Origin of the sequence: Acinetobacter sp. 3657 (assembly GCF_031456775.1) — a bacterium.
GTDB lineage: Bacteria > Pseudomonadota > Gammaproteobacteria > Pseudomonadales > Moraxellaceae > Acinetobacter.
This window is the reverse complement of record NZ_JAVDVH010000002.1, coordinates 115,344-173,014: the sequence shown is the minus strand read 5'-3', so window position 1 is coordinate 173,014 and position 57,671 is coordinate 115,344. Positions and strand designations below refer to the sequence as shown.

51 protein-coding genes and 6 tRNA genes (2 of these 57 cut by a window edge) are annotated in these 57,671 nt (G+C 40.2%); 22 read left to right on the top strand and 35 right to left on the bottom strand.

The window, feature by feature from the left end:
* The 5 genes from J2Y37_RS04030 to J2Y37_RS04010 all read right to left on the bottom strand — a co-directional run.
* Positions 1 to 986 carry the 5' portion of an ATP-binding protein gene (locus J2Y37_RS04030; RefSeq protein ID WP_349031950.1) on the bottom strand. It extends 49 nt beyond the left edge of the window, so the window shows 986 of its 1,035 coding nt (coding positions 1-986); the start codon lies at positions 984 to 986; its stop codon lies beyond the left edge, outside the window.
* The gene (locus J2Y37_RS04025) at positions 983 to 1,594 is read right to left on the bottom strand and encodes a hypothetical protein (protein WP_004669372.1); all 612 of its coding nucleotides are present in this window, start codon (positions 1,592 to 1,594) and stop codon (positions 983 to 985) included. Before J2Y37_RS04025 ends, J2Y37_RS04030 begins: the two co-directional genes overlap by 4 nt.
* A gap of 239 nt (positions 1,595 to 1,833) precedes the next feature.
* Entirely contained in the window at positions 1,834 to 2,355 is a 522-nt protein-coding gene (locus J2Y37_RS04020; RefSeq protein WP_349031949.1) for a hypothetical protein, read from the bottom strand.
* Between the two features lie 81 nt (positions 2,356 to 2,436).
* Positions 2,437 to 3,507, bottom strand: coding sequence for a DUF1176 domain-containing protein (locus J2Y37_RS04015; protein WP_349031948.1), 1,071 nt, complete (start codon positions 3,505 to 3,507; stop codon positions 2,437 to 2,439).
* A gap of 80 nt (positions 3,508 to 3,587) precedes the next feature.
* The gene (locus J2Y37_RS04010; protein ID WP_349031947.1) at positions 3,588 to 4,490 is read right to left on the bottom strand and encodes a LysR family transcriptional regulator; all 903 of its coding nucleotides are present in this window, start codon (positions 4,488 to 4,490) and stop codon (positions 3,588 to 3,590) included.
* 100 nt (positions 4,491 to 4,590) lie between these two features.
* On the opposite strand from J2Y37_RS04010, the gene J2Y37_RS04005 reads away from it, so the two are divergent.
* Both J2Y37_RS04005 and J2Y37_RS04000 read left to right on the top strand, forming a co-directional pair.
* Entirely contained in the window at positions 4,591 to 5,163 is a 573-nt protein-coding gene (locus J2Y37_RS04005) for a chromate transporter (protein WP_349031946.1), read from the top strand.
* Positions 5,160 to 5,675, top strand: coding sequence for a chromate transporter (locus J2Y37_RS04000; protein WP_349031945.1), 516 nt, complete (start codon positions 5,160 to 5,162; stop codon positions 5,673 to 5,675). The genes J2Y37_RS04005 and J2Y37_RS04000 overlap by 4 nt, the downstream gene beginning before the upstream one ends.
* Positions 5,676 to 5,768: 93 nt before the next feature.
* Here the strand turns inward: J2Y37_RS04000 and sbmA are convergent, their stop codons facing one another.
* The 5 genes from sbmA to J2Y37_RS03975 all read right to left on the bottom strand — a co-directional run bounded on the left by sbmA (position 5,769) and on the right by J2Y37_RS03975 (position 12,592).
* A complete protein-coding gene (gene sbmA, locus J2Y37_RS03995; protein ID WP_349031944.1) occupies positions 5,769 to 6,962 on the bottom strand; it encodes a peptide antibiotic transporter SbmA in 1,194 nt (397 codons plus the stop codon).
* 185 nt (positions 6,963 to 7,147) lie between these two features.
* Entirely contained in the window at positions 7,148 to 8,131 is a 984-nt protein-coding gene (locus tag J2Y37_RS03990) for a patatin-like phospholipase family protein (protein WP_349031943.1), read from the bottom strand.
* 131 nt (positions 8,132 to 8,262) lie between these two features.
* Positions 8,263 to 9,738, bottom strand: coding sequence for an alanine/glycine:cation symporter family protein (locus tag J2Y37_RS03985; protein WP_005195436.1), 1,476 nt, complete (start codon positions 9,736 to 9,738; stop codon positions 8,263 to 8,265).
* A 96-nt stretch (positions 9,739 to 9,834) separates the two neighbouring features.
* A complete protein-coding gene (gltS, locus tag J2Y37_RS03980; RefSeq protein ID WP_349031942.1) occupies positions 9,835 to 11,070 on the bottom strand; it encodes a sodium/glutamate symporter in 1,236 nt (411 codons plus the stop codon).
* Between the two features lie 181 nt (positions 11,071 to 11,251).
* Positions 11,252 to 12,592 carry a DcaP family trimeric outer membrane transporter gene (locus J2Y37_RS03975; protein ID WP_349031941.1) on the bottom strand — a complete coding sequence of 447 codons (1,341 nt, stop codon included), beginning with the start codon at positions 12,590 to 12,592 and terminating at the stop codon, positions 11,252 to 11,254.
* 424 nt (positions 12,593 to 13,016) lie between these two features.
* Between J2Y37_RS03975 and J2Y37_RS03970 the strand changes: the two genes are divergently transcribed.
* Positions 13,017 to 13,724: a nitroreductase gene (locus J2Y37_RS03970; protein WP_349031940.1), complete on the top strand. Its 708-nt coding sequence runs from the start codon at positions 13,017 to 13,019 to the stop codon at positions 13,722 to 13,724.
* Positions 13,725 to 13,745: 21 nt separating this feature from the next.
* Here the strand turns inward: J2Y37_RS03970 and J2Y37_RS03965 are convergent, their stop codons facing one another.
* Positions 13,746 to 14,960 (bottom strand): multidrug effflux MFS transporter, encoded by a 1,215-nt coding sequence (locus tag J2Y37_RS03965; protein ID WP_349031939.1) that lies wholly within the window; start codon positions 14,958 to 14,960, stop codon positions 13,746 to 13,748.
* 66 nt (positions 14,961 to 15,026) lie between these two features.
* Here J2Y37_RS03965 and yccS point away from each other — a divergent pair, with 66 nt between their 5' ends.
* The 4 genes from yccS to J2Y37_RS03945 all read left to right on the top strand — a co-directional run bounded on the left by yccS (position 15,027) and on the right by J2Y37_RS03945 (position 21,564).
* The gene (yccS, locus tag J2Y37_RS03960) at positions 15,027 to 17,243 is read left to right on the top strand and encodes a YccS family putative transporter (protein ID WP_349031938.1); all 2,217 of its coding nucleotides are present in this window, start codon (positions 15,027 to 15,029) and stop codon (positions 17,241 to 17,243) included.
* A 125-nt stretch (positions 17,244 to 17,368) separates the two neighbouring features.
* Positions 17,369 to 17,953 (top strand): YcxB family protein, encoded by a 585-nt coding sequence (locus tag J2Y37_RS03955; protein ID WP_004669402.1) that lies wholly within the window; start codon positions 17,369 to 17,371, stop codon positions 17,951 to 17,953.
* Between the two features lie 155 nt (positions 17,954 to 18,108).
* The gene (locus J2Y37_RS03950; RefSeq protein WP_349031937.1) at positions 18,109 to 20,646 is read left to right on the top strand and encodes a sulfite reductase flavoprotein subunit alpha; all 2,538 of its coding nucleotides are present in this window, start codon (positions 18,109 to 18,111) and stop codon (positions 20,644 to 20,646) included.
* 132 nt (positions 20,647 to 20,778) lie between these two features.
* Entirely contained in the window at positions 20,779 to 21,564 is a 786-nt protein-coding gene (locus tag J2Y37_RS03945) for a YdcF family protein (RefSeq protein WP_349031936.1), read from the top strand.
* Between the two features lie 63 nt (positions 21,565 to 21,627).
* Here the strand turns inward: J2Y37_RS03945 and J2Y37_RS03940 are convergent, their stop codons facing one another.
* From J2Y37_RS03940 to J2Y37_RS03900, 9 genes are all read right to left on the bottom strand, one after another.
* Positions 21,628 to 22,098, bottom strand: a complete 471-nt coding sequence (locus J2Y37_RS03940) for a DUF2750 domain-containing protein (protein ID WP_241322147.1) — start codon at positions 22,096 to 22,098, stop codon at positions 21,628 to 21,630.
* A 90-nt stretch (positions 22,099 to 22,188) separates the two neighbouring features.
* Positions 22,189 to 22,264 (bottom strand) — tRNA-Val (locus tag J2Y37_RS03935).
* Positions 22,265 to 22,403: 139 nt separating this feature from the next.
* Positions 22,404 to 22,480, bottom strand: a tRNA-Asp gene (locus J2Y37_RS03930).
* A gap of 38 nt (positions 22,481 to 22,518) precedes the next feature.
* Positions 22,519 to 22,594: transfer RNA gene (locus tag J2Y37_RS03925), tRNA-Val, on the bottom strand.
* A 130-nt stretch (positions 22,595 to 22,724) separates the two neighbouring features.
* Positions 22,725 to 22,801 (bottom strand) — tRNA-Asp (locus J2Y37_RS03920).
* 44 nt (positions 22,802 to 22,845) lie between these two features.
* Positions 22,846 to 22,922 (bottom strand) — tRNA-Asp (locus J2Y37_RS03915).
* A gap of 24 nt (positions 22,923 to 22,946) precedes the next feature.
* Positions 22,947 to 23,022, bottom strand: a tRNA-Val gene (locus J2Y37_RS03910).
* A 151-nt stretch (positions 23,023 to 23,173) separates the two neighbouring features.
* Positions 23,174 to 23,695 carry a cell wall-recycling L,D-carboxypeptidase ElsL gene (gene elsL / locus J2Y37_RS03905; protein WP_349031935.1) on the bottom strand — a complete coding sequence of 174 codons (522 nt, stop codon included), beginning with the start codon at positions 23,693 to 23,695 and terminating at the stop codon, positions 23,174 to 23,176.
* Between the two features lie 404 nt (positions 23,696 to 24,099).
* Positions 24,100 to 24,465, bottom strand: a complete 366-nt coding sequence (locus tag J2Y37_RS03900) for a YbaN family protein (RefSeq protein ID WP_121928670.1) — start codon at positions 24,463 to 24,465, stop codon at positions 24,100 to 24,102.
* Positions 24,466 to 24,566: 101 nt separating this feature from the next.
* On the opposite strand from J2Y37_RS03900, the gene J2Y37_RS03895 reads away from it, so the two are divergent.
* The 3 genes from J2Y37_RS03895 (at position 24,567) to dapE (ending at position 26,950) form a co-directional block, all read left to right on the top strand.
* A complete protein-coding gene (locus J2Y37_RS03895; RefSeq protein WP_349031934.1) occupies positions 24,567 to 25,427 on the top strand; it encodes a DUF1853 family protein in 861 nt (286 codons plus the stop codon).
* 122 nt (positions 25,428 to 25,549) lie between these two features.
* On the top strand, positions 25,550 to 25,690 hold the full coding sequence (locus J2Y37_RS03890; protein ID WP_004669417.1) for an entericidin A/B family lipoprotein: 141 nt from the start codon (positions 25,550 to 25,552) through the stop codon (positions 25,688 to 25,690).
* 123 nt (positions 25,691 to 25,813) lie between these two features.
* Entirely contained in the window at positions 25,814 to 26,950 is a 1,137-nt protein-coding gene (gene dapE / locus J2Y37_RS03885) for a succinyl-diaminopimelate desuccinylase (RefSeq protein WP_349031933.1), read from the top strand.
* 62 nt (positions 26,951 to 27,012) lie between these two features.
* Here the strand turns inward: dapE and J2Y37_RS03880 are convergent, their stop codons facing one another.
* The 6 genes from J2Y37_RS03880 to pilG form a co-directional block, all read right to left on the bottom strand.
* On the bottom strand, positions 27,013 to 27,468 hold the full coding sequence (locus tag J2Y37_RS03880) for a hypothetical protein (RefSeq protein ID WP_005195417.1): 456 nt from the start codon (positions 27,466 to 27,468) through the stop codon (positions 27,013 to 27,015).
* 13 nt (positions 27,469 to 27,481) lie between these two features.
* Positions 27,482 to 32,563: an Hpt domain-containing protein gene (locus J2Y37_RS03875; protein WP_349031932.1), complete on the bottom strand. Its 5,082-nt coding sequence runs from the start codon at positions 32,561 to 32,563 to the stop codon at positions 27,482 to 27,484.
* A gap of 156 nt (positions 32,564 to 32,719) precedes the next feature.
* Positions 32,720 to 34,801, bottom strand: a complete 2,082-nt coding sequence (locus tag J2Y37_RS03870) for a methyl-accepting chemotaxis protein (RefSeq protein ID WP_005195414.1) — start codon at positions 34,799 to 34,801, stop codon at positions 32,720 to 32,722.
* A 47-nt stretch (positions 34,802 to 34,848) separates the two neighbouring features.
* Positions 34,849 to 35,385 carry a chemotaxis protein CheW gene (locus J2Y37_RS03865; protein WP_004669427.1) on the bottom strand — a complete coding sequence of 179 codons (537 nt, stop codon included), beginning with the start codon at positions 35,383 to 35,385 and terminating at the stop codon, positions 34,849 to 34,851.
* A 64-nt stretch (positions 35,386 to 35,449) separates the two neighbouring features.
* Positions 35,450 to 35,812: a response regulator gene (locus J2Y37_RS03860; protein WP_004669429.1), complete on the bottom strand. Its 363-nt coding sequence runs from the start codon at positions 35,810 to 35,812 to the stop codon at positions 35,450 to 35,452.
* A 21-nt stretch (positions 35,813 to 35,833) separates the two neighbouring features.
* The gene (gene pilG, locus J2Y37_RS03855; protein WP_004640629.1) at positions 35,834 to 36,217 is read right to left on the bottom strand and encodes a twitching motility response regulator PilG; all 384 of its coding nucleotides are present in this window, start codon (positions 36,215 to 36,217) and stop codon (positions 35,834 to 35,836) included.
* A 278-nt stretch (positions 36,218 to 36,495) separates the two neighbouring features.
* Here pilG and J2Y37_RS03850 point away from each other — a divergent pair, with 278 nt between their 5' ends.
* Complete coding sequence (locus J2Y37_RS03850) at positions 36,496 to 37,143, top strand: hypothetical protein (RefSeq protein ID WP_004669432.1); 648 nt, start codon at positions 36,496 to 36,498, stop codon at positions 37,141 to 37,143.
* Positions 37,144 to 37,356: 213 nt separating this feature from the next.
* Positions 37,357 to 39,072, top strand: a complete 1,716-nt coding sequence (locus J2Y37_RS03845; protein ID WP_349031931.1) for a proline--tRNA ligase — start codon at positions 37,357 to 37,359, stop codon at positions 39,070 to 39,072.
* Between the two features lie 58 nt (positions 39,073 to 39,130).
* Here the strand turns inward: J2Y37_RS03845 and J2Y37_RS03840 are convergent, their stop codons facing one another.
* The 3 genes from J2Y37_RS03840 to J2Y37_RS03830 all read right to left on the bottom strand — a co-directional run bounded on the left by J2Y37_RS03840 (position 39,131) and on the right by J2Y37_RS03830 (position 40,479).
* The gene (locus J2Y37_RS03840) at positions 39,131 to 39,466 is read right to left on the bottom strand and encodes a YegP family protein (RefSeq protein WP_004669436.1); all 336 of its coding nucleotides are present in this window, start codon (positions 39,464 to 39,466) and stop codon (positions 39,131 to 39,133) included.
* A gap of 163 nt (positions 39,467 to 39,629) precedes the next feature.
* Positions 39,630 to 39,974 (bottom strand): zinc ribbon domain-containing protein YjdM, encoded by a 345-nt coding sequence (locus J2Y37_RS03835; RefSeq protein WP_004669437.1) that lies wholly within the window; start codon positions 39,972 to 39,974, stop codon positions 39,630 to 39,632.
* A 58-nt stretch (positions 39,975 to 40,032) separates the two neighbouring features.
* On the bottom strand, positions 40,033 to 40,479 hold the full coding sequence (locus J2Y37_RS03830; RefSeq protein ID WP_004669439.1) for an SRPBCC family protein: 447 nt from the start codon (positions 40,477 to 40,479) through the stop codon (positions 40,033 to 40,035).
* A gap of 187 nt (positions 40,480 to 40,666) precedes the next feature.
* Between J2Y37_RS03830 and J2Y37_RS03825 the strand changes: the two genes are divergently transcribed.
* The 3 genes from J2Y37_RS03825 (at position 40,667) to J2Y37_RS03815 (ending at position 43,089) form a co-directional block, all read left to right on the top strand.
* Positions 40,667 to 41,389, top strand: coding sequence for a folate-binding Fe/S cluster repair protein (locus J2Y37_RS03825; protein WP_349031930.1), 723 nt, complete (start codon positions 40,667 to 40,669; stop codon positions 41,387 to 41,389).
* A gap of 312 nt (positions 41,390 to 41,701) precedes the next feature.
* Entirely contained in the window at positions 41,702 to 42,037 is a 336-nt protein-coding gene (locus tag J2Y37_RS03820) for a hypothetical protein (protein ID WP_004669445.1), read from the top strand.
* 248 nt (positions 42,038 to 42,285) lie between these two features.
* On the top strand, positions 42,286 to 43,089 hold the full coding sequence (locus J2Y37_RS03815) for a tetratricopeptide repeat protein (RefSeq protein WP_349031929.1): 804 nt from the start codon (positions 42,286 to 42,288) through the stop codon (positions 43,087 to 43,089).
* A 62-nt stretch (positions 43,090 to 43,151) separates the two neighbouring features.
* Here the strand turns inward: J2Y37_RS03815 and J2Y37_RS03810 are convergent, their stop codons facing one another.
* On the bottom strand, positions 43,152 to 45,329 hold the full coding sequence (locus J2Y37_RS03810; RefSeq protein WP_349031928.1) for a TonB-dependent receptor: 2,178 nt from the start codon (positions 45,327 to 45,329) through the stop codon (positions 43,152 to 43,154).
* A gap of 207 nt (positions 45,330 to 45,536) precedes the next feature.
* On the opposite strand from J2Y37_RS03810, the gene mutM reads away from it, so the two are divergent.
* Complete coding sequence (gene mutM, locus J2Y37_RS03805; protein ID WP_349031927.1) at positions 45,537 to 46,358, top strand: bifunctional DNA-formamidopyrimidine glycosylase/DNA-(apurinic or apyrimidinic site) lyase; 822 nt, start codon at positions 45,537 to 45,539, stop codon at positions 46,356 to 46,358.
* A gap of 23 nt (positions 46,359 to 46,381) precedes the next feature.
* A complete protein-coding gene (locus J2Y37_RS03800) occupies positions 46,382 to 46,660 on the top strand; it encodes a peptidylprolyl isomerase (protein ID WP_004669452.1) in 279 nt (92 codons plus the stop codon).
* Positions 46,661 to 46,870: 210 nt separating this feature from the next.
* On the opposite strand, the gene J2Y37_RS03795 is transcribed toward J2Y37_RS03800, so the two are convergent.
* Together J2Y37_RS03795 and J2Y37_RS03790 are read right to left on the bottom strand one after the other, a co-directional pair.
* On the bottom strand, positions 46,871 to 48,286 hold the full coding sequence (locus J2Y37_RS03795; RefSeq protein WP_349031926.1) for a S8 family serine peptidase: 1,416 nt from the start codon (positions 48,284 to 48,286) through the stop codon (positions 46,871 to 46,873).
* A gap of 44 nt (positions 48,287 to 48,330) precedes the next feature.
* Positions 48,331 to 48,633, bottom strand: coding sequence for a hypothetical protein (locus J2Y37_RS03790; protein WP_228127766.1), 303 nt, complete (start codon positions 48,631 to 48,633; stop codon positions 48,331 to 48,333).
* 320 nt (positions 48,634 to 48,953) lie between these two features.
* On the opposite strand from J2Y37_RS03790, the gene J2Y37_RS03785 reads away from it, so the two are divergent.
* On the top strand, positions 48,954 to 49,244 hold the full coding sequence (locus J2Y37_RS03785; RefSeq protein WP_349032015.1) for a peptidylprolyl isomerase: 291 nt from the start codon (positions 48,954 to 48,956) through the stop codon (positions 49,242 to 49,244).
* Between the two features lie 72 nt (positions 49,245 to 49,316).
* On the opposite strand, the gene J2Y37_RS03780 is transcribed toward J2Y37_RS03785, so the two are convergent.
* The 3 genes from J2Y37_RS03780 to typA all read right to left on the bottom strand — a co-directional run bounded on the left by J2Y37_RS03780 (position 49,317) and on the right by typA (position 52,316).
* Positions 49,317 to 49,649, bottom strand: coding sequence for a gamma-glutamylcyclotransferase family protein (locus J2Y37_RS03780; RefSeq protein WP_349031925.1), 333 nt, complete (start codon positions 49,647 to 49,649; stop codon positions 49,317 to 49,319).
* Between the two features lie 160 nt (positions 49,650 to 49,809).
* Entirely contained in the window at positions 49,810 to 50,244 is a 435-nt protein-coding gene (mscL, locus tag J2Y37_RS03775) for a large conductance mechanosensitive channel protein MscL (protein WP_349031924.1), read from the bottom strand.
* Positions 50,245 to 50,489: 245 nt separating this feature from the next.
* Positions 50,490 to 52,316, bottom strand: coding sequence for a translational GTPase TypA (gene typA / locus J2Y37_RS03770; RefSeq protein WP_349032014.1), 1,827 nt, complete (start codon positions 52,314 to 52,316; stop codon positions 50,490 to 50,492).
* A gap of 186 nt (positions 52,317 to 52,502) precedes the next feature.
* Between typA and J2Y37_RS03765 the strand changes: the two genes are divergently transcribed.
* The 4 genes from J2Y37_RS03765 to J2Y37_RS03750 all read left to right on the top strand — a co-directional run.
* Positions 52,503 to 53,861 (top strand): uracil-xanthine permease family protein, encoded by a 1,359-nt coding sequence (locus J2Y37_RS03765; RefSeq protein WP_349031923.1) that lies wholly within the window; start codon positions 52,503 to 52,505, stop codon positions 53,859 to 53,861.
* 61 nt (positions 53,862 to 53,922) lie between these two features.
* Entirely contained in the window at positions 53,923 to 54,948 is a 1,026-nt protein-coding gene (locus J2Y37_RS03760) for a methyltransferase (protein WP_349031922.1), read from the top strand.
* A gap of 9 nt (positions 54,949 to 54,957) precedes the next feature.
* On the top strand, positions 54,958 to 56,415 hold the full coding sequence (locus J2Y37_RS03755) for an amino acid permease (RefSeq protein ID WP_004669468.1): 1,458 nt from the start codon (positions 54,958 to 54,960) through the stop codon (positions 56,413 to 56,415).
* Between the two features lie 252 nt (positions 56,416 to 56,667).
* Positions 56,668 to 57,671, top strand: the 5' portion of a protein-coding gene (locus tag J2Y37_RS03750; protein WP_349031921.1) for an RtcB family protein. It continues 202 nt past the right edge of the window; 1,004 of the gene's 1,206 nt are visible here — the first part of the coding sequence; the start codon lies at positions 56,668 to 56,670; its stop codon lies off the right edge, out of view.

Below are 57,671 nucleotides of genomic sequence, written 5' to 3'. Positions count from 1 at the left end.
TTATTAAAAAAATATTCTTCTTTACGTTCAAGAGTTATGTTGCCATTAATTTTTTTAAGCATCAAGCTTGACATATATAACCCTACGCCATCTCCATTAGATCCATTTATCTTTGAATAATCACCACAATATCCATCATAAAATATTCTATCCACTTCATTATCTTTTATTTTAAGACTAATCATATTAAATTCAATACATATTGAATCTAGTTCCTTATAAATATCAACAGCAATACTACTATCTTTTTTTGAATACTTTAAAGAATTATGAAATATATTATAAATAGCATAACGAAGACAATCAAAATTCAATTCACACTCAATTTTCTCATCATTTTCCGTATTAAGTTCAACAACAACCCCTTTATCCAAAAAATCCAAGAAAAAAGTATCCAATATTCTTTTCGTAACACGATGAATATTTTGATTACTTTTTCTTAAGACATAATTTGGGTTTAAAATATATTTAAAAATATCTAGCTCATAATTTATTTCACTACTATTTTTATTAATCTTAAGAATAGATTTTGCCACACTTTTTGGCTTTTTCTTAACTTCATCTTCCATGAAAGTTATCGTTTTCTTATGAGATAACCCAACCATTTCCTCTGGAGAAAAAATACTATCAAACTCTTGATTATTAAAACTATTTAATGAAACAACATTATGTAAAATACGTCTTGTATCATTTTTAATTTTATCCACAGCCTCATCAATATTAGACAAAACTTCAATCAATAATTCTAAATATAAATCCAAAGAGTTTCTAGAAACTGGAAATCTTCCTTTATTTTTTGCAACTACATAAATAAAATAGCCTTCTATATCAATAATTTTATATTTTGAATTAATACATTTTAAATCATTATCATTTCCAGTGACCAAATATTTATTAAGCCTATCCATTTCACTGCAAGGTAATGTATTAATTAAAACATTATCATGACTATTTTTACAATACGTATAAAAAACTATATCTTTCACTTAATAATCTCTTGCGAATATTTCTCAACTATCCCCGAAAATTCAAAATAGTCAGATTGCTTGGGCAAAAAATCATCACACAATCTAAAAGCCTCATTAAATCTATCTCCATCAGATTCAGCAGAGTAAATAATAACTTTTTTTTCACTTGCATATTTTTTCTTTAAAGCTTTAACCAATCCAATTCCATCTTCATCTGATAAATCTTTAGCTACACCATTAATATCCACAAAAAGAATATGACTTGCTATAATATAAGGGTGATCAATATCATCAACCTTATAAAGATGATCAACACTCCAACCTGATCTTTTTAAATTCTTAATAACTGGAAAGTCCTGATCATCAATAAACAATATTCTAACTTTGGACTTCAATGTACTAATATCCATTTTCTGAACTTGTTTTTCTTCCTCTACATCTTTCACTTGAACCGCCCCTATATTAACAACTTGAGTAGTATTGTTACTCCCATTGTTATTAGTTTGAGTACCATTCTTATTGGTATTTTGTTGAGTTACTGCATCTTTTGGACTTCTAAAAAAAGTAAAATATAAGGTTAATACCACACCACCAATGCCTGAAAACGCCCAGTAATACCACTCCATAACACCCTCTTAATGTTAGTTTTTTTAGAATTCTAACAAAAAAGAATTTTATTACAATAAATTAATTTCTTATTATCACTTGCATTTATAAAATCTCCCCGATAGCTTCCACCTCACAAGCTGCCACAGTCTATTAAAATAATGAAATTCTTATTTAGCTCTAGACTAAATGATTACCCCCATTTTTAAGAGAATTTTAAAGTAAAGGCTCAAATACAAATTAAACAAGGTTATAAAAATCACTGCCCTCTTAACACACCCAACTTATTCCAAATATCAGGTGTTAAAAAAGTCGTGACTAACTTATTTAAATCAATATAACGAAGCGTGCCTTGCAACTGCTGTCTCACCGCTGGGTCTTTGACAATATCCTCACCCGCACTCTGACCTAACTGCTGAAAAGCCTCTCCAACTGCTTGAATACCCTCAGCCTGAATCACCGCTTTGGTCTGAGTTGAACACTGCTCCACGATCACACGCTGTAAAACTTGTGCCAACTTTTGATCAAGCTGAGTTTTCTGCTCAGGCGTGACATTACTAAACGTTTTCAAATCAGGATGTGCCGCTAAAGCACTATACGTCCATTGCAATACCGTGGTTTTATCAGCTGCCGTGGTCGCCTTAACCAGACAATCACTGAGTTGATCAACTGTAGGTCCTGCCATAGTCACTTGCGTTGTACCCAAAACAGCCGCAGCCATCAATACAGAACGACCTAAATGAGAAAATTTACGACGGGGAGAAATATAAACACGAGACATAAGCACAGTTCCAAATTGTAATCTGTCTCTTTGTACCATAGCCATAGTATGCTCATCAGTGTGACTGTGTAACGGTAGGTATCATTTCACAACCGCTTCGATCAAATCCAACTCCCACACACCACCAGCAGCTAAACCTTTACACATTCCCGTCCACATATCTCTACTTTGAACAAACTTTTGACCATCCCAAACCCACTCCGAACTTGACCAACAATCCCCAACACCTCGACCTTTTTGCGCACTACCAATCACACCAGCACCAAAATCAGAAGCATGTTCAGTCACAAAAGTAGCTTTACCCTTTAATGACTCATCCAACACCCACGCACCATAACCTTCGTTATAAGCGGCGCGCCAGCATAAGCTCATTGCCAATACTTTATGATTACTTAACTTATAAAGTTGGATCGGCTGAGATTGTGCACCATCACGAGCATAATCATAAGTCCCTTCACAGAAACCCTCCTCTTTTGGAGTCGGTTGAGCTGCCATTAAACGCTGATAAATAGATGGGTATTGCTTGTTACTCGGTTGCAAGGTCAAATAAGGCTCAGTTGCGGTATTGACCCGCTTGATCACTCGTTTAGGCTGAGCCTTTAAGACTTTGGATTCATCACCCTTACCTTTTTTCACCAATGCACCTACTGTTCCGACACGCTTCTGAAAATCATCCATTTTCAATAATGTCGCCGTCATACCAGCGTCCGAGATTTGCCATTGGAAAGACGCATTTTTAAATACAATTTCTGATTTTTGTTGCGCCTGTTGCAATAAAGCCGTGACTTGCGATGCAGAGAGTTTTCCCATTAAGGGCGATTCATTGCCATCCACCGTCACCTGTCCCAAGTCTTTTCCATTGAGATAGAATCGAATATTTTTCAATTTATGAGCAGGAATGCTTTGTTCATCATATAGCGCTAAAGCAAACTTGGCTGTCACCGCTTGCTTCGCACCTGCTTGGCGTGTCAAAAGTAATGAAGCTGGATTATCCCCTCCAGCATCCGCTTGATAGCCAGCCGCACGACAAGTACCTGTATTGCTGCAATACATTTCCCAATTTTGATGAAAAAAAGCAATTCCTTTTATCTCTTGGGCAACAGCAACGGAGCTCATCGCAACTAAACAACAACCTGACAGCAAATTTTTCATGGCTTTTCTCTATTTGGTTTATTTATTATTCATCTCAATAGCAGTTTAACGCTTTTTCTAATCACAATCTAAGCAGATGCCTAAGCACTTAACCTACTCGTATTTAATAACCTCAGAAAGTGATTAACTCGCACGCTTTTTTCTTTCGTTCGGTAAATTGCATAAATGGGCGCAATGCATGGTTGATCCGCTTCTAAAGGACGATAGACAATCTGCTTGTTCCAAAACTCTTGAATAGAAGCTGGTACGATCGAAAGCCCAATCCCTGCCGCAATCAAATTAAGACTTGAGGTTAAACGTGGCGCCTCTTGGACAATATTTGGACTAAATCCTGCCTGATAGCAATTTGCCAAAATATTATCAAATAAGTCTTGCCCGCCTAGACGGCGATATAACACGAACTCATAAGCTTCTAAGTCAGGTAAATGAATTGCTCCTTGCTGCTCGACCAAAGGATGGTTGCTCGGCAAAGCCACAACTAAAGGTTCATCTAAGACATATAAACTGTGCAAATCGGCGTGTATCGGTGCTGGTTTCCGCAGGAAGGCAATATCTAATTTTTCATTGATCACCGCATCCACCAAAGCACTACTACTGTCCTCTTCTAAGTGAATGGCAACAGCAGAAAATTGCTCTCGATATTGGCGCAACAAAGCAGGTAAAAAAGGGTGCAAACCAATAGAGTGAGTAAATCCAATATTAATCTGACCTTCCTTTCCTTGCGCAATATTACGCACTCTTCGGGGAATTGACTCCGCATGATCCAAAATCGTCAGCGCCTCTTGATATAAGGCCTTGCCTGCTTCTGTCACTTCAACACCACGCGGCAATCGTTTTAACAACACGGTATCTAAATCTTTCTCTAGACTTTTGATCAGACGCGTCAGTGGCGGTTGTTGTATATGCAAGCGAACAGCTGCTTTGGAAATATTGCTTTCCTCAACAACTGCAATAAAAGCTTTGAGTTTATGAATATCAATCATACATACCTTAAAAGTATAGATAAGGAAAAATAAAGCATTTGTAAATATATCACTATTCCACCATCCTATCATCAGTAAGGTCAATGAGGAAAAACTCCTAATGAAAGCTCAAGCCATTTCAATAGCACATGAATCATCATCTACAACACCTGATAATAAGGCGCTGTTTATGGGATTTATGAAATTGGGATTGATCGGCTTTGGTGGGGTTCTGCCACTGGCATATCGCGTCATCGTAGAAGAACAAAAATGGTTAGATGAGGCTAAATTCACAGATCTGCTGGGGATTTGTCAGGTACTACCCGGTGGCAATATTATCAATATGGCAGTGGCGATCGGCATGGAGTTCCAAGGTGCGAAAGGTGCAGTCAGTTCTGTACTTGGCTTGATATCTGCTCCAACCATCATTGTGTTACTGATCTATCAGACCTACGTGCATTTTCAACATTTATCGAGCGTTAAGCATCTGATTCAAGGTTTAGCCGCTGCCGCAGCAGGCTTACTTTTTGCAACGGGCATAAAAATGTTGAAACCTATTTTTAAAAAACGTTTAACCATTGTCACGATTTTTCTGACCTTTATCTTTATGTTGTGGGTCAAGCTACCGTTGCTGCTGATCTTGGTTATTTTACTGGCGATAAATATGTTGGTGTTGGGAGTGAAAAAATCATGATATTGCTCACGCTTGCAATGGTATTCACACAACTATCGCTGGTTGCTTTTGGTGGAGGGAATGCGATCTTGCCAGAAATGCAGCATCAAGTTGTCACGGTACATCAATGGATGACAGCCGAACAGTTTAGTTCATTATTTGCGATGGCACAGGCGGCCCCCGGACCTAATATGATGGTCGTTCCATTAGTCGGGTGGCATGTTGCAGGTCCAGCGGGACTCATTGTGACATCCATCGCTAAGTTTGGGCCATCATCTATTATTACCATTTATGCGCTCAAGTTTTGGCAACGATTCAAACATCACCCTTTACGTGCACGTTTTGAAAAAGCACTTAAACCCATCACAGTCGGCTTGGTTTTGGTCAGTGCATGGCTAATCGCCGATGCTTCTGCTCAAAACCTACTGCTGGTTTTAATTGTAATTTTGACCGCAATACTGGGCTTATTTAAGAAAATACATCCATTATGGGTCATGACTTTTGGGGCTGGATTAGGGATCTGTTTTTTATAATAAGATCTTATCCACTACCGCGATTTGAACTGTATCCCAAAAGTTAGATTCTCTAGCTTTCAAGATACAGCTCTATTTTGTGTAAGGTCTGATTTAGCCCAGCGTTTTTTCAAATGCTCTTAAACGTTTATGAATCGACATTAACTCAATAATCGTTGGCCATGAACTAATCAGATATTGGAATGAACTACGTACCTGATTAAAGACATTTAAGATTTGCATCATCAATCCTAAGGTAATAGCACCCGCAGCAATCGATGGGAATAAAATAAAAAGCCCATAAATATTATCTAACTGCAAATACCAAATACGAACTAAATTAAAGTAGGCATAATGAAAATATAAACGAAAATAATTTTGGCGTACTTGGGAAAAAAGCTGCTTAAGTGTTTGTGGTTGTGCCCTATCATGCTGATCTTCACCATAAACTAATTCTTTACGGAAGGCCGCTTCTACTTTTTGATTATTAAACTCCAATCCCGGCAACTTATAACCAACAACCATCAATACAACTGTACCCAACACTGCCCAACCAATTGCAGCAATCATAAGGGCGTGTGGAATTTCACCTACTATAGGTAATTCTTTTACATGTACCGATAATTGTACCAAGATGGGCAAAAAAGCAATCAAGGTTAAAAGTGCTTCGACGAGGTTAACCCCAAGTGTTTCCGTCGTCTTCGCAAAACGCATCGTATCCTCTTGAATACGCTGTGAAGCTCCCTCAATATGTCTTAATCGCTCCCAATGTGATGTATAAAAATCATTCATGGCTGTACGCCAACGAAAAACATAATGGCTCACAAAGAACAAGTTAAACACAGCAAAAGTCACGTAGACCATCGCTATGTATAGGAAGGTCATGACACCTGAATAGAGATCTTGTACATCGCCACCGCCACTAGATAGCATGGTTTGGATGAGATTATAAAATGGGTTATACCACGCATTAATCACGACACTGACTTGTACCCCAAACCAGATATTAAACAGAATAAATGCTGAACCCCAAACTGACCAACGCTGCCATTTATTGTCGGAGAAAAATCGCCAAAAAATCGCAAATAATGCTGTTGCCGCAAAAAACCAAAGGTAGAACCATAGAAATGTTGGAGACCAAAAACGGCTCACATCAATGGGTAAAGCTGTCTCATGGTATCCCTCTGAAAAGCCAAGATATATCCCCCATTCTTTTCCACCTGAATACCATAACAACATGTTAATGATGACCCACAATAACAATGAAGCAAAAAAATAACGTGGATTTGGGAAAAAAGATTTAAACATCTTACTGAACGATCCTTGTGGTACTGCAATAGACGGATGGTTGTATGCTATAACCTCAAACTTAAATTAGTCTGATGGATTGCTAATGTAGTTATTTACCTGTTTTTTCAAACTTTTCATAGCATTTTGTAAGACATTTTTTATTTGTTTAGATAAAAGCAATCCTTTGCTAAAAACAATCAAAGTTATGGCGCTAAGTCATTCAACTTTAAAGTGAGGTTTTGCTGAGTTTTAGAACTAGGACGCATCTTGGTTTGAATCGCTAACTGAATATCTGAGAGCTTTTCTTTGGCAGCGTCCGCGCCTGCCTGCATGGTCATTTCACGTCCTTTGACATCAAAGATATGCACCTTTTCACGGAGATCAGGCTGAATCACGATATCCGCATATTTAAGTTCTTCTTCCGCCAAACGTCCTTGCATAATATTAATGTTTTGGTTGAATAGCCCCCAAACATTGGTGGTTTCGGTATGAACAGGTTGTGCCAAAATATCGACTGCAATCACCACATCAGCACCCAAATCGCGTGCAACCTGTACAGGCACTGGACTGACCAGCCCTCCATCGACATATTCACTATGACCAATTTTGATTGGAACAAACATACTTGGAATAGAAGCCGATGCTCGTACCGCCTGCCCCGTATTGCCATAATTAAAGACTGTCTTACTACCTTCTTTTAATTCTGTTGCTACCACATACATTGGAATCTTAAGTTTTTGTAGCGGAGTATTATGCACTTGCTCATTGACATAATCTTCGACCTTTTTCCCATCAAAGAAACCCTTGAGGCTGACACTGACATCGCGTACATCATTGGCTTTTAACTTTAAAGCAATATCACGCAATTCAGCTGCACTTTTTCCACTGGCATAGATTGAACCAACAATACTCCCAGCACTTGTGCCCACAATAAAATCGGGACGAATCCCCTGCTGCTCTAAAACTTCAATCACACCAATATGCGCATAGCCACGCGCACCGCCACTCCCCAGCACCAATGCAATCACAGGGCGTTTTTGCTTTTTGATCTGAGCGAAAGGTTGACTGACCACATGCGCCTGAGCATCTTCAACAATTGGCGATAGATGTTTGGTGGTTTGACAGCCCGTTAACATCATGACTGAAAGTCCAAGTGTCCATAACCCAAGTTGTTTCATACGCGACATTTGCCATCTTTATTTAATTTCTGGTCGGATTCTAACGACTGCATTGAAAAAAAGATGTAGCATTTTTTTGTATTTTTTCAGCAAAACCTCATAAAAAAGCCCCTCGAAAGGAGCTATTTGAGCTTAAAACATTACCAAATATCTGAATCGACTTTCTTCTTCAACTCAGGATAATTATCAATCTTAAACTCAGGCTCTTTAACGCCTTTTTTAAGTTGAGCGGTATAATCTTTCAATAGGATCAAGAAGATTGGCGTCAATAATACAATCGCAATCAAGTTAATGGTTGCCATCAAGCCCATCGACAAATCAGCCATCGACCACACCAATGGTACACTGGTGATCGCGCCGAAGTAGACCATCATTAAGACCATGACACGGAAAATAAACATCAGTTTTGCATTGTTATTGATAAATCTGACGTTACTTTCTGCATAAGCATAGTTACCAATGATTGATGAGAAGGCAAACAAGAAAAGTAAAACTGCAAGGAAACCACCACCCCAAGCACCGATCTGACTTTCTAATGCTTTTTGAGTTAAGGTCACACCTTCAAAACCAGCTTCATGGTACAAACCTGAAACCATAATAATAATAGCTGTACACGAGCAGACCACAAAGGTATCAACAAATACACCGAGCATTTGCACCAAACCTTGGTTTACAGGATGCTTCACATCAGATGCAGCTGCTGCATTTGGTGCAGACCCCATACCTGCTTCGTTTGAGAACAAACCACGTTTAATTCCCAACATCATCGCCATAGAGATCATGGCGCCAAAGAAACCACCTGCCGCTGCTTCAAACTCGAATGCTTTGGTGAAAATCAATTTAAAAATTTCAGGTAGCATTGGGAAATTAATCATCGCGATGTACAAAGCAACCCCGATGTATAAAAGTGCCATGAAAGGCACAATCTTCTCTGCAACCTTCGCAATACGCTTAATACCACCAAAAATCACCAGCGCAGTCATGATCACCAGCACGATCCCGAGCCAAGAAACCTCTAAATCAAGACCGCCTAAACCCAAGATAACATTGGCTTTATCCCATCCCCAAGCATGTGAGGTTGCACCAATAATTGCATTTGCTTGAACAGCATTAAAAACAAAGCCATAAGCGAGAATAAGTGAAAGTGCAAACACCACCCCGAGCCATTTTTGCTTTAAACCCTGAGTAATATAGTATGCGGGTCCACCACGGAATTGCTTATTTTGATGATCTCTGACTTTGAATAACTGAGCCAATGACGACTCAACAAATGCTGAACTCATCCCCAAAAAGGCAGTCAACCACATCCAAAAAACAGCACCCGGCCCACCAATCGCAATCGCAATCGCAACACCTGCAATATTACCCACGCCAACACGACTGGCGAGTCCAGTTACAAAAGCCTGAAAAGGGGTAATTCCATGATCATCTTTGCACTCTTTACGGCTACCTTTCATCACGCGGATACTTTGCAAGAATAACCGTAACTGAACTGCACCTGTAATTAAGGTATAAAACAGTCCAACAGCAACCAGTAAAATAACCAAGAAATTCCAAAGTGGATCATTCAAGAATTGTACCCACGACATCAGCGTGGCATTTAATTTTTCATTCATCACTTATTCGCTTTTGCAGATGCTATGTATCAATGGACATAGCCGATTAACAATGGATAAATCAAAAAAGCCCCCAAAGGGGCTTTTTAATTCGACTTAGGCAAAGAATTTCAAGATCACTTGAATCACTGTTGCGTTAATTAAATCAACAAAGAACGCACCACACAAAGGAACAATTAAGAATGCCTTATGTGACGGTCCATACATATTGGTAATCGCCTGCATGTTTGCAACGGCGGTTGGTGTTGCCCCCATACCGAAGCCACAATGACCTGCTGCCAATACCGCAGCATCATAGTTTTTGCCCATGACACGGAAGGTGATAAATGCAGCATACAATGCCATAACCAATGTTTGCGCGGTTAAAATGATAACCAATGGACCAGCCAAATCTGCCAATTGCCACAGTTTCAGTGATAACAGTGCCATTGCTAAATATAACGAAAGCGATGCATTACCAAATACATCGATTGCACGATCAAAGATATCGACCTTCAACACACTTTCTAAGATATTACGTAAGATCACACCGCCGCCAAGCGCCCATACGAACGTTGGCAACTCAAACCATGTGCCTTTGCTATACCCTGTCATAAATTCTGCAAATGCAAGACAAGCCGCAAACATACCTAAGGTCGTAATCGCGTTGTCTGCAGTAATCAAACGAACTTGATGTGGGTTTTCAAATGGCGCCAAATCATCAGGGTGCGGATCTGGATGAGTATCACGATCTTGGATTTGAGCAGGTGTCTTGGCACGTGCCAAACTATGACGGTTGATCAATAACTTGGCTAACGGACCACCGATGATCCCACCGATAATCAAACCGAAAGTCGCACTTGCCATACCTAAGGTCAATGCACCTTGGATACCATATTGAGTTTCTAGGATTTCACCCCAAGCACCCGCAGTACCATGACCACCGGTCAAGGTCACAGAACCTGCAATCAAACCAATCAAAGGATCAACACCAAGCAGTGAAGCCAAGCTCATACCCACGGCATTTTGAACGACGATATAGGCAGCGATACAGCCTAAGAACAATACCAGTCCAATACCGCCTTCTTTTAGCTTCATAAAGTTGGCACTTAAACCAATCGAAGCAAAGAAGATCAACATAAAGCTGGTCTGTAATTGGCTACTAAAAATAATACTGTATCCAAAGAATGAATGAACCAGTAATGACAATACTGCTGCAACTAAACCACCAGCGACTGGCTCAGGAATATTATAACGCTTTAAAAAATCAATTTTGTTGACGAGCAGACGCCCTAATAACAAAACGATAACCGCCGAAATTAAGGTATAAAAACCATTAAAAGTAAATTCCATATCTTCTTCCGTTTATTTCATTCGTTTTTTCGACGTTTTTCCATCTAATAAAACAATGAAATAGTAACTCTCAAAATGAGTGAAAACTCAATCAACTTAATAAAAAGCATACAGTTCTTTGTAAGAACCCTGCGTTTATCAAATCAACTCATTTTCACGGATGATTACACCGCAGGATAGGTTAGAAGTTATAGCGCGCCATCGCTCCTACACGGCTATCCTTACCTTTTTGTCCATCAAAGGTCTTACGTTCACCATAGATATACTCTAAACCAAACGTAATTGGTGTTACTGGTGAATACATGACGTTCCACCAACCTTGTTGCAAAGTTTTGTTTTGTGTTGCATCGGTCACAGCCTGTTTAGCAAAGTCATTGCTATCATCTGCAAACATTGCGCCATAAGCTAAAGTACTACGCAGTTTCGGCGTAATTTGATAGCTTGCACCCGCTGTAAATGCATCAAATTCATTGAGATGTATATCCAAATTATTTGGATTTACATTAAAGGCATTATTGCTATACAGCAAAAACTTGCTGTCACCTTTGACATGTGAATAGTCAATCATTGCCTGTAATGCATCAGTGAACTTATATTTTGCACCAACAGCAACACCCCAACCCAAGTCTGAATCATTGGCACTGATTTGTTTATGATCTTTGTCAAAAGCGGCCTTGCTGCGTGCTTCAGTCAATAAAACACGTGCTGAGCTGGTACCTTTACCTTCTGCAAAGTCATATTTCAGTTTAGAAGTGAATGCGGGTACTCGATTATCATCATTGCTCTTTTCCAAAGCAATGGCATAACTTATATCTGAATCCAATTTACCGCTGTAGCGTACCATCGGGGTGCGGAAGGTTCCAATACCTAATGGTGAGTTAAAATCCAGCATTTCTGGCTGTACATCAGTTGCCAAGAACGTTGAAGTGGTTTGACCAAATAACCAGTCGTTATAAGTCAAATAAGCATGCCGAATCCGTATCGTATCATTACTACTACCACCACGAAAATCGACTTCTAACTTAGCACTAACCTTGGCGCCTTCGACAGGTGCTTTAAAATCAAGACCAAATCGGGTCACGGTAGCTGTGCTATAAAAACGATCGCTATTTTTTTCTTGGCCTTCCAGATCAACTTTGTTAATACGGTTGAATATGCCATCACCACCTTTTACTTGGTAGGAAGCATCACCACGTAGGAAACCATAAAGTTGCACTTGAGCACCTGAAGCCGTGCTAAAGCCTAGAGGGGATTTTTGCGTCGCCTCTGTTGTAACTTTCTGGGCATTGTCATTATTTGCGATAACTGTAGTTGGTGTTTCTACAACTTTTGGGGCATCACTTTGTTGTTTTATTGGAGGTAGATATTGTTCTAATAAAGCCCTTAACTCATTTACTTCAGCGCGAAGCTGTTGAATCTGCTCTTGCTCACTGCTTGCGTGTGCATTGTTCATCATCAAGGCTGCAACGATCATTGCCAAACCTTGCACTGCGAACGGCTTGCGGATGAGAGTTGAACTCATAAGAAGCTCCTTTGTCTGGTGTATATTTCAACATTTTCCATAAGCATAAAATTGGGTAAATTTAATACACTTAACATGGAAAATCCCCCTCACCTTTATCAGCAAGGAAAGCCTAATCAATTTTTAAAAAGGGCGTATTATGCATAAATTTAGAATATTGTGTGTATTTTTTTATGGGAAGAACAAGAATACTTGGAACATATCTATCTAAATATTATTTCTATTTCATTGTGTTATAAATAAATTTCTTTTTCACAAAAAGAAATCGAATAGAAAAAAACTGATTCTATTTTCACCAACCCCAACGCGGTCGATTATTTTTCAAACAAATCTTAATTCATGGTTTAAAAATCATCCTCAAAAAGTCATGATTGCTTTATAGTCTCATCAGATGAGAAAGATCAAAGAAATATCAGGAGTTTTTATGAACATGGAACAGGTCCGCTACGTTGATAATGCCATTACATCACGCCATTCAGTACGTGCATTTTTGGACACCCCTGTTGATACCCAAACCATTAAAGACATTCTCGCTGTTGCCAGTCGTGCTCCTTCAGGCACAAACACACAGCCATGGAAAGTCTATGTGGTCACAGGGAGAAAACGAGCGGAAATGATTGACCGTGTTTGTACGGCACAAGTTGAACTTTTTCAAAAACCAGAACTGGCACAACATTATCAAGAGACTTTTGCTTACTATCCTGAAACGTGGATTTCGCCATTTATTGACCGTCGCCGTGAAAATGGCTGGGGACTGTACGGTTTACTCGGCATTCAAAAAGGTGAAAAAGACCGAATGGCTGCACAACAATTGCGTAACTTTCAATTGTTTGATGCGCCTGTCGCCTTATACTTTACCGTAAATAAAATCATGGGGATTGGTGCAAAAATGGATATTTCCATGATGATCCAAAACGTCATGATTGCAGCAAAAGCACGTGGTTTAGATACGTGTCCACAAGCGGCTTGGAACCATTTTCACCCCATCGTTTTAGAAGTGCTTGGCGCGCCTGAAGATGAAGATCTGGTCTGTGCCGTCGCATTGGGCTATGCCGATCCAGACCATATCGTGAATACTTTTATTACGCCGCGTGAACCCGTAGAAAACTTCACTGTATTTGTAGATGAATAATTCAAACTTTCAGCAGTATCTCTAAACGGAGATACTGTTTTGCTGTTTACCAACCTTAAAAATCATCAACAATCCAACACTGGTAAACATCAACATCATCAAGCCCATATTAAGCGATGCTTTCCAAATCAAGAAATTGAGAATCACGCCACCGAGTAAACCAAAGGCAAACTGGGTACTGCCCATGATTGCGCTCGCAGTTCCCGCTCGTGCACCTTGCTGAGACATTGCCAGTGCCATCGCATTTGGACCTGTTAAACCAATACCTGATACCACTAAGAACAAGCCAATCATTAAAAACCACAAAGGTGCATTTGCCATCAAGCCTGCACTCACCACAATCAAAGCACCAAAGCATTGAATAGAACCACCTAAACGCAAGCGCGAAAAAATACCCATTCGCGTATTCAAATGCTTATTCAATGACGACATCAACATAATGCCCGCTGCATTCAGTGCAAATGCGTAAGAGAATTGCTGCTGAGACAGTCCATATTGGCCCATAAAAACAGCAGAAGCTGAGCTGATATAACAAAATAATGCAGCGCCTGTTAGACAACCTGCCAACATCGGCACTCTAAAGCTTTCATCTTTTAAAATTGCAGCATAGAGCGTAGTGACTTGATAAACCGATAGTTTTAAACGACGCTCCACAGGCAACGATTCTGTAAAGAAAAAGTGTACGCACAACCAACAGATCACACCAATGATCGCTAAGCAGAAAAAAATAACCTGCCAAGGAAAGAAAATTAAAATCCAAGCGCCAAAGATCGGTGACAAAATCGGCGCCAGTCCCATCACGATCATCATGCTAGAAAAAGCCTGTGCTGAACCTGCGACATCCAAACGATCTCGAATCGCTGCTCTAGCAATCACCACCCCCACGCAACCACCTAAAGCTTGAAAAATACGTGCGGCTATTAAGGTCCATTCATTGGTGACAAAAACGCAAGCTAAACTGGCAATCGCATATAAAGCCAGCCCAAAATATAACGGTGTCTTACGCCCAATACGATCACTGATCGGTCCATAAAAAAGTTGACCGATGGCAAGCCCCAAGAAATATGCAGGCAAACTGTTGGCCACCATTTGCGTGCTGACCCCGAACTCGTCTGCCATTTGCGGCAATGCAGGTAAATACATGTCGATCGAAAGCGGCCCCAATGCCGTTAATAGGGCAAGTAACATAATCCATGCTGTGGAATACTGACGCTTTTGAGATTGCTCCGCCTGCATAATGCTGTACTTTTCAAGTTTATTGAGATTGTAAGCTTAGCATCCTCGCTTTAATTTGTGCATAATATGAAGAATAAAATCGACGGCACAATACAAAAAGGACAGCTCTTGAATCCTTGGTTCAAACGTTTAAAACAAGCAACCTATAACACCACGTTTATGTACAACGTGCGTATGTTAATCGCTTTTACGGGAACAGCATTTGTTCCTTATTTGATGGGTTACCAACTTGCTACGATTCCATTGACTTTAGGTGTGGTTGCGGCGGGAATTAGTGACATTGATGATCGCTTTTCCGTTCGCATCATGAACCTGATATATACCTATATCGGTTTCTTTATCACCGCTGCCTCGGTTCAATTGTTATTCCCCTATCCAATGGTTTTTGCGATTGGACTGATTGCCTCATGCATTGGCTGGATTCTGTTGGGTTCGCTCGGTCGTCGTTATGCCACGATTGCTTACGGATGTTTGGTTATTTCCGTATACACCATGCTCGGTGTGCATCTATTTGAGCAATGGTATTTACAACCTGCACTATTAGTGGCGGGCGCGGCGTGGTATGGCCTCATTTCAACAATTAGTTTTCTACTATTTCCTGTTCGACAGTTACAAGATCAACTCGCAGCCTCATATAGCGCATTAGGAAGTTTCTTATATGCGAAATCAAATTTGTTTGATGTCGACATGACGCCTTCGAGTTATCAGCAAAGCATGATTGATTTGTCGATGGAAAATAGCAAACTGATTGCGATTTTTAACAATCTACGCGTGGCATTACTGACTCGGCTCAAAGGAGACCGAGGGCAAAAAGATACGCGGCGCAGTCTGCAGTATTATTTTGTGGTTCAAGATATCCATGAACGTGCGGACTCCGCCCACATTGACTATCAAAAACTGGCCAAAGTTTTCCAACACAGTGATATCTTGTTTCGCTTCCAACGGATTTTGTCGATCCAAGGTAAGGCCTGTCAGGACTTGGCACAATCTATTTTAAGCCGCACACGTTATGTACATAACAAACGCTTTAAACATAGCTTTGAAAACTTAAGACTATCCCTAGAAAAAATGCGTGAAGATGGCATCTATGATCAGGTGCGGATTAATGCCTTATTTGCGCTTTATCAAAATCTAAAATCAATTGATGCACAATTACAAAACCTAGAGACAGAACGAAACTTGCAATTAGACACAGCCCAACAAGTCGAAAACCAACTCAAAGATGATGATCTTAAAGGGGTAAATGACATTATTGTGCGTGTAAAACAGCACCTAAGTCCTGAATCTGTTTTATTCCGTCATGCTGTCCGCTTATCTATCGTTCTCTTTATCGGTTATCTATTTATTCAACTCACCAACATTGAATATGGTTATTGGATTTTGATGACCGCATTGTTTGTCTGCCAGCCTAACTTCAATGCCACTAAACGACGCTTATACTTACGGATTGTCGGTACTTTGGTGGGGATCATTGTTGGTCTAGCAATTATCTATTTTATTCCTTCAATCGAAGGACAACTGGTCATGTTGATACTCAGTGGAATTTTATTTTTCGAACTTCGGAGTAAACAATATGCACAAGCTACCGCGTTCATTACGATTTTGGCGTTAATTAACTTTAACCTAGATGGTTCTGCATTTGCCGCGGGTCTGCCTCGCTTGATTGATACCGTTATTGGCTGTGCCTTGGCGTGGTTTGGGGTCAGCTTCATTTGGCCAGATTGGAAGTTTCGTAGACTGCCTCGCTCGATTCAACGTTCTTTACAGGCACAATGTAAATACTTAGCAGAAGTGGTTGAACAATATCACCAAGGTCGCAATAACGCATTGAACTATCGTGTGGTTCGACGTACCGCACACAATACCGATGCAGAAGTCGCTTCATTGATTTCCACACTCGCCACAGAACCGAATATTGATAGCACACACAAAAATCAAGCATTTGAGTTTTTATGCCTGAGCCATACCTTTTTGAGCTATATCGCCGCGTTGGGCGCACACCGTGAACAAATTCAAGATCAAGAGATCTTAACGCTGCTAGATCAAGCTCTCGATGATATTCAAGGTGCACTACTCAGAGATGAAGTGCCTGATTTATCAGCACAAAATATGCTGCAAAACATCCGACAACGCTTAAGTCGTGATGAAGAGAATGATCCAAAATCATTAATTATTTTGCAACAACTCTCGCTCATGTTCAGTATTTTGACGCGTTTAAGCATGCTTAAACAAAGTCTACGGCACGAGCCTAATGAAGACGGCACTGAGTTTGCTTCACTGTAACAAAGTGTGGGGCAATACTAATCGCCTATTACGTCTATATATCTTTGATTGAGAGCGTTTATGTCGTGCCAACACGCTCTAATTAATGCTAAACTTAATCCAGTTCTAGACTCAATTTTTAAACTATGACCGCCAAAAATTTATACGCTTATACGCTACAACCTGTTCCTTACGAAGTTTCTGAAGTTGAACAACGTCAAGCTCAACTTATGATTTGGCGCAGTACCAACAAGTTCAGCCGCAAAGCATGGATCATCATGATCGCACTTGTGGTACTTTCTTTAGTTTCTGCAGGACTCATCAAGTATTATTCTACTTACTCAACAGTGATTTGTTGGGTTGTGATTATCGGGGTTGCGCTTTTCTACATCATTAAAAGATTCGGTCTTGAATGGTACGTAAAACGTAAAATGAAAGAGTTCCCTGTCCAAGATATTAAAGGGATCCGTTTAGGTGTACAGCCTCATGGTATCGTGATGCGTCAAAAAGTAGGCTTGCAAGAAGGTACTGCTACGATTGGTTGGAAAGATATTTACGAGTGGTATAACTCACCTGACTTTATCCTTGTAAATTTCAAAGTGAAAACACCAAAAGGTGAACAACAACAAGGTGCTTATATCCTGCCAAAACGTATGGACTCTAAGAACTTTGCATTCAAAACAATCCGTAAACACTTGAATGAAACTGTTGGTGCGGCAAAACCTATTTAATATGAATATTGATGTAACCAACCTCTCTTTATGAGAGGTTTTTTACGCCTGCAAGAATCAAATGAGAATAAAAATCAATATTATTCTTATCAAAACGAATGCCTTCCGCTATAATTTGCCCATATTTATTCTCCCACCTGCATACCGTCAAAACCATGTTTAAAAAAGCTTTCTTTCAGATCCATTGGTTTTTAGGGATCACCGCTGGTCTCATCCTGTCTTTAATGGGTGTTACAGGCGCAATTTACTCATACGATCAACAAATTCTAAAATGGATCAACCATGATAGCTATGTGGTCGAAGCTGCGGTTGTACCTAAATTAACCCCTGCTCAGCTCTACTTACATTTCAATCAACAACAACCCGAGATTGAAATCAATAGCATTACCATTGCGACTGACCCGACAGCATCCTCCACCGTCAATATTAAAAAAGAAGGCGCACGTCGTGGCTATAACATGATGGTAAATCCCTATACGGCTGAGGTGCTACCCGAAGTAAAAGGACGTGAATTTTTCCAGTTTATCCAGCGATTACATCGCAACTTAACGGCTGGAGAATATGGTGCACAAATCACAGGTGCATCAACACTGATCCTTATTTTCTTTGTATTAAGTGGTATTTATCTACGCTTTCCAAAGAAACATACCTTCAAGCAATGGTTCTTGATCAAACCTAAATTGAAAGGCCGTAATTTTATTTGGGACTTACATGCGGTCGTGGGCACATGGGTGATTGTGTTTTACCTCTTGTTTGCATGTACGGGCTTGTACTGGTCTTATGATTGGTGGCGTTCAGGTATGTTCAAAGTCATGGGGGTAGAACAACCACAACGTAATCAACACAACCCTGAACAACATAAAAATGAACAACCAGATTTATCCAATCAACAGATCGGCATGGTTCTGACCCAAACTTGGACGGGTGTGAACGCCAACATCGGACGCGAATACTCGAGTTTGACGCTAAATATACCGAAACAGGACGATCAAAAAGTTGAGTTAACATTTGTTGATGCAATTGCACAACATGAACGAGCACGCAACCAAGCGGTATACAACTATCAAGAGCACAAATTTGAAAAGTTTGAATTATACGAAGATAAAAAGCTCAATGAAAAAATCATGAGCAGCATGCTGCCTGTTCATCGAGGTAGCTTTTTTGGATCAACTTATCAATTCATTGCTATGCTTGCATCATTGGCCATGCCATTATTTTTTGTGACAGGCTGGATGCTTTACCTTAAACGACGTAAGCAAAAAAAATTAACACTCGCAGCTCGCCAATCTCTGATCGGCCAACAGATTGATCCAAATGCAACGCCTTGGCTCATTACTTATGCATCGCAAACGGGCGTGGCTGAACAACTGGCTTGGCGTACTGCAACAAGCTTACAAGAGGCACAACAACCAACAATCGTCAAACCTATTCAACAACTGACAGAACAAGATCTGCAACACGCTCAACAGGTTTTATTTGTTGTGAGTACCTACGGTACAGGTGAAGCACCAGACTTAGCGACAGGCTTTAACAAAAAGCTGATGCAACAACGCCTTGACCTTAGTCAAATGCAATATGCAGTTCTCGCACTTGGCTCTAAAGAATATGTAGACAGTTATTGCAGCTTTGGTCATGCAGTGAATACATGGTTACAGCAATGCCACGCACAGCCATTGTTTGATTTAATTGAAGTTGACAATGCAAATACCCATGATATTCAACGCTGGAATCAAGCTTTATCGGTTGTGACTCAGCATGAATTGCATGCAATGAATATCGAAAAAACCTTTGATCAATGGACATTAAGCCAACGTAATGTGCTGAACCCAAATAGTCTGGGACAAGCGGCTTATAATATCGAACTCACTGCAACACATGATATGACTTGGCATGCAGGTGATATCGCAGAGATTCAACCTGCCAATAGTTTGGTTGAGATTCAAGCCTTCTTAGACAAACTGCAAATTCCAACACAAACAATCATAAAATCACGTAATCAAAATATCGAGCAAGCACTTTGGGATAAAAACTTGCGGGTTGAAATTCAGCCTTTTAGTGATCTCGAACAATTGCTAGAACAATTACCCACTCTACCTACTCGTGAATACTCAATTGCCAGTATTCCATCGCAACAAGTATTAAGACTTGTGGTGCGTCAGCATTACGATGAACAGGGTCAACACGGCTTAGGATCAGGCTGGTTAACGACGTTTGCACAGCTTAAACAAGATATTGCTTTGCGCATACGTACCAACGAATCGTTCCATCTCATTGATGACAACCGCCCTATTATTTGTATCGGCAATGGTACTGGTATCGCAGGTTTAATGAGTTTATTACAGCAGCGTAATCGTCAAAATTATTCAGCGAATTGGCTTATTTTTGGTGAACGTCAGCGCGACCATGATTTCTTTTACCAAGAAACCATCCAAGCATGGAAAAATATGGGCACACTACAACGTCTTGACCTCGCCTTTTCTAGAGATCAAGAACAAAGGATCTATGTACAAGATATCTTGCGCGACAATGCTGATGAGTTAATCAACTGGATCAAGCAAGGGACTGTGATTTACGTCTGCGGTAGCATTGATGGTATGGCAGCAGGTGTGGATCAAGCTCTCATCGAGATATTGGGTGAAGATCAGGTTGATGAATTACGTCAAACTGGGCGTTACCGTCGAGATGTGTACTAAATCCAAAGCAATAAAACGGGTGTTGAATCACTCGTTTTATTGTTTGAAGATTAAATTTGATGATTAAAAAAGTTTGCCTTTCAATTCATTTTACATACACTGAGCTGATTCAAATCGACTTCGATTAAGATTATGCAACTGAGTTTATGGCTTCGTATTTTTTTTGCCGTTATTGGTATTCTGTTATTTCTAGATGGTGCAATATTGATCGCACTTAAAAAGATTCATATTGGGACGGTACTCCCTCTTCTACTTGGTCTTTTTTTCTGTTTATATTCGCTCTTTTATTACCATATTGAACGCTTCTTTTTTTACCATTTTCGCCTATATTCAATCTGGCGATTCGGCTGGTTATGCTTTTGGGTCTGGTTGGTCAGCTTAGGCTATTTCTTCCATTATCTTGCAAACAATACAACGAACATATCAGACACATCACCTGTGGCTGCAATCATTGTATTAGGCAGTGGTGTTGAAAATGGACAACCATCTGCCACACTTGCCAAACGTTTAGATCGTGCAGCGCCAATCGCTTTAGCTCAACCCAATGCGAAATTAATCCTTTCAGGTGGATTGGATTTTGGTGAAACTGAGAGTGAAGCTTTGGTCATGTCACGTTATTTGCAACAGACCTATCACATTCCCACAGCACAAATTATCTTAGAAGATCGAAGCACCAGCACCGAACTAAATCTAAAGAATAGCCAACCGCTGTTAAAGGCACAGGATATTACGATTCAACAGCCAATTATTATTGTCACAAGTGATTTCCATACGCTACGTGCCGCAGCAATTGCGAAAAAACAAGGCTACACAAATTTCACGATGGTCGGCTCAACAACACCACTAGCCACGCAATATAACGCATGGTTAAGAGAATATTTTGCTTATGTCAGTGGTTGGCTACTCAATGAATACTGATTAAGGTTTACCACATCCATCAAGTATAAAATTATGGGTTTGTAAAATCTCAACAGACCCTACTTATTGATGGATTCGGATGTCACGCGGTAATGGCAAATTTAGCTCTTCAAAAATATCAGGACGTTGCAAATAGATTTGGTATAAAAAGTTCTTGATATCCAATAACAATGTATCTGGCGTCACCAACAGATTATTCCCCTCTGGGGTTAAATCTAAAGATAAAATCGTATTATTTTCTTTTAGAAATGGAATCATCTTTTCAATGAAATCCTTTAACGAGACTTCTTGAATACTATATTGCGCCCAATTGTCTTTAATTAATAATTTTGCTAGACCTTTATTCTGCCAAACTGACAGGGCATGCTGACCTGAAGGTGTAGAACACAAAGCCCAACCATCGTGATATAACGCAATCACTTGACGTTGCAAAATAATATTTTGAATAAATTGGCGATAAGCGTCTTTCGATGAAGAGTTAGATGTTGTTGTTTGAGATTTCGACGCGGCCTTACGTTGATAAGGATTTCTCATAAATTGCTTCAATATTAGAATCATTATTGAGGCCAATCATAAAATAATTCGATATTGATTACAATGATTTGAGTATCTAGAAAGGAGATATGGTGGGCGCTGACGGGATCGAACCGCCGACATTCTGCTTGTAAGGCAGACGCTCTACCAACTGAGCTAAGCGCCCTGAACGAGGATAAACAAAGCGAAGCTTTGTCCGAGTGAAAGAGAAAAATCTTTGATTTTTCTAGTTAACTCTCGTTTCAGAGATCAAGTATAAAGATACTTGTCAAAACTATCATTCTCTTAAAACGATATCAAGAGAATGGCGCAGCGGACGGGGCTCGAACCCGCGACCCTCGGCGTGACAGGCCGATATTCTAACCAACTGAACTACCGCTGCATCGGTATACTTCTTTACGAAGTAAGTATTACAAACTATGGTGGGCGCTGACGGGATCGAACCGCCGACATTCTGCTTGTAAGGCAGACGCTCTACCAACTGAGCTAAGCGCCCTGAGCAAGTAAAAAGTATCACTTTTTACGAAGCGCAAGGTAAAATTGATTGAAAATCAATTTTATGACGCAAGACAAAAAAAGTGCGTAGTCTTGTATCCAAAGGTGTTCCCAACCTCACAAATTTAAAGTGGCGCAGCGGACGGGACTCGAACCCGCGACCCTCGGCGTGACAGGCCGATATTCTAACCAACTGAACTACCGCTGCACTATAATTTTGCAATTATGGGTAAAACGATGTTAAAACTTAAGTGGCGCAGCGGACGGGGCTCGAACCCGCGACCCTCGGCGTGACAGGCCGATATTCTAACCAACTGAACTACCGCTGCACTTGAAGTTTTAACGTAAAGGCTTGGTGGGCGCTGACGGGATCGAACCGCCGACATTCTGCTTGTAAGGCAGACGCTCTACCAACTGAGCTAAGCGCCCTTAACGTCTTTATCGTTTGTGAGGTGCATTATAGAGAATCTTTACAGCGTGTCAAACGCTTTTGACACACTTTCCCGAAAAAACCGTGTGAGTGATTAAAAAATAAGTAATTCTTTGATAAATGCGGTATTTTCGTATTTTATTTAAACACTTATTCACATTTTAAATCTTGGTTTTCTAAAGTCTGCTCTGAAATATAAACCAAAGCCTGTTCTGAGATCAGCTCAAACAGCTCGATAATTTCATCATTCTTCATTCGGATACAACCATGCGACATTGGGATGCCCATTGGTTCTGTCTCTGGTGTGCCATGAATATAAATATAACGCTTAAAAGTATCACAGCCCTCCCCCTGATTAAATCCAGCTTCTAAACCATCTAGCCATAAGATTCGCGATAAAATCCAATCTCGTTGTGGGAATTGTTGTGCAAGTTGTTGATCATAGACTTCACCTGTCGGCTGTCTACCAATAAATACCGTATTTCTTTCTGCATTAGCACCAATCTTTTGTGCGACTTGATGCCACCCTCTTGGCGTTTTTCCACTATTTTCATGTTCGCCGATACCATTCTTGCCTGAAGAAATAACATAAAACTTGTTATGTTTTGGCAGTCGTAAAGTTTGTTGTGCCAAATCAATTAAAATATCAGCCTGTTCAAGTGTATAGGGCATTTTCAATCTCTATCTTTCATTCTATTGCTTTATTTCAACATAAAAATGCTGCGATTTCTGTAGTTTTGATTTGTAGTGAAAGATGATTTTCAATTTTTCGAGTGTTCACCACGACCTATGCATCGAGTGACTTTATTACTTTAATTGCTCTCGTCTTCCTGTGAAGCTTAAACGCTTATCAGGGCAAAGCGTTGCTTTTATTAACTCGCCACTCGAGCGTATGAGGAACAACGTTCCGCAAGGTCTTCACTTTTATTAACCCGTCACTCGAGCGTAGCTGCTCTTCTTCTTGCGAAGCTTTAAACGCTTCTCAGGGCAAAGCGTTGCTTTTATTAACTCGCCACTCGAGCGTATGAGGAACAACGTTCCGCAAGGTCTTGCGCTCGGGCAAAGCGTTGCTTTGCTTATCCTCGCTCAGGTTCAGGGCGGAGCCATAGCCAAACAGCGACCGTAAACATGGTGACATTGGTAAAAACTTTGACTAAAAACGGCGCATTGGTAAAGAGCATGATGATACCGCTAATCAACATCATGATACTGGCAAGCCATTTTGCTTTACGCGGCACCGTGCCATTTTCACGCCAGTTACGCAATGTTGGGCCATATTTAGGATGATTGAGTAACCATGCATCCATTTGCGGCCATCCTTTCGATGCTGCCCACGCCGCGATAATCAAAAATACCGTCGTTGGCATACCCGGTAGAATCGCACCAATTATCCCTAAGGTAATAAAAATGATGACTAAACTACGCCAAAACAATATTTTCATTTCGTATTTAACCAACGCGTCAAAACAACCGTGCTAGTATAAAGTGTTTTCATTGTCGTTTCTTAAACTTAGCGTATTATTTCCATGATCGAGTTTGCTTCATGCTTAAAATAATGACCCGCCCCGCTTTATTTGAACCGTGGTTACAGTTTAAGCATCCTATTGTACGACAGTTGGCTTTTTCCATTGCCAGTCCCAATATTTTGGCTCAAATCCCAAATGAACTAAATCTGAAAAATAAATTCAGCATTCACAACGACCAGACTTGGCAAACGTTGTACCAGCAATATGAACCACGCTTACAACAACTTGATCAGCAACCACAACCTCTACTTGATTTTCTCGCACGCCTTAAAAGCACTCGTTTAGGCTTACGTTTTGAAAATTTATTGTGGTTTTGGCTGTTGGATGATGCTTACCATCCCTATCAATTGCTTGGACATAGTATCCAAAAAATTTCAGGGGCAATCACTTTAGGCGAAATCGATTTTCTTGTGCTCAATCAACAAACGCAGGAAGTTGAACATTGGGAAGTTGCTCTCAAATATTATCTTGGTGAGAGCGAATTAAGTTTGTCACAATGGTTCGGACTGAATAGAGAAGATACCTTACATCGAAAATTAAAGCATTTTACCGAACGCCAATTTCAGTTTTCAGAAGCGAATAATATTCAAATCCAGCGTAAATTTGCAGTGATGAAAGGGCAGCTTTTTTTGCCTCGCTCTCAAGATAAATTAACACTCCCAACATGGGTGAATGCCTCTAGACGTTTAGGGCAATGGGGAACTCATATTCCCGAATTGGCTTATTATCGTTTACAGCGCCAAGAATGGCTTTGCCCAAACCAACTTGCATCTTCATCAACAGCAGATTGGTGGACCGATGGCCTGTACCACAATACAACAGCCGAACCCTTCTACTATATGTTTCGTCAGCCTTCTCTGCTATTTAAGCGATGCTGATTTCATTAAATTTCAGTAAGTAACACTTTATAACACTTCTACCGTCAAACAATTATGTTCATTTTCATCTTATTTCTTTAGCCTCTTACATACACCATAATTAAATTGAGTCGGAGACAAGCATGAAAAAAATCTTAGTTGCGTCTATCATGGCCACTTTTGTTTTAACTGGCTGTAATACCTTCAAAGGTTTCGGTAAAGATGTATCTAAAGCTGGAGAAAAAGTAACGCAGTCTGCTGAAAAAACCCAAGATAAAATGTAATTTGTAAAAAATAGACCATAAAACCTTATCTTTGAAAAGATAAGGTTTTTTTTAACATACCTTTCTTGGCAATATTCCCCTATTATATCGGTTCAAATTTCACCAGATTTATCTACATCTCGCATGAACCATTCCGATACGCTTGAACTTAGTTTACAACTCCTCCGCCAACCGTCTGTTACCCCTGTTGACCATGATTGCCAGAATATCATGGCTGAGCGATTGGCAAAGATTGGTTTTAATATCGAAAACTTACGTTTTGAAGATGTTGATAACTTGTGGGCTCGTCGTGGCACGGAAAGTCCAGTTTTTTGTTTTGCAGGACATACAGATGTTGTTCCTACTGGACAACTAGATGCATGGAACTCAGATCCATTTTTACCATCCATCCGCGACGGTAAGTTATATGGGCGTGGTACTGCGGATATGAAAACAGCTTTAGCCGCGATGGTGGTTGCTTCTGAACGTTTCGTTGCAAAGCATCCTAATCATAAAGGTTCTATAGCCTTTTTAATTACCTCTGATGAAGAAGGTCCATCGATTAACGGTACAGTTAAAGTTGTGGAAACCTTAGAAGCACGCCAAGAAAAAATGACATGGTGTTTGGTTGGCGAACCTTCGAGTACTCATCAATTGGGTGATATTGTAAAAAATGGGCGTCGTGGTTCGTTAAATGCTGTTTTAACCGTTCATGGTAAGCAGGGGCATGTTGCCTACCCTCATCTTGCAGAAAACCCGATTCACTCCTCATCTAAAGCGCTCAATGAGTTATGTGAAACCGTTTGGGACAATGGCAACGAATACTTCCCTGCGACCTCTTTCCAAATTTCAAATATCCAAGCAGGTACAGGCGCGACCAATGTCATTCCTGGTTCATTGAAAGTGACATTTAACTTCCGTTATTCAACAGAAGTTACTGCCGAAATCCTTCAACAACGTGTTCTCGACATCTTAGATAAGCATCAACTAAATTACAGCATTCAGTGGACCTTTTCAGGCTTACCATTTCTAACCCCAGTCGGGGAATTGGTCAATGCCGCAAAAGTCGCGATTAAAAATGTAACAGGTGTAGAAACCAAACTTTCAACCAGTGGCGGAACATCTGACGGACGCTTTATTGCCCCGACAGGCGCTCAAGTATTAGAGCTTGGTGTGTTAAATGCAACGATTCATCAAATTAATGAGCATGTAAACGTTGCTGACCTTGAACCTTTGGCAGAGATCTACGAGCAGATTCTAGAACAACTACTAGCAAAGTGATAACGACATAGATAAAAAAGGAGGAACTCAATCATCGGCTGAGTTCCTCCTTTTTATATTCTTTATAAACCCAATTGGGTTTGTATATTCTGCAAATTGGGAACATAAAATGTATTGCCGCCAATTTTCACATACTTAAAAACATTGGCATCATCAATTTCACCTTCATCATCAACGATCTCTGAGATACGTAAACGAATCGATGAAGGCATTTCATTACAGATCAAAGCAAAGCGTTCTGAAACATCATCACCTTCAACCACCAAGGCAACACCCTGTTTCTGGGTTGGATCATTTACCGCATAAATCGGCAGTTTTAAATCATGCCACTCAATATGATCAACCTGTGTCTGTGTATCCATCGCAGATAACACGATATTTTGCGGTAGCAGCATTGGAACTTTTTGATGACATTCAATAATGTATGCGTCAATAAATCCAGTTGAAACAGTAATTAAATGCTGCAACTCTTGCTGGTCAATTTGACCCAATATCGCATTTGCGCCTTTTTTCACCATAATTATTCACTCCTCAGCGCACAACAAGTAAGCTATCTATATTTTCCAAAAGTGTTTCCTCTTGGAATGGTTTACCCATGTATTGGTTTACACCTAATGATAGGGCACGTTCACGGTGCTTCTCACCTGTCCGTGAGGTAATCATTATGATCGGTAGATTTCGATGGATTTCATGATGTCGAACCAGATTCGTGACCTCAAAGCCATCCATTCGCGGCATTTCGATATCGAGTAACATTAAATCAGGTTTAATGGTTTCCAGTTGCTCTATCGCATCTACACCATCTTTCGCTGTCACAACATCATAGCCCTGACGTTCCAACAAGCGTGACGTAACCTTACGTACGGTGACTGAGTCATCCACAATCATAATCAAACGACGTTCGTCATAACGCTGTTTGGTGTATGTCTCATCTGCTTGTTTCGCACGTGGCGTTGACTGAGCTTGGCGAGCAATATTTTGACCATCTAAAATCAAGCAGACCTGACCATCACCGAGAATGGTTGCCCCAGCAATCACGCCAATACTGGAGAATTGTTGCCCAACTGGTTTTACAACAATTTGACCACGTGAACCAATGAGCTGGTCGATCAATAATGCGGTTGTTTGACCTTGCGCCCCCTTAATCAACAATACAGGTATAGAATGCACAATACCGCTTAAGCGTGGGATCGGCTGCCCTGCTACAAACTCAGATAAATAACGCAAACGATAGCGCTCTTGATCAATATCGAAGTAGTCTTCTTGGCTATCAAAGTATTGCTCTAACGCCATCGGTGAAATACGCACAATACGATCAATTTGTGCCAGTGGGAAAGCAAATTGTTGGTCGCCCGCTTTCACCATAAGTGCATCGCTGACGGCCACTGTCGTCGGTACTCGAATGGTAAAGGTCGTGCCTTTACCAAAAACAGAACTCACACTGACATGACCACCCAAAGCTTTAATATCACTTTGAACAACGTCTAAACCAACACCACGCCCAGAAATCTGAGTCACTTGCGCCGCGGTACTAAAACCAGGATGGAAGATAAACTGTAAAATCTCATCTTGATCAAGTTTTTGTTCTTTGGTCATTAACCCCGTTTGAATCGCCTTATCTTTAATACGATTTACATCAATCCCTTTACCATCATCACTAAAGCTAACGACAACATCTGTACCTTGACGACCGATATTTAAAACAATATGTCCTGTTTCAGGCTTTTTCGCTTGTAAGCGTTGCTCACGGTCTTCGATACCATGATCAATCGCATTTCGCAACATATGCTCAAATGGTGAAACTAGACGCTCTAAAATACTACGGTCTAATTCACCTTCGGTATTGTTCACAACCAGTTCCGTCGGTCGGTTCAAGGTTGATGCCGTTTGACGGACAATACGTTGTAAACGTGGCAACAGACGAGAAAATGGCACCAAACGGGTACGCATCAAACTTTCTTGAATTTCCGCTTGGATACGTGACTGTTGTAACAATAAACCTTCAGTATCACGGATCTTCTCCGAAAGTGTCGTTTTGAAGTCAACTAAGTCAGATGCTGACTCTGCAAGAGATTTTGACAACTGATTTAAAGATGAATATTGATCCATCTCTAAAGGGTCAAAATCAGCATAACGCGCATCTTCGCCACCATGTCGTGCAATAATTTGACTTTCTAACTCACCTTCCATTCGACGTAATTGGTCTGCCAAACGCTTGATTGCAAGTTCCATTTCCGTCAACGTACCGCCCAACTGACCTAAGTCCATCTCGATACGTGAACGGTTAATCGCATTTTCTCCTGATAAATCAATCATCTTCTCGATGACCTCAGCAGAAACACGAATCATTTCATTGTTCTGTTCTACCCGCTCAGTTGACTCCCACTCACCTTGCATTGATGGTGGCTCAGTGCCATCTCCCTGAACAAACTCCATGGTGTATTCAGGTGTAAAAATATCCCGTGCAGACAGTTTTTGTGGCAGTTGTGCTGAAACGTCAACAAAGTCCATTTTTTCTAAATTATGTTTTAAACCATCAAAATTCGCATATTGACGTTTAAAGACAGCATCATTGAGCCATGCAAGAGCGGTATTGAGTAAGTTGTCGTATACATTGGAATTAAAATGATGCACACCAAATTGTTCAAACGCATTTTCTAAATGATAGGCAATGACGGCAACTGCATCCAACTCGGCCATCCGCGCGCCGCCCTTTAAACTATGGGCATTACGTTGTAGCTGTAATAACACACTACGATTACTACGTTGCTCGAACCATTGTTTTAATAACTGTTGAGCCTGTTCTAACAATTCTTCTGCTTCTTCAAGGAAGGTCTGTTCCACCAGTGAACGAACATCATCCTCGGCAGTTTCTTCATCAACCAACGCTACAGTCTGATCAGGCAACTCCGCTTCAACAGCAACTTCTGTCTCAACTGAACTCAGTTCTTCAGTTGTTAGCTCACCGTGATCTATTACAGACTGCTGTTCAATCGTCTCATGTGTATCAGACAGCATTTCGACTTCACTGTCTTCAACTTGAACTACAGATTCAACCGTGTCAACGCTTGGCGCATGACTTACGCCACCAGCAGATTGCTCTGCTTGCTGGAGTAATTGCACAACATGAGTTGATGGGTAATCGACGTGTTGATCACGAATCGTCTGAATACGATCAGAAATATCATCTTGTACCAAACGAATCAATGCTATGAGCTGAGGTGTTGCTTGTAGTTGTTGATTGATGAGTTTTTCATAAATCGTTTCTAATTCATGCGCAATCAAACCAATATAAGGGGCTTGAATCATATTTGAACCCCCTTTTAAGGTGTGCAAATAGCGCATCAAATTTTTCAGTGCATTTAGATTCTGCTGATCAACCGTCCATGTATTTAGATCAGCATCGATCCCCACCAATAACTCATCGGCTTCTTCTAAGAAGATATCCAGCAAATCTGGATCAAAGTTTCGATTGGATGCTGCGGATTGTAATTGTTGTTTATCCAGTACCAGTTGAGCAGCGAGATCGGTTACGTCTACGGCAGCATGAGTAGCTACTGTCTGAACAGCAACATCTGTAGCAGGCACTGTTGTTTCTTCATCGGCGCTTTGTTCGCTAACAATTTGCGTAGCTACCTTGCTTTCAGCATCAGTCTTCGCTGTCGATGCTGTTAACTGTACGAGAGCGTCTACGACATGGGTCGAAGGATAATCTATTTGCTGATCTCGAATCGTTTGAATACGATCTGAAATATCGTCTTGGACTGAGCGAATCATCGCAACTAAGGTCGGTGTTACTTGGAGCTGCTGATTAATAAGCTTTTCATAAATGGTTTCTAGCTCATGCGCAATCAGACCAATATGAGGGGCTTGTATCATATTTGCGCCACCTTTCAAGGTGTGCAAATAACGCATCAGATTTTTTAATGCATTGAGATTTTGACCGTCTACTGTCCAAGTATTGAGATCTGTATCGATTCCAGCCAATAACTCATCCGCTTCTTCTAGGAAAATATCCAAGAGATCAGGATCAAAATCGCGATTTGCTTCAGCAGATTGTAGTTGCTGTTTATCTAAAGCAAATTGAGCCGTTAAATCAGTTGCAGCCATCGGTGTAGGTGCATTGTTATTTTCAGTTGCATCTAGTTGTGTTGATTCTGCGGTTATGTCAATCGCAAGTTGATCTAACGACTCTACATTTTGTTGTGTAAATGAACTGAGCTCATTTAAAACACGCTCATGCACTTTGGTTAAAGTGACACGCTGTCCCGCTGCCAAGGTATCAAACAATTGAGTAAACTGTTGATGGACTTGGTGATATAACTCAAATGCAGCATCTAGATGAAGTAGATTTGGTTTAAAAATTAAATCTTGATAGCTTGAACGCAACAAACTTGTATATTGATACATCCCAATCGTTGCGTGATGATGGGTATGTTGCAACAATATTTCAGCTTGTTGACTAAGCAACTGTAGATATTGAGGAAATTCTGCACGTGCTCGTTTCTCAAAATCAGATTCCACATCAAGCAAATCATGGATATTGAGTTCCAACAACTGAGAAACCAGACCTTGTGGTCGCACCGAACCATTGTGTTGTTCTTCTAATTGGAAGTCATAGCTATCCCATGCCGCATTGAATGTGGCATAGATTTCATCAGATTTCTGCGGTGTATCTTGTTGTCTTAAACTATGCAAATAATCACGAACGAATTGAGCATAATGCGTTAGTAAAGCAGTTTCATTTGAACTTGAATCTAGCTCATCTTGTAATAATGTTTTAAATAGGTTTTCAACTTTAGAGCTTGCTTCAAAAATGTGATCCACATGCGCCATCGCAGAGCTACCACGAAGCGTATGCAAAGCTCGAATCAAAGTGTTGTATTGTTCATTTGTTTGGCGATCATCCTGTAAAAAATGATCAATGGTTGCAAGATGCTCTTCTGCTTCTTCCAAGAAAATTGCTAATGTCTCTTTAGCAAGCATCTCATCTTCGGCTGATTCCGTTTCAGCTTTGGTGAATACCAGCTCAGCATCTGATTCTCGCTGTTCTAATGCCAGTAGGTTATCACTCACTGTATCATCAAGCAATTCTAGGCCTGTAAGATCATCATCATGCTTTAATTGATTGGCAAGATTCAATAACTCAGTCAATGCAGGGTCAGGTTTTTTCTGTTGTTGCAATTGTTGACCGAGTAAAACCAGTGGTCTTAAATCGATAATATGCGCTTTCACCGCTTTAAAGTCATGAATAAGCTTAAAGCGATAAACATTAAAAATGGCCTGTACATAACGTTGGATTTCCGTATCAAACGGAATCGTTCCAGCTAAGACACGATTGAGCAGGTCTTCAACTGTCCAACCTAACTCCCCAGAAGATTTTGCCCCGACCATTCTTCCAGAACCTTTAAGGGTATGGAAATGTCGACGAATATCCGTGAGCACATTCTGTTGACTCGGCTGTTCAATCCATTGAACTAATAATGGCTCTAACTCAACAAAGATTTCATCTAATTCTTCAATAAAAATCTCAAGAATTTCTGCATCTTGTTCAAGATAACTGTCTTCAGGAAGCGTCATCGTTTCAACTAACGTTTTTAATATTTGTTTCATAGCGGCTTCTTTCGTTTTTATCCACCAGTTGTGGCTAAAAAATACGTGTATCTATCACACAAGATGTCGTTCCATTTTGCCATCACCTTGTTGAGATATCCTACATCTCTAAAAAAATGGAAAGACAGACACCCCCATCTGTCTTTCCAATCCGGCTTAATCCGGCAACTTAAAGTCAGTTACCGATTCACGTAAAGATTCAGCCATGTTTGCCAATTCAGAAACTGAACGCGCTGTATCAAACGTTGCTGTTGTTGTTTGTGACGTAATTTCCTGTACAACATTCATCGTCGTCGCGATATGGCTTGCTGAAGCAGACTGAAGCTTCGCAGCATCAGAAATGCTCGCAATCAGTTTCGCCAAATCACCAGATACGGTCTGAATCTCATCCAGTGCAATCCCTGCATCTTTGGCCAAGTTCGCACCACGCACAACCTCAGAAGTCGTTTGTTCCATTGAAATCACGGCTTCGTTGGTATCTGTTTGAATGGTTTTTACTAAGCTTTCAATCTGCTTGGTTGCTGATGCAGAACGTTCTGCAAGACGTTGTACCTCATCTGCTACAACGGCGAAACCACGACCTGCCTCTCCTGCCATCGATGCTTGAATCGCAGCATTCAATGCCAAAATGTTGGTTTGATCGGCAATATCATTAATCAACGAGACGATGTTACCGATCTCCTGAGATGATTCACCCAAACGTTTAATACGTTTTGAGGTTTCCTGAATCTGCTCACGGATATGATCCATACCTTGAATCGAACGGTTTACAACATGTGCCCCATTGGTCGCAATTTTTACAGAACGGTGTGCAACCTCAGCTGATTCAGATGCATTGGCCGATACTTGGTCGATCGACAATGCCATTTCGTTCATCGCAGCTGATGCACCCGCGATCTCTTGTGCTTGATGCTCAGATGCCTCAGCCAATTGGTTGGTAATATTTTGCGTATTCTGTGTATATCGCGCAACTTCTTGCGAGGTGTCGGTAATTCGAGAAACGAGGTCACGTAACTGATCGATTGCAAAGTTAATCGAGTCCGCAATTGCCCCTGTAAAGTCTTCAGATACCGTCGCATAAGAGCGTAAGTCACCGTCCGCCAAATCAGCAATTTCATCGAGTAAACGCAAAATCGCATTTTGGTTACGGTCATACTCATCTTGTAAGCGTGTCACACGTTCTTTATCGGTATTACTACGCAAAGCAAGTAGCTGTAATGCAGAGAAAACCAAGACAGCTAAAGCCAAAATCAAGGCAATACCTGCAAGCACGTTGCCCCAACCACCTTCAGCTTTATCTGACAAAGTCGTTAAAGATGAAAGGAGTGCATCAGATTGAGTGAAAATTTCAGAAGATGCTTGACGTACATGCACGATCTGATTGGCATTTTTCAAGACTGTATCTGCAGCTAATCTTAAAACTGAATCATAGTCTGATTTGATGCTATCGACTGACTCACGCAAGTCAGATGAACCAATACGATCTACACCAAGCTCAGAGCTACCATTTAATTGTGCATTTAAGTAAATACCAAAGGTATCAATATCTGCACCAAAGTCATTGGCAGAAGCATTTGAGTTGTCTGTACCCACTAACACGGAGTTAATAGAACGTAAAATACGCTCGGCAATGAACACTTGGTTTTTAGTGATAATTACCTGACTACTTGGCATGTTTTCACGAACCATTTGGTCAACCATCAGGTTATATTCAGCCTGAATCTCAGGAATCGTTTCACTGATTGAAATGTTGGTTTCATAGAGTTGATTAATGACTTCTTCTTGAGACACAATCAAATCAATATGCTTTGCAACAGTCCCCCAAAGCGCATCAACCTTTTTATATTCTTCCGAATTGGTGTTATAGCGATTGCCCACAATTTCAAGATTTTCAGCGAATCGCTTTTCCGACTCAACCAAACTTTTCATTGATTCTGATGTGCCTGATGCGGTTGCCTCAGTTGCTTGACGCGAAATCATCTGCGACAACAAGCGTAATTCACCTAAACTTCGAGTCAACTGATTAGAACGCGGCAGACTCACGAATAAATAGATTAAGAGGATAACTGCAAGGACCAAAGCAATTAAGGAACGATAGATAATTGGTTTTGATTTCTCAGTCTCACCAAATAAACGAGAAAACTGATCCACTTGAGTCCGAATTTTTTCTACAAAAGTTCCGCCCCGTTTCAATCCCGCACTATCACTACCATTCTTCTTTTTAAGTTTAAAGCCCATACCAGCTTCTCCCCGAAATACCTGTTAATTTTCCACAGCGTATTAAATTAGTTTATAAACTTTATTGATGCATTCATGTACTGCGGATTTTTTAATAATCGACTCAGTAAGAACACATGCCATTGCTGATTATGTTGGTGGAAATACCCCTGACAATAGTCTTTTAATTTATTGTCTAGCTCATCCGTTTGAGAGAAAAAACTCTTTTTATTGAAGTGCTGAATTCCCAAGACCTGATCTACGACCAACCCCACATAATGGTCTTGATGACTAATACAAATCACTTTTTGCATTGGAGAGAATTGACTTCGTTGCCCCGAAATAAAATGAGTTAAATCAGAAACTGAAAGCAAGCGTCCGCGGATATTTGCTAGACCACGCACCCATGCTTGAGTATTTGGTACCGGCGTATATTTCGGAGGATAAATCACCTCAGAAATTTCCCCCAATGGTGCAACAAAATATTGCCCGAACATTTCAAATGCGATACCAGACCAACGGCTGACTTCATTTTGACTTGAAGTATATTGTTTATTGCCTCGCTTGGATAAGCGAAGCAACTCGATAAATCCATTTGCTGCCATACTCTATCCCATATTGAGTCATGAAAAGCTGAGTAATGCGAAGACCATATTGAGCAACAATCAATTAACTTAATAATTCTTTGATTACGTCAATAAGTTGTTGTTCATCAACTGGCTTCGTCAAATAATCGCTTGCACCTTGACGCTTTCCCCACACTCGATCTGTTGCTTGATCTTTGGTGCTGACAATCACAACAGGAATATGCTGTGTTTCTTTCGCTTTACTAATTTGGCGTGTTGCTTGAAAGCCATTCATCCCTGGCATAACAACGTCCATAAGCACCAAGTCAGGCAATTCTGCTTGTGCCATCGTAACCCCATCCGCACCATTGGTTGCTTCTAATACATCATAACCGTGCTTCGTTAAAATTTCTCTAAAGCGAAATGTTTCAGTAGGTGAATCATCTACAATAAGTATACGAGCCATTTTGTCCTCAATTTTTAAATTTTATGCGCTAACATGGTTACGGATCGCACTTAACAGCTCATCCTTACTAAACGGCTTAGTCAAATATTCGTCAGACCCCACAACACGCCCTTTCGCCTGATCAAACAAACCATCTTTACTTGAAAGCATAATCACAGGAATATTTTGATAATTTAATGAATTCTTGATCAATGCACAGGTTTGATAACCGTCTAAACGTGGCATCATAATGTCAACAAAAACGATATCAGGATTGGCTTCAGCAATTTTTGATAATGCCTCAAAACCGTCAACCGCAGTAATTACCTCACAACCTTCCCGTTGCAATAAGGTCTCTGCTGTACGACGAATTGTTTTTGAATCGTCAATCACCATCACCTTTAAGTTTTGAAATTTATCTTCCATTTAATTGTTCCGCCCCATTCACTCAATACACACTATATGGTTGGTTTAATTTATTTTATACAGTTTGATATTTTTAACATATCTTTACTTGCATTATCAATGAAGTTTTTTGAACCGATCTATCAGTTTTTCCAAACAACCGCTATTAGCTCACACTTTTAATTAAATTCATATTTTTTTTGCATGCTGACTATTTTTAATTGTATAAATAACCACTAATATACAATTGATTATTATTTAAAAATAAGTGATTTAGTTGACTTTTTACGGGAGATGTAATGACTGATTCGTTAAAGTGCGGTTTCCGCGTTAGACACTTTAAAACGATTGCACGCATTTACATTTGCTCATTTTTTTTATTGTTATCCCCTTACGCTTCATCTTTCGCAGCAGCCGATCAAGCAAAGGCGGTCTGGTATCGCTATTATGATAAAAATGGGATTGCCAACGTCAGTACCTCTGTGTCTCCTGACCATATCCGTTACGGTTATGAAGCGCTTGATCGAAATATGCAAGTCATTAAACGGAATCGACCTTTCAACGCTCTAGCAGATGCGCAACAATCTTCACAACGAGAATCGCTTGCACGTCAACGTGAACAAGATTTGCGCTTGAAACGCGCTTATGGCAGTGTTCAGATTGCAACCGTAAAAAGGGATCAAATTTTAGCAAATCTAAAAAAACAACTCAGCTATCAACAGGAACAATTACAACAATTACAAACGGATAAAATCAGATTTAAACGCCAAGAAATGGAATATCATCGCAAAGGACAAGCGATTCCAGCACAACTCAAAAGCAATCTTACAAACAATACCCAAAATATTGATAACGTCAAAAGAACGGTTGAAAGTCTACGCAACGCTTATCAAAAAACCGAAACCGAATATACAGACATCATTCAGCGCCTAAAAAAACTTGAATAAAATCAATGTGAAAAATTATTTAAGCAACACTATATCTCGATAAAACTGCAGGCTGACTTTTATATTTCTTCAATATTTAAGCCTTCTACAATAGGTTATACTGCGCCAAATTGAATGATTCATGTCATAATGCCAAACGGCTGAAAAGTGGGTGTATTATTTCATCCATTCTTACTTGGCTTTTTTATAACACTTAACTTTAGGACAGTTTCCATGCGCGCAAGCCGCTTTTTATTTGCAACGTTAAGAGAAACCCCAAATGATGCTGAAGTCATTTCACACCAGCTCATGTTACGTGCGGGGATGATTCGTAAATTAGCTTCTGGTTTATACTCTTGGTTGCCCATGGGAACGCGTGTACTAAAGAAAGTCGATGCGATTGTTCGTGAAGAAATGAACCGTTCAGGCGCATTAGAGGTTTATATGCCTGTGACGCAACCTGCCGCACTTTGGGAAGAATCAGGTCGCTTTGAACAATACGGCCCAGAATTATTGCGTTTCAAAGATCGTCATAACAATGATTTTGTTTTAGGCCCTACGCATGAAGAAGTCATCACCGACTTAGCGCGAAATGAATTAAAAAGCTATAAGCAACTACCATTGAATTTTTATCAAATTCAAACCAAATTCCGTGATGAAATTCGTCCACGTTTCGGTGTGATGCGTTCACGTGAATTCATCATGAAAGATGCTTACTCTTTCCATGCGAATCAAGCATCTTTGCAAGAAACGTATGACGTGATGTATGACACTTATACTCGCATCTTCACTCGTCTTGGTTTGGACTTCCGTCCAGTACAAGCGGATACTGGTTCGATTGGTGGCTCAGCCTCTCATGAGTTCCATGTACTTGCAGCGAGTGGTGAAGACGATATTGCATTCTCAACTGAGTCAGACTATGCAGCTAACGTAGAAATGGCTGAAGCTGTTTTAGTTGGTGAACGCGCACCTGCTACGCAAGCTTTTGCATTGGTCGATACACCAGATCAAAAAACCATTGCAGATGTTTGTGCATTCCTAAATGCTGATGCGAAACAATCGGTAAAAGCATTGCTGGTACAAGGGATTGCAGATGAGAAAGGCAATACACCTGTAGTTGCCCTGTTCTTACGCGGTGACCATGAGCTGAATGATATTAAGGCTGAAAAGCATCCACTTATTGCTGCACCTTTGACTTTTGCAACTGACGAACAACTACAGCAACACGGTTTAACCGCAGGTTTCTGTGGTCCTCAAGGCTTAGTTGAAAAAGGCTTAACGGTGATTGTGGATCGTGCTGCATCAATACTGGCTGACTTTGTTGCTGGTGCAAATGAAGTGGATAAACATGCCACTGGCGTGAACTGGGATCGTGACGCGAAATTCACTGAAGTATTTGACCTTCGTAATGTCGTAGAGGGTGATCCATCTCCAGATGGTAAAGGCACACTGCAAATCAAACGCGGTATTGAAGTCGGTCATATCTTCCAACTCGGTACAAAATATTCAGAAGCTTTAGGCTGTAAAGTGCTTGGTGAAGATGGCAAACCATTTACCGTCACCATGGGTTGTTATGGCATAGGGGTTACACGTGTGATTGCTGCTGCCATTGAGCAGAATTACGATGACAAAGGCATCATTTGGCCTCAAGCGATTGCACCTTTTGACATCGCAATCGTTCCAATGAATGCACATAAATCACCGCGCACCGTAGAAGCTGCTGAAGCACTTTATGCAGAGTTACAAGCACAAGGTTATGATGTACTCCTTGATGATCGTAATGAACGCCCAGGGGTTAAATTCTCTGACCTTGAGTTGATGGGTATCCCTCATCGTATCGTGATTGGTGAAAAAGGCTTAGATGCAGGTATCTTCGAGTACAAAGGTCGTCGTGATGCAGAAGCAAGCAACCTTAGTAAAGATGAATTATTAATGAAGCTTGTACGCTAGTATTCGCACATACAAATAAAAAAGCCGTTTCAATGAAACGGCTTTTTTATTGAGAAATTTAAACCGTTAAGTCTTTAAGTTTTTCTGACGGACCATTATTTTTGACTGAATCGATTCCTTTATCACGAGATTGCTCGCTGGCATAAAGCTGACTGGTTCCAATCACCTGATGATTTGCAGCCTTTAAATTAAAATAAGCTTTATCATTTTTTGACATTAATCGCTCATAATGAGCATCATCTGGGCTATTCTTTTGCACTGATGCAATCCCATTCAATGCCGATGCCTTGGTCTTGTATAATTCACTATTTAAAATGACTTCACCATTTCCCGCCTTCAAGACAAAACGATATTGACCATCGCTTGCCCGACTCACCTCAAACCATCCAGCCATAAAAAACCTCTATTATTGGAATTCATATTGTTTTGTTTCTTCCATAATATAAATCAGTCACAACGGTTTAAATAGATTGTTTTTTGTTCAATTTTGGTAGTTTAAAATTCACTTTTGGCATGAAAAAGGAGCATTTGTATGCTCCTAGATAAGATGGTTGGAATTAAACCTTTTTAACAAACTCAGATTTAAGCTTCATTGCACCAACACCATCAATTTTACAATCAATATTATGGCCATCACTGGCATCAGCGACCAGACGAATTGATTTAACCTTTGTACCAACTTTAACAACTGATGATGAACCTTTAATTTTTAAATCTTTAATGACCGTAACGCTATCACCGTCAACCAAAACATTACCGTTGGCATCTTTAATAATTTCTTGTGCTTCTGAAGCTAGACTATCACCTTCTTTCCATTCATGTGAACATTCAGGACAAATAAGGAGTTCGCCATCTTGGTAAGTATATTCTGATTGGCATTGTGGGCAATTTGGAAAAGACATAAAAAATCTCAAAAGTCTTATTATGAGCGATAGAGACCATTTTTCAAAATTAAACCGCTTATTGATCTGGGATTTCAGCTTGAATCAACAAACCCAACAAATGAAGTGACTCTTGCCACCCCAAATAACAAGCTTCAACAGGGATCACATCTGGTAGTCCCTCTTGGGTAATATTCACCTCTGTACCCACAAGCACAGGTTTGAGTTGAATGGTCATTTGGATCTCACCTGTCAGATGAGGATCATCGAACTGATCCGTATAGCGAAGCAGTTCATTTTGAACAATTTCGATATACTTTCCACTAAATGAGTGCATGCTCCCTGTAGAAAAATTCGTAAACGACATTTTATAAGTACCGCCAACTTGTGGATCTAAATGATGCACTTTAGCGGTAAATCCATGAGGTGCCATCCATTTGACCAAAGCATCTGGATCTAAAAAAGCGTTAAAAACACGTTCAGGGGGCGCATTAAATACGCGATGTAATCGTACTGTACCTGGCATTGTTATTCTCCCTTGAGACTATTCTTTTATTTATGGATTGAGCATCACAATTTAATCATCATTGCGATCTTTCCAATCTCTTTATTTCAACATGAATATCAACAATCAAAAGCTGCTTTTTTGTGAAAAATGGCGCAAAATAACAGTCCATATTTTAGTGACCAAAACGCAGCTTTAGGATCGATCTATGAGTCAGCTTGCTTTTACTGCTTTTAGCTTAAATGGTATAGATGCACAAAAATTTTTACAGGGTCAGGTAACTGTTCACACTGAACGTTTACCAGAGAATGAAAGTCGATACACTGCTATTTGTGATTTAAAAGGACGCATTCATTTTGGTTTATGGATTAAAAGATTAAATCCAGAAAGTTTTGAACTAGTCACCACCCAAGATCAAGCAGAAGAGTTTTCCAAACATATCAAAAAGTTTGGTGCTTTTTCAAAAATGAAATTAGAAGAAATTGGTCAAGTTTTTCCAAATATTGTTGGACATCAAACTGAGTTCTCTCAGACAGAAACCGATATAAAGACTTGGCAATTACAGGCCATTCAGTCTGGACAAGCTTGGATCACTCAAGCAACTGAACATGTCTTTCAACCACAAGAATTACGCCTACATCAACGTGACGGCGTACATTTTGATAAGGGTTGCTACTTGGGGCAGGAAATCGTGGCACGTCTTTGGTTTAAAGCCAAACCTAAACACTGGTTACATTTAATTCAAGGAAAAGGTGAAGCTCCCTCTCCTACAACTCAACTGAGTAAAGATATAGAAGTGGTCAATAGTGTTGCCATTGAAGATGGTTATTTAGCACTTGTGGTGGCAAAACCAGCTGCTCTAGAAGAGTTTGATTTGACAGTGTTGGACTTGCCAGAAGCGCTAAGTGGTGATGTGGCGAGACCAAGTTAATCTATTATTAAAAACAGGACTGTAAGTTAAAATTCAAAACTTATGTGTTATCACGGCTGCTGAACCCGATTAACCCATGAGTTTTTTAATAATGGATGATTTACTGCAACAACGCACGCGAGCTTGGAGACGCAAGAAAAAGTTTCATTTCAGAGGTCGAGACTGTCGGCATACTTCTCTTTTGTGGAAACCCCAGAAAAAATGGAAGTACTTATGTACCCGTCAAGCTAAACTCGCTCGCTCAAAAAAATTAGGAATCGAATATCCTCGAGTTTCTAAAATAAAGAACTTAATTGAAGCTCGTTTTAATTATTGGACACTATAACTCTGAACTTTTTATTCATCTGTAGTCGTAATCAATGGCGTAGTCCAACTGCTGAACGCATCTTTGCACAAGGGTATGGTCTCCATACCCGATCAGCTGGTACCAGCCGCCACGCTAAACATACAATTTCGCTCAAAGATATACTTTGGGCTGATCAAATCTTTGTGATGGAAATACGACATAAGCAACAAATTAAAGAGAAATTCTCTAAACAGCTCATGAATAAGAAAGTGTTTGTTTTAGATATCCCTGATAATTATCAATATATGGATTCTGATCTAATTGAATTGCTACAACTCACGATGCAACGTTATATAACATAACGTTAGCGTTTATTACCTCATTCACTTTCTCTCCATAAATCCTCCACAAGAATTCTGCAAAATAAAAATATATCCCATTGTTTCCATAAACTTTTATTTAACAACAGTCAAAAATTAAAGGTATTATTCGGGCATGATATATACAAAATCATCATTTACATTTTTTACCAAACTTTTATGATGTGCACATCAACAAAATATTCTGCTATACAACGGATTAAAGCAGATCGATGCGAAGGGAAAGAAAAATGAAAAAGTTGCTTATAGCCAGTTTAATGATTGTTGCAAGCCACGCCACACTAGCAGCAGACAGCAAAGCTTCAGCCAAAACAGATGTTTTTGCAAAAGCAACCCAACTGTATGAAGCAAAAAACTACCCTGCTGCATTCGCAGAAATGCAACGTCTCGCAGAGTCAGGCAATGCTCAAGCCATCTACAATCTTGGCTACATGACCCAGAATGGACAAGGAACGACTAAAGATGAAAAAAGAGCTTTGCAATATTACCAAGATGCTTCAAATAAAGGCTACGGCAAAGCTAGTTTTACCTTAGCGCAACTTTATCGTCATGGTGGATTGGCTATTACACCGAATACGCCAAAATTCAAAGAGTATTTAGATAGAGCATCAAAACAAGGTTCTGACGAAGCAATCGTGGAAATCGCAACACTATTATTTGCCCAAGGCAAACCAGAAATAGACCAAATTGCGATTCGCCAACTCAGACCATTGATTCAAAAAAACTACTATCCTGCTATGCATATTAAAGCTTTGTATGATCTTGGACTCGGAGTAAAAAATAAAAATCCAGCGATGAGAGAGCAAGCTGTAAGAACTGTTCAATCTCTTGCAGATAAAGGCTATGCACCATCATTGATGGCATTGGGGAATATGCTAGCAAATGGTGATATTCTTCAACAAAACTTACCAGAGGCGAAAAAGATTTTTACAGAACTGGCTAGACAGGACATTCCTCAAGCAAAAGAATCTTTGGCAAAAGTAGATCAGCTGATAAAAGCTAAAGAACAACAAGCTAAAACCTCTAAACGATAGTATTTTACCCGCGACCACCAAATATCAACTTTTCTAGCAGATATTTGGTGGTGATCAACAGATTAGAATTGTTTAGTGACTTTAATCCCAGCACCCCAATTGCGTCCATCCGCAGGTTCATAGAAGCGTCCATTGCCATCATTTACAATCACTGAACCGACGTAATTTTTATCCAACATATTATCGACTCGCGCATACGCATTCACGTTCCAATCATTCAATGTCCAGAGATAGCCTGTGTAGGCTGAAACAGTGGTATAACTTGGCGCTGCTTCAGTGTTGGTATCATTCACATAAATTTTGTCATTATACTGCGCATCGACCCCACCATAAAAACCAGTGTTTGGTTTCCATGCCACCGCTGCATAAGCACGTTGCTTCGCAATACCAGGAATCAGATTTCCTGAGGCAATTTCTGCTACAGAGCCAACAGCAGGAACCGTTGAATCAAAAGTTGCATCTAAATAACCATAACTGGCATTAGCCACCAAATCACGCCAAAGTGCTTTGTTCCATGTCAACTCTACACCTTCACGTAAAGTTTTATCAGCTTTACGAAAAGTCGCACGTCCATCGACGCTACCAGCCGATACAATGTCATCTTTGGTCTTGGTTTGGAAAACAGCCAAAGTAAAATCACCGAGTTGATTTTGTGATTTTAAGCCAAGTTCATAGGTATCACTGCTCGATGCATCAAGAGCAAAATTAAAACCGCCTGATCCATCAGGGCGATAAGCCATTTCAGTAAATGTAGGTGTTTCAAAGCCTTTGGCATAACTGACATAAGCCAAAAGTTCAGGAATAACTTGCCAACTTAATGCAATGGATGGAAGTAGCTTAGAATAATCATGTTTGCCACTATCGTCACCATTAATAGTTCCATATTCATCAGGTCCCGATGTGAAATGATCTTTAGATTTGTAATGTAAATTACTATAACGAAGCCCCGTATCTACTCTCCACGTCGGTAAAAACTGCCATGATGCTTGTAAATAAGGATCGATATTCCATAAGCTATTGTCTTCATTACGACGTAATTCACCCTTGACACCAAATTGCCCAACATCATTAAAATTTTTATAGCCTTTACGATCTTCATCCATCATATCAAATGCTACACCAGCACTTAAGATCGTATTCGGCAATAGCTCTTTACCTGTCCAACGGAAATCAGCACCATAATAATTACGATCGAAATCAATTACACCACCAGCCTGTTTAGGACTTGCCTGCCCTGAATAAATAGGTTTACCGTTTTCCTCCCCCACCCTACCTTTCGGTATAGACTGATATTGTGTCACCTGACGATTGCCCCAATACCCCATCAGATATAACTCATGTTGATCGTCAAGTGGCTTTGACCATGTCACCCCTGTTTGAGTTTGTTCAATATCTTTGCGTACATTATATGTATTATTGGCATCATTAACTTGACGAGGATTTTGCTGCCACTGAGTTTTATTCAATCCTTGAGGGTCGTTTGCATGAATTTTGACGTAATTGGTGATCCAATTAATCTTTGAACCATCGTCAAGATCCCATGTCAGTTTGGCATTGTTGAGCACCTTACGTGCATCACTATGATCACGATAGCCATCAGTATCAAAATATGATGAGCTAATCACATAACTCGGTTCATTGGCATGTTTTGAACCGCCTTGGAGAACGATACCTGCACGATTTTTATTGTGACTACCACCCGCATAGCTCATTTCGATTGAATCTTTACCCTGTCCCTCTTTGGTCGTTGTCAAGATCGTCCCACCAGAGGAGTTCCCATAGAGTGAGGAAAATGGTCCCGTCAAAACTTCAAGGTGATCTAAACTACTTAGATCAATATTCGAGGTTTGCCCCTGTCCATCAGGCATCGTTGCGGGAATACCATCGACATAAAGACGAATTCCTCGCACCCCAAAACTAGATCGCGCACCAAAACCACGCATTGATAGTTGTAAATCTTGCGCATAGTTCTCACGATTATTTAGCTGTAAGCTTGGAATTCCTTTCACGAGCTCAGTTAAATTGACCTGAGTAGACTGTATTTGCTCAGGTGCATCAACACGAAATACCGAAGCAGGTGTCTGTAGATAGCTTGTATCTGTACGTGTAGCTTCGACTTTAATCGTTGGGAGTTGCACAGGCTGCTGAGTATCAGGCTCGGCTGCCCATAGTAAGGAGCTGTTTAGCCCCATACTCATTGCGACACAACCGTATAACAGGTTAATTTTCCAGAAAGGCATGAAGATTCCTTATTTCTCAAAAAATTGAAACGATGATTTTTAAAAGTAAGCCGCTATTTATTTTATAATTATCTGAAAACATTAATTTTAGCTAAATCAGTCAAAGTTGTTACTGATCTATATTGGCAAATAAAATTAAATATCGACATAATTGTAAGTTAAACATTTACCCTCATTGTATTGTTGTTGAAACAATTTGAACTTATTATGCCCGAACTTCCTGAAGTTGAAACTACCAAAACCAGCCTGTTACCTTTATTGAAACAGCGCGTCCAAGCCGTCAAAGTCTGGAATGCCAGTTTACGTTGGACGATACCTGATGATATTGATAAGCTGGTTGGCCAACGCCTAATACACCTTTCACGGCGCTCCAAGTATATTTTAGCTGAATTTGAACATGATCAAATGCTTTGGCATCTGGGTATGTCTGGAAGTTTTCGGCTGTGCCAGCCGAGTGATGAACTAAGAAAACACGACCATCTGGTGATTGATTTTGAAGATTTTCAGCTCCGCTATCATGATCCTCGTCGCTTTGGCTGTATTCTTTGGTTAGATCAAAACAATCAAACTAAGCTCATTGACACACTTGGCCCTGAGCCATTAAGTGATGATTTTAATTCGTCATATCTTTTGGAAAAACTAAGCAAAAAAAATGTCGGCATTAAAATTGCTTTAATGGATAATCATATCGTGGTCGGTGTAGGCAATATTTATGCGACTGAAAGCCTATTTAATATCGGCGTTCATCCGGCACAACCTGCGTCAACCTTAACCAAAGTTCAAGTGGAAAAGTTGGTGATTGAAGTCAAACGAATCTTGCAACAAGCCATTGATTTAGGTGGTTCGACTTTACGTGACTATAGCAATGCGATGGGTGAAAATGGTTATTTTCAACAAACCCTTTTGGCATATGGTCGAGCTGGCGAGATGTGTGTTAACTGTGAGACGACCTTAGAGAACCTAAAACTGGGACAGCGTGCAAGTGTTTTTTGCCCACAATGCCAACCATTGAAACTGAAAAAAGCATAGTTTTTTTTAAAGGAGAACAACGCATGAAAACTGCTATTGTTCGACATATCTTAGTCAAAGATAAAGACATGGCTGAACAATTGAAAAAACGTATCCATTCTGGTGCTGATTTTTCAAAAATTGCGAAGCAATATTCAACCTGTAATTCAGCCAAACGTGGTGGCGAGTTAGGCGAAGTCAAAAAAGGACAGCTTGTTCCTGTGATCGATAAACTGGTTTTCAGCGCTGCTGAACGCGTCTTACATGGTCCGATTAAAAGTCAGTTTGGTTTCCACTTGATCGAAATCAAATTTAGAATGTGAGTCAATAACCAATACCAATCCTAAAAACACACAGGCTTGTATAATGCTTTAATCTCGGATAGCCGAAAGAACAATTGCAGTAGTATCACCACAAGCAATCGATTCAAAGCAAGTTTAAAGAACTTGTAAAAGTTGGCACCAGAATCTATAAAAAATGGCAACTTATAAAATATCAGTTGCCACTCATTCAACTATTTCACTTCGTTCAATTTATACATACTGGCAGATTGTAAAGAAGAAATAGTTAGTACACACCTGCTTTGGTGTTGGTGTTGGTGTTGGTGTTGGTGTTGGTGTTGGTGTTGAAGATGTTAAACCATCAACTGCTGCACTCAAGTTCAGACGAGGAAAACGTTGATTCGTACGATGATCGGTCACCAATGTTCCTGTATTCTTCAAACGGTTTACAATGTCATCTAAGCTAGCATTTGGTAAGGCATTATTTGCAAGCAACACAGCAACTGCGCCCGCAACATGTGGAGCTGCCATGGATGTACCACTTTGGGTATACCCTCCTGCCGTAATCGGTGCTCCTGGCGCCAATAAAGTTAAATTTGATGCACTATTACTGAAGCAAGTTACTTTATCCATATAGGTCGACTGATCTGAGCAATTTTGATAACCCCGTCCTCCAACATTTGCATCATAAACAGCGCCAACACTGACTGCACCAGCTGTGCATGCTGGATATGAGATACCATTGGTATAAGCATCATTACCAGAAGCAACCACAGGGATTACGCCCACATTACGTAATTTTTGGAATGAATTAGTCAACGATGAAGAAGTACAAGTTGATGAATATCTTGTTGAATTACCCAAACTCAAATTAGCCGACTTGATATTAAGAGTTTCCGCTTGATTCGTCACCCAGTTTAAAGCCGAAATAATATCGCTATCATAGGCACTTCCGCCACGAAATACATCAAGAGCAACAATTTTAGCCTCAGATGCAACACCAGCAACAATTGAAGATACATTTGAACCATGACCATTGTCATCCAATGAGTTATCTTCTGGTGCAAAATCAAGTGCATAGCTGACTCGACAACTAGCTGGCGTGCCAGGTGCAGTACAACTTCCTAGATCGGGATGTCTATAATTTGCACCTGTATCTAAAACTGCAACTGTTGTACCCGCACCTGTAAAGCCTTTACTTTTGGCTACAGGTTGACCAATTTGGTTTAAACTCTGTGACAATATGGCTTTGGATACACGGTTCGGATAGACCGCTTTGACATTTGGATTATTTAATAAATTAACCAACGCATTACGATTTTGTATACGATAAAAACTAATAGGTAAGGCATTGTAATCACGCAACAACTGAACACCCGAGTTTTGTTGTGCAAATTGATTAGATATCATTTGTTTTTGTTGTTGGAAATACTTCCTTAACTGTGCCGCAGTCAAATTTTGGTCTGCATCGTTATAATATTCAATAATCAGGTCATTCGATGCATTTTGTAATAATGCATTGATGTCAATTTTACCCTGTTGAATTTTTTGTTTAGCAGCATTACTCAATTGCGCATTTGCAGCCTGCGGTGAAATTTGCGCTTGTACATTACTAGCCCCAAAGGATAACCCCATGCATAGCGCTAACAGAATCTTTTTGTAAATCATAAACATTTTCCTTTTTTTTTGCTTGTTTTAACAAATTATGTTGATCAATTTGGTTCAATAATTTGGTTGCCTACATCGGTTTCTGGATCAATCGGTTGAATGCTCATATCACTTTTAGTATCAACCAACTCATTGTCACCCGAAGTACTAGTGGCAGCCTGTTCAACATTAGAAGCTAACTGAGTTGGATGACTTTCGAAGGCATTTTGATCGTTTGGAGCACTTTGCGATGTTGTATCTGTTGGATACATATTGACCGAAACTGACGTTTCGTTAGTTGGTTTAAAATAAACAACCAGTGCAATCACCAAACCAAACACAATGACAATACTTAAGATAACTTTCATCTTATTATTCATAGCTCTGTTCACTTCTATTTATTTGCTTGAATTAAATTGCGTTTACAATCCGTACACAATCAATAGTTAAAAATTAAACAGCGACTGCCATTTATTGTCTAGATATGACATAAATTATTAATGTGAATGCCCTCACAAAAGATTTTCTTTCTTTGATTTAAATGCTCAAAGTTACAAAAAAAATTTATTTTTAAATTTGAAATGTTATAACGTAAAAAAAATAGCCCATTTTTCTTAGAAAAATTTTTATATTATGTAGATCAGCAAACTAGATGATTTTTCAAGTATATTGGCGCACTCTCAACCACATACAAACAACTATTATTCGACATATCTTAGTCAAAGATAAAGATATGGCTGAGCAACTGAAAAAACGCATCCAATCGGGTGCTGATTTTTCAAAAATTGCCAAACAATACTCGACCTGCAACTCTGCAAAGCGTGGCGGTGAGCTAGGCGAAGTTAAAAAAGGACAGCTTGTCCCTGTGATCGATAAACTGGTTTTCAGTGCTGCGGAACGTATTTTACATGGACCCATCAAAAGCCAGTTTGGTTTCCACTTAATCGAAATCAAATTCCTTATGGATGGGGTGAGGTAATCAGAATTGGGCTTAAATTTAAGCACCCAGAAACTGAAATAATTTTCCATTGTGTTTAGACTGAAATCATTTTCAGTCTTGCGCTTTCATCACATAGGTCCATGCCAGCATTTTTTCACCCGAAATTAGATGTACTTCGGTCTGCACCCTCTGGTATTGCATCCCTTCAAAATCGTCTAGCATTTGCCAATTTTCTTGTAATTTTTCAGTGCTAAATAAGTAGCCTGCTACCAAAGCATCTTTTTGGTTTAATACAATTGCAGGTAAGCCTTTATCTGGTCCCCAATCCAAAATATGTACTGTGCCATGTACAAAGGCTTGCTGCCAGTCTCCCCCAATTTCACCGAGAATATGCGCATTTTCTCGATTTGGACATAAAGTACCGTAGACGAACAATCGATTCATTTTTGTCTCTTTCTCCCTCATATTTGCATAGCATCTTAGAATGAAGTTGGCTATTTTCCTAGATGCTTAAATGACCATCAAATCTATATCGCCAGCTCTCCCCGAAACGAATAGCCATAAAAAACGGCATCTTAAGTGCCGTTTTTTGTTTAAAGCTAATTTAGCCCTGTTTTTTTAGCTCATCACGGATTTCACGTAACAATTGAACATCTTCTGGTGTTGGCGCTGGTTCTGCTGGTGCAGCTTCTTCTTGTTTGCGTAAACGGTTCATCACCTTAACTAATAAGAAAACCACCCATGCTAATAATAAGAAGTTAATAAATACAGTAATGAAATTACCATACGCAAACACATTTAAACCGGCTTCTTGGGCTGCTGCAAGATTGCTAATACTATTCGGGTTGTCTCCCAATACGACAAACCAGTTGGTGTAGTCGACATCGCCACCCAATATCCATGAGATAATTGGCATCAAAAGATCTTTGACCATTGAATCAATGATTTTACCAAAAGCCCCACCGATGATCACACCAATGGCGAGATCCATTACATTGCCTTTTACAGCAAATTCTTTAAATTCTTGAATAATACTCATCTTAACTCTCCAGAGTTGAATTTTGTCGTGCCCTGTTTTTGCATTGTTTATTACACAGGCACAGCGACCAGCCATATAGTTGATAATTTAATATTTTTTCAAAAAAATGAAAGTTATTTCACACTTTAACAACATATTTTATTTTAATAAAAAGATGAATTTAAGCACGCTCGTTGTTTTATTTTTTGCAATAAAAAAAACCGCTAAATAAATTTAGCGGTTTTTCACTTTTCTGTTAAGAAAAATTATTTACCACGGTTACGCTTACGTTCGCCTTCAGTAAGATAACGTTTACGAATACGAATAGATTTAGGTGTTACTTCAACTAATTCATCATCTTCAATGAATTCAAGTGCCTGTTCAAGCGTGAATTCAATTGCAGGAACTAACGTTAACGCTTCGTCTGTACCAGATGCACGTACGTTGGTTAACTGTTTCGCTTTAGTTGGGTTAACAGCCATGTCGTCAGAACGTGAGTTAATACCTACGATCATACCTTCATAGACTTCAAGCTGTGGCTTAGCGAATAAACGACCGCGGTCTTGCAATGTGAACAATGCATAGCCCAAGCATACGCCTTGAACCATAGAAACTAGAACACCGTTTTGACGTTGTGCGACAGTACCTTGTTTTGCAGGGCCATAATGCGAGAAGCTTGACGTCATGATACCCGTACCAGAAGTCATGGTTAGGTATTCTGAACGGAAACCAATCAAACCGCGTGAAGGAACAGTTGCCTCAATACGCATACGACCTTTGCCGTCAACTTCCATATTGGTCATTTCGCCTTTACGGAAACCCATTTGTTCCATAACGAAACCTTGATGCTGTTCTTCAACATCAAAAGTCACGTTTTCGAATGGCTCGTGTTTCACACCATCGATTTCTTTCATGATCACTTGTGGACGTGATACGCCCATTTCAAAGCCTTCACGACGCATGTTTTCGATCAATACAGAAAGATGAAGCTCACCACGACCAGACACTTTGAAACGGTCTGGACTGTCAGTATCTTCTACACGAAGTGCAACGTTATGAATCAATTCACGATCAAGACGCTCACGAATGTTACGTGATGTTACAAACTTACCTTCTTTACCCGCAAACGGTGAGTTGTTTACTTGGAATGTCATCGAAACAGTTGGTTCATCGACAGACAATGGTGGTAAAGCTTCAACAGCTTTCGGATCACAAATGGTGTCAGAAATGTTAAGTGCATCGATACCAGTTACACAAACGATGTCACCAGCGTTTGCTTCGGTAATATCAACACGTTCTAAACCATGGTAACCCATAATTTTTAAGATACGACCATTACGCGTCTTACCTTCTTTATCGATTACAGTTACTTGTGTGTTCAATTTAACTGAACCACGTTGAATACGACCAACACCGATTACACCAACAAAACTGTTATAGTCAAGTGAAGAAATCTGCATTTGGAATGGACCATCAACATCTACTGCTGGTGGCTCAACGATATCTACAACGGTTTGGAACAATGGGGTCATATCGTCAGCAAGTTCTTCAGGTGAAGGACCAGCAACACCACGAAGACCTGATGCATAAACGATTGGGAAGTCTAACTGTTCGTCAGAACCACCAAGGTTATCAAATAAATCAAATACTTGATCGATAACCCAGTCACAACGTGCGCTTGGCTTGTCAACTTTGTTGATAATCACGATTGGCTTCAAACCACGCGCAAAGGCTTTTTGTGTCACAAAACGAGTTTGTGGCATTGGACCTTCTTGTGCATCAACCAAAAGTAATACGCAATCGACCATCGACAAGACACGTTCTACTTCACCACCGAAATCGGCGTGTCCCGGGGTGTCAACGATGTTGATGCGATACTCAGTGTTTGTGCGTGCATCTAACCATTTGATTGCAGTATTTTTTGCAAGAATGGTAATACCACGTTCAGACTCAAGCGCGTTAGAATCCATAACACGTTCAATCTCGCCTGCGCGATCACCAAGAGCACCTGATTGTTGTAAAAGTTTGTCTACAAGAGTCGTTTTACCATGATCGACGTGCGCAATAATGGCAATGTTACGGAGAGTTTTAATATCTGACATGTATAATTCAATACGCTTTAAATTTGAGGGCAAATTATACAGAAAAATATTACGCTTTAGTAGTGACAGTTTATTGACAGACAACTTTTTTTCTGACGAATTGCAATCGAATCGTTGGTAAAATAGTCCAACTCTATTAGAATATTCCACTAATGCTTATCGCTTTTTTATGCTCCCATGTCGAAACCCCTACCTCAGCAACAGCTCGATCTTGTTTACGGGCTGAATGATCGCCCGAAACCTTTTGTTGCATTTTTAGCCGCTTTGCAACATCTTTTAGCCATTTTAGTCCCGATTATTACCCCCGGATTACTGATTTGTCTCGCACTTGGTGTTTCTCGTGAAGACACCAATATGATTTTATCGATGTCTCTCATCATTTCAGGCATTGCTACTTTTTTACAGTGTAAAAAAGTAGGGCCTTTCGGTGCGGGATTATTAATTGTTCAGGGGACAAGTTTTAATTTTATTGGTCCAATCATTGGTATTGGTAGTGCAATGGTGGCTGCTGGCACGCCTGTTGAACAAGTGATGGCTGCCATTTTCGGGGTTGTGATTGCAGGTTCATTTATCGAAATGGGTGTTTCACGCATTTTACCTTGGGTCAAAAGACTGATTACGCCTTTGGTTACAGGTATCGTGGTTCTGCTGATTGGTTTGACCTTGATTAAAGAAGGTTTGATTAGCATGGGTGGTGGTTATACCGCGATGCAGAATCAAACATTCGCCAATACTGATAATTTAATCATGTCATGTACCGTACTTGGCATCATTATTTTGCTGAATCGTATTCGTATTATTTGGGTGAAAAGTTCAGCAATTTTGATCGCCTTGGTGATCGGTTATATTCTTGCAGGATTTATGGGGCATTTAGATTTTTCTGTTTTAAATGATGCACCGCTTGTGCAAGTTCCTACCCCGATGCATTTTGGTTTAAGCTTTTCTTGGAGCTTATTTATTCCAATGGCATTTATTTATTTAGTCACTTCACTTGAAGCGATTGGCGATGTCACTGCAACCAGTAAAATTTCAAATCAACCCGTTGATGGTTCGATTTGGATGCAGCGAATTAAAGGTGGCGTACTGGTCAATGGTGCAAATTCATTCTTAGCAGGTATCTTCAATACTTTCCCGAGTTCTGTTTTTGCCCAAAATAATGGGGTGATTCAGCTCACAGGTGTCGCGAGTCGATATGTCGGTCTTTGGATTGCTGCTCTGCTGGTCATTTTAGGGTTATTCCCTGCTGTTTCAGCTGTGATCCAAGCGGTCCCTCAAGCTGTTTTAGGTGGTGCTGTGATGGTTATGTTCGGTGCTGTTGCAGCTTCTGGCATCAACATCCTGTCAGGTATTCATTTGGATCGTCGTGCATTATTGATCATTTCAATTTCTCTAGCTTTAGGTCTAGGGGTTGCACAAGTTCCACAGATTCTTGAACACCTACCTGAATTATTTAAAAATATTTTTAGTTCTGGTGTCGCAACAGGCGGTATTGCCGCTTTGATTTTAAATATAGTTTTACCTGAAACGCATAAATAATCATCCAACCTCGACACTTACCCAGTTTCACGACTGGGTTTTGTTTTGATGAGAGATCAATATGGATCCACGTAGTGAAGTCGTCTTACGTCAACAAGATTATTTAAATGGGCATATCTTATTGATTAATGCCCCGAATGATCAACTCGCCAAAGAACTACCAAGCCAAGCACAAGCATCTGTATGGACTTGGAACTTTGCTGAGCATCAAGGCTTTTTAAATGCTGGAATTTCATCACATTTCTCAGTTGAATTTCCCAAAGCTGTCTTTGAACAAGTCATTATTTTTGTGCCTAAATCAAAGGAATTGTTGAACTATATTCTGCATGTGGTGGTGAGCCATTTACAGCAAGGTCAGCACGTTTTTCTCGTTGGTGAGAAAAAAGGTGGGGTTGAACGTGCAGCAAAACAATTACAGCAGTATGGTCAAACACAGAAATTAGATAGTGCACGTCACTGTCAACTTTGGCACATGAAAATTGAAAAAACTGAACAATTGAAACCACTAGATCACTGGTTAAAAACCTATACCGTACAAGTGAATCAAGATCGTTTAGAAGTTTGCGCACTGCCCGGTGTATTTAGCCAAGATCATTTGGATATTGGAACGGCCGTATTAGTTCCTTACCTTGATCAAGTAAAATCGGGTAAGATTGCCGACTTTGGCTGCGGTGCTGGGATTATTAGTGCATATTTGGCCAAACTAAATCCACAGCAACAAATTTTTGCGCTTGATATTGATGCATTTGCATTACGGTCAACTGAAATGACGTTTCAGCGAAATGGGCTGAATTTAGATCAGTTACACCTTCAACCTGTAACAGGCTTTGGTGATGCACCCAAAGATTTGGCTGCGATTGTCAGCAATCCGCCTTTCCATCAGGGAATCTATACCGATTACGATGCCAGCGAAGCGCTATGCAAGCTTGCAAAATCACACCTAAAACGTTCAGGTGAATTATGGATCGTCGCAAATCGTTTTTTGAATTATCAGCCACTTATTGAACAAAGCTTTGGTCAATGTGTCATCAAAACTGACCAACAAGGGTTCAAGGTTCTATATGCCAGTGCGAAATATAAAGTTTAAGGAATTTTTATGAGCGATACATCTGCTCCCCAACACCTTCAGCGTAAGCTCGGCGCTCGCCACCTCAATATGATTGCCATTGGTGGATCAATTGGTACTGGCTTATTCCTTGCTTCAGGCTCCACCATTGCAAATGCTGGCCCCGGTGGTGCATTGCTGGCCTATGCATTGATTGGTCTGATGATTTATTTCTTGATGACCAGTTTAGGCGAATTGGCGACACACACCCCAACATCAGGTGCATTCTTCACTTATGGTAGTCGTTATGTTGAGCATGGCTTTGGTTTCGCCTTAGGTTGGAATTATTGGTATAACTGGGCCATCACCGTTGCTTTTGAACTTGTCGCTGTACAATTCATCATGAAATTCTGGTTCCCAGATCTTCCCGGTTTTTACTGGAGTGCGATTTTCCTTGCGATTATTTTTGGGATCAACTCGTTAACAGTTAAAGGCTTTGGTGAGAGCGAGTTCTGGTTCTCCATGATCAAAGTGATTGCAATCATCGTCTTTATTATCATTGGTATTGCCATGATTGTTAAAATCATGCTCACGCCAAATGTTGCCGCTTTTTCCAATTGGACCTATCAAGACGCGCCCTTTGTAGGTGGTCTGCAAGCCATGATTGGTGTGGCAATGATTGCGGGATTCTCTTTCCAAGGTACAGAAATGGTCGGGGTCGCTGCGGGTGAATCAAAAGATCCGAAGAAAACCATTCCTTTGGCAATCAAACAGATTTTTTGGCGTATCCTGTTATTCTATATTCTGTGTATTTTCATCATTGGTACACTGGTCAGCTACGATGATCCAATGCTATTAAAAGCTGCCGCAAGTGAAGATATTGCGTTATCACCTTTCACCTTACTGTATGAAAAAGCAGGCTTTGCTTTTGCAGCCAGTTTGATGAATGCGGTCATTCTCAGTGCGATTTTGTCTGCCGGTAACTCAGGCATGTATTCTTCGACTCGTATGTTATGGAATATGGCACGTGAAGGAAGAGCGCCTAAACTCTTCTCCAAACTTGATCGTCGTGGCGTACCGATGAATGCACTGTATGCGACAACTGCCGTTGCTGCATTATGTTTTTTGACAACCTTTATGGGCGAAAAGCAAGTCTTTAACTGGTTGCTCAATATGTCAGGCATGTGTGGCTTTATTGTCTGGTTAGGGATTGCGATTTCACACTATCGTTTCCGTAAAGGATATATTTTACAAGGCTACAAGCTGGAAGACCTCGCCTATCGCGCCAAGTTCTTCCCATTTGCACCGTGGTTTGCATTTATTCTTTGCTCAATCATCATCCTTGGTCAAAACTATGAGGCTGTGCTCGGTGGAAAAATTGATTGGCTTGGAGTTTTATCTACCTATATCAGTATTCCTCTATTTTTGGCAATCTGGCTTGGTTATAAGTGGAAGCACAAGACCAAACTAATCGCTTATAAAGATATGAATGTGAAAGCAGGTGAATAAATCATTGATTTATACTTGACTGAACAGCAAATATGAGTAGAATCTCTGCTCATATTTTCAACGGCACTATTATATAGGAGGACGACACATGCCATTACAACTAGGAAACACATTGTAAGATTTGGCACTGTCACCTCACGGACAAGTGGTAAATCTTCATGATCACTTGTCCGAATGTCTATTTAAACCTAGCATTCGCTAGGTTTTTTTATGCCTATTCGGACAAAAAAATAAAATGACCGAGATAAGAAAATGGGCATACAAAAAATACTAAATGCTGATGCTCTATATGGCGTTCCAGTGAAAATCTTCACCAACGACATTGATAGTGAAAGCATTGAACAACTCAAAAAAATGGCACAACTGCAATTTGTGTATTCACATATTGCCGTCATGCCAGATGTACATGTCGGTAAAGGCGCAACTGTTGGTAGTGTCATTCCCACACAACACGCAATTATTCCTGCGGCAGTCGGGGTAGATATTGGCTGCGGTATGAATGCGATTCGACTCAATCTAAAAGCATCACAATTGCCAGATCACCTTGCACCATTGCGACATGCAATCGAACGTAAAGTTCCTGTGGGTTTTGAACTGCATAAACAGATCAAAGCCAAAGCTTCGAGCATTATTCCTTTGGAAAAGCGCTTACAACCCATTATCAAAAAACATCCAGGCTTGGTGCGGATGTTAAGAAAGTTTGACGCGACGTGGCAGAAACAGCTCGGTACGTTGGGTGGAGGTAATCACTTTATTGAACTGTGCTTAGATGAAAATCAGGACGTTTGGGTGATGTTACACTCGGGTAGCCGAGGCTTAGGTAATGTGATTGGCACATACTTTATTGAACTGGCGAAGAAAGAAGCTCAGCATCGTTTTGGTCATGTTCCAGACAAAGATTTAAGTTACTTTGCCGAAGGTTCCAACAGCTTTGATGACTATGTGGAAGCCGTGCAATGGGCACAAGAATATGCTTATGAAAATCGTCGCGAAATGATGCGGTTAATCCTAGAAGCGATCCGTCCACTTCTACCACCCTTTCAAATGACCAAGGAAGCGATTAATTGCCACCACAACTACGTCAGTCGGGAAAATCACTTTGGTGAAGATCTATTCATTACTCGAAAAGGAGCAATTCGAGCAGGTTTAGACGAATTAGGCATTATCCCTGGTTCAATGGGAGCACGCTCTTATATTGTCAAAGGCAAGGCCAATCCTGAATCGTTCTGCTCATGTTCACATGGTGCTGGACGGAA

Bases quoted from the DNA above. Each gene is read 5' to 3' on its own strand.
- J2Y37_RS04025 (WP_004669372.1), bottom strand. From the start codon at position 1,594: ATGGAGTGGTATTACTGGGCGTTTTCAGGCATTGGTGGTGTGGTATTA.
- J2Y37_RS04020 (WP_349031949.1), bottom strand. From the start codon at position 2,355: ATGTCTCGTGTTTATATTTCTCCCCGTCGTAAATTTTCTCATTTAGGT.
- J2Y37_RS04015 (WP_349031948.1), bottom strand. From the start codon at position 3,507: ATGAAAAATTTGCTGTCAGGTTGTTGTTTAGTTGCGATGAGCTCCGTT.
- J2Y37_RS04010 (WP_349031947.1), bottom strand. From the start codon at position 4,490: ATGATTGATATTCATAAACTCAAAGCTTTTATTGCAGTTGTTGAGGAA.
- J2Y37_RS04005 (WP_349031946.1), top strand. From the start codon at position 4,591: ATGAAAGCTCAAGCCATTTCAATAGCACATGAATCATCATCTACAACA.
- J2Y37_RS04000 (WP_349031945.1), top strand. From the start codon at position 5,160: ATGATATTGCTCACGCTTGCAATGGTATTCACACAACTATCGCTGGTT.
- sbmA (WP_349031944.1), bottom strand. From the start codon at position 6,962: ATGTTTAAATCTTTTTTCCCAAATCCACGTTATTTTTTTGCTTCATTG.
- J2Y37_RS03990 (WP_349031943.1), bottom strand. From the start codon at position 8,131: ATGTCGCGTATGAAACAACTTGGGTTATGGACACTTGGACTTTCAGTC.
- J2Y37_RS03985 (WP_005195436.1), bottom strand. From the start codon at position 9,738: ATGAATGAAAAATTAAATGCCACGCTGATGTCGTGGGTACAATTCTTG.
- gltS (WP_349031942.1), bottom strand. From the start codon at position 11,070: ATGGAATTTACTTTTAATGGTTTTTATACCTTAATTTCGGCGGTTATC.
- J2Y37_RS03975 (WP_349031941.1), bottom strand. From the start codon at position 12,592: ATGAGTTCAACTCTCATCCGCAAGCCGTTCGCAGTGCAAGGTTTGGCA.
- J2Y37_RS03970 (WP_349031940.1), top strand. From the start codon at position 13,017: ATGAACATGGAACAGGTCCGCTACGTTGATAATGCCATTACATCACGC.
- J2Y37_RS03965 (WP_349031939.1), bottom strand. From the start codon at position 14,960: ATGCAGGCGGAGCAATCTCAAAAGCGTCAGTATTCCACAGCATGGATT.
- yccS (WP_349031938.1), top strand. From the start codon at position 15,027: ATGAAGAATAAAATCGACGGCACAATACAAAAAGGACAGCTCTTGAAT.
- J2Y37_RS03955 (WP_004669402.1), top strand. From the start codon at position 17,369: ATGACCGCCAAAAATTTATACGCTTATACGCTACAACCTGTTCCTTAC.
- J2Y37_RS03950 (WP_349031937.1), top strand. From the start codon at position 18,109: ATGTTTAAAAAAGCTTTCTTTCAGATCCATTGGTTTTTAGGGATCACC.
- J2Y37_RS03945 (WP_349031936.1), top strand. From the start codon at position 20,779: ATGCAACTGAGTTTATGGCTTCGTATTTTTTTTGCCGTTATTGGTATT.
- J2Y37_RS03940 (WP_241322147.1), bottom strand. From the start codon at position 22,098: ATGAGAAATCCTTATCAACGTAAGGCCGCGTCGAAATCTCAAACAACA.
- elsL (WP_349031935.1), bottom strand. From the start codon at position 23,695: ATGCCCTATACACTTGAACAGGCTGATATTTTAATTGATTTGGCACAA.
- J2Y37_RS03900 (WP_121928670.1), bottom strand. From the start codon at position 24,465: ATGAAAATATTGTTTTGGCGTAGTTTAGTCATCATTTTTATTACCTTA.
- J2Y37_RS03895 (WP_349031934.1), top strand. From the start codon at position 24,567: ATGCTTAAAATAATGACCCGCCCCGCTTTATTTGAACCGTGGTTACAG.
- J2Y37_RS03890 (WP_004669417.1), top strand. From the start codon at position 25,550: ATGAAAAAAATCTTAGTTGCGTCTATCATGGCCACTTTTGTTTTAACT.
- dapE (WP_349031933.1), top strand. From the start codon at position 25,814: ATGAACCATTCCGATACGCTTGAACTTAGTTTACAACTCCTCCGCCAA.
- J2Y37_RS03880 (WP_005195417.1), bottom strand. From the start codon at position 27,468: ATGGTGAAAAAAGGCGCAAATGCGATATTGGGTCAAATTGACCAGCAA.
- J2Y37_RS03875 (WP_349031932.1), bottom strand. From the start codon at position 32,563: ATGAAACAAATATTAAAAACGTTAGTTGAAACGATGACGCTTCCTGAA.
- J2Y37_RS03870 (WP_005195414.1), bottom strand. From the start codon at position 34,801: ATGGGCTTTAAACTTAAAAAGAAGAATGGTAGTGATAGTGCGGGATTG.
- J2Y37_RS03865 (WP_004669427.1), bottom strand. From the start codon at position 35,385: ATGGCAGCAAATGGATTTATCGAGTTGCTTCGCTTATCCAAGCGAGGC.
- J2Y37_RS03860 (WP_004669429.1), bottom strand. From the start codon at position 35,812: ATGGCTCGTATACTTATTGTAGATGATTCACCTACTGAAACATTTCGC.
- pilG (WP_004640629.1), bottom strand. From the start codon at position 36,217: ATGGAAGATAAATTTCAAAACTTAAAGGTGATGGTGATTGACGATTCA.
- J2Y37_RS03850 (WP_004669432.1), top strand. From the start codon at position 36,496: ATGACTGATTCGTTAAAGTGCGGTTTCCGCGTTAGACACTTTAAAACG.
- J2Y37_RS03845 (WP_349031931.1), top strand. From the start codon at position 37,357: ATGCGCGCAAGCCGCTTTTTATTTGCAACGTTAAGAGAAACCCCAAAT.
- J2Y37_RS03840 (WP_004669436.1), bottom strand. From the start codon at position 39,466: ATGGCTGGATGGTTTGAGGTGAGTCGGGCAAGCGATGGTCAATATCGT.
- J2Y37_RS03835 (WP_004669437.1), bottom strand. From the start codon at position 39,974: ATGTCTTTTCCAAATTGCCCACAATGCCAATCAGAATATACTTACCAA.
- J2Y37_RS03830 (WP_004669439.1), bottom strand. From the start codon at position 40,479: ATGCCAGGTACAGTACGATTACATCGCGTATTTAATGCGCCCCCTGAA.
- J2Y37_RS03825 (WP_349031930.1), top strand. From the start codon at position 40,667: ATGAGTCAGCTTGCTTTTACTGCTTTTAGCTTAAATGGTATAGATGCA.
- J2Y37_RS03815 (WP_349031929.1), top strand. From the start codon at position 42,286: ATGAAAAAGTTGCTTATAGCCAGTTTAATGATTGTTGCAAGCCACGCC.
- J2Y37_RS03810 (WP_349031928.1), bottom strand. From the start codon at position 45,329: ATGCCTTTCTGGAAAATTAACCTGTTATACGGTTGTGTCGCAATGAGT.
- mutM (WP_349031927.1), top strand. From the start codon at position 45,537: ATGCCCGAACTTCCTGAAGTTGAAACTACCAAAACCAGCCTGTTACCT.
- J2Y37_RS03800 (WP_004669452.1), top strand. From the start codon at position 46,382: ATGAAAACTGCTATTGTTCGACATATCTTAGTCAAAGATAAAGACATG.
- J2Y37_RS03795 (WP_349031926.1), bottom strand. From the start codon at position 48,286: ATGATTTACAAAAAGATTCTGTTAGCGCTATGCATGGGGTTATCCTTT.
- J2Y37_RS03790 (WP_228127766.1), bottom strand. From the start codon at position 48,633: ATGAAAGTTATCTTAAGTATTGTCATTGTGTTTGGTTTGGTGATTGCA.
- J2Y37_RS03780 (WP_349031925.1), bottom strand. From the start codon at position 49,649: ATGAATCGATTGTTCGTCTACGGTACTTTATGTCCAAATCGAGAAAAT.
- mscL (WP_349031924.1), bottom strand. From the start codon at position 50,244: ATGAGTATTATTCAAGAATTTAAAGAATTTGCTGTAAAAGGCAATGTA.
- J2Y37_RS03765 (WP_349031923.1), top strand. From the start codon at position 52,503: ATGTCGAAACCCCTACCTCAGCAACAGCTCGATCTTGTTTACGGGCTG.
- J2Y37_RS03760 (WP_349031922.1), top strand. From the start codon at position 53,923: ATGGATCCACGTAGTGAAGTCGTCTTACGTCAACAAGATTATTTAAAT.
- J2Y37_RS03755 (WP_004669468.1), top strand. From the start codon at position 54,958: ATGAGCGATACATCTGCTCCCCAACACCTTCAGCGTAAGCTCGGCGCT.